We start from the raw sequence: 57,671 nt of genomic DNA on the forward strand, positions 1-57,671 counted from the left end.
ATCCTTGGGAAAAGTTCTCATCGCCACCGTTGCCGCTGGTGTGTTGAGTGCCGTGGCGTTGACGCCGCTGGCGGGACTCTCCGGCGCGGCAGTCGCCCGCGCCCATGAATCGATGGCCTCTGACATCGAGAACCTCACCGATGGCACCGCCCCTGGCGTGACCGAGATCCAAGACAGGCACGGTGCGCCCATGGCTTGGCTCTACACTCAGCGCCGCTTTGAGGTGCCCCCGGATAGGATTTCCGATGCCATGAAGCAGGCCATCGTCTCTATCGAGGATCGCCGCTTTTATGAGCACGACGGGGTGGATTGGCAAGGCGCCGGCCGCGCCATGGTGAAAAACATGCTCGCCGGCAGCGTGCTGGAGGGCGCGTCCACCTTGGATCAGCAGTACATCAAGAACTATGCGCTCTTGGTGGAAGCGGATAATGATGAGGAACAGGCCGAGGCCATCGAAACCTCCTATACCCGCAAGTTCCGAGAGATCCGCGCCGCCGCCGAGCTAGAGAAGCGGCTCAACAAGGACGAGATCTTGGGGCGCTATCTCAACCTCGTGCCTTTTGGTAATGGCGCCTACGGAGTAGAGGCCGCCGCCCGCACCTACTTCGGAGTGAGCGCCGCGGAGCTCACCGTGCCCCAGGCCGCCACTCTGGCCGGCATCGTGCAGTCCTCCTCCATGCTGGACCCCTACAACAACATTGAAGGTGTCACCTCCCGCCGAAACCTAGTGCTCAACGCCATGGCGGAGATGAACTACATCAGCCGCGAGGATGCCGATGCCTTCGCCATGGAGCCGCTAGGAGTGCTGGACGAGCCCCAAGGACTTCCCAATGGCTGCATCACCACCGGCGATCGTGGTTTCTTCTGTGATTATGTGATTCGCTATCTCGCAGATAAGGGCATCAGCGAGGAGGATCTGCGCACGAACGCCTACACCATCCGCACCTCGCTCGATCCCGAGGTGCAAACCGCCGCCAAGAATGCCGTGACCACCTACACCGACCCCCACGCCCCAGGTGTGGCCGAGGTGATGAACGTGATCAAACCGGGCAAGTACTCCCGCGAGATTCAGGCCATGGTCTCCTCGCGCACCTATGGCCTCAATGGTGAGGCCGGGGAGACGATCCTGCCGCAGGCCTCCACCATGGTGGGCAATGGCGCCGGGTCAGTATTCAAGGTGTTTACCGCCGCCGCGGCGATCGAACAGGGCATGGGTATCGACACGCAGCTGTCTGTACCGAAGCGTTACGAGGCCTATGGGCTTGGCGAGGGCGGCGCCGAAGGCTGCCCGCCTGGCGCGTATTGCGTGGAAAACGCCGGCACCTATCCGCCCAAGATGTCCTTGAAGGGCGCACTGGCGAAATCTCCGAACACTCCCTTCGTGGAGCTCATTGAGAAGGTCGGGGTGGGCTCCGTGGTGGATCTGTCGGTGAAGATGGGCCTGCGCTCCTATAGCGCCCCAGGCAGCTTCGATGGGGAAAGCTCCATCGCTGAGTACATGAAGAATTCCAACCTGGGCTCCTACACGCTCGGCCCGACGGCGGTGAATCCGCTCGAGTTATCGAATGTGGGCGCCACCATCGCCTCCGACGGCATTTGGTGCGAGCCCAATCCGGTGATGGAGATGACCGACCGCGAGGGCAAGGAGGTTGAGCTAGACCGCCCCGAATGCGAGCGGGCACTATCGAGTGGCGTGGCTCAGGCGCTCAGCGACGCCTTAAGCGATGATTTCCACACCGGCACCGCCTCCGAGTCGGCGAAGTCGATGGGCTGGAGCGGCTCGGCCGCCGGCAAGACCGGCACCACCGAATCCAACCAGTCGAGCTCCTTCCTCGGCTTCAACTCTGGTTTTGCCGCCGCCCCCTATATCTACAACGACGGCACCTCCACTTCCCCGCTGTGTACCTCCCCGGTGCGGCAGTGCGGCCGCGGTGATCTCTACGGCGGCAAGGAGCCGGCGCGCACCTGGATTTCCGCAGCCCAGCAGGTACCCGCCGCGAGCAACGGCAACCTCGAGGCCGCGGATGGCCGCTTCCGCCAAGGAACCGCCAAGGATCGAATTCCGAAGGTGGTGGGCATGCAGGAAAAGGATGCGGTGCGCACTATCGAAGAGGCCGGCTTCCGCGCCCAGGTTCAGTTCGTCACCGGCAATGGCACCCCGCGCGGGCAGGTGAAAGAGATCAAGCACGATGCGGTGGTACACGAGGGGTCCACGGTGACTCTGAATGTTTCCGATGGCTCGGCCCCGCCGCCACCTCCACCGCCGCCAGCCCCGCGTCCGCGCTCGGAGCCGCTGCCGCCGCTGCCGAACACCGACGAGATCGCCGATGCGATCAACGATATTCTGCGAAACCTCTAGCTCAGTTTGGCTTTCACTACAGCGGAGATGCGGGCACCGTCGGCTTGGCCGGCGGCCTGCGCTGTGGCGGCCTTCATTACCGCACCCATCTCGCGCATGGAGGACGCGCCGGTGTCGGCGATGCAAGAATCGACCAGTTCCTCCAGCTCGGCGTCACTGAGCTGGGCTGGCTGGTAGCTCTGTAGCACGGCGATCTCGGCTTCTTCGGTGGCGGCGAGTTCGTCTCGGCCGGCATCACGATAGGTTGTGACGGATTCACGGCGCTTCTTGATTTCGCGGGCGATGACGGTGAGGATGTCGGCGTCGACAAGCTCGGAGCCAGAAGAGGTCTTCTCGTACTGCAGCGCAGAGAGCAGCTGGCGGATGGCATTGGAGCGCTGCTTATCGCGGGCTTTCATGGACTCTTTGAGATCGGCGCGGATCTGTTGTTCTAATTCGCTCATGCCTCAACGATATCGCTAGGGTGTGAGGTGTGACTGCATTATTCCGCCGACTTGGCTCCGCGAGCGCCGCCGTCGCCGCCGTGGGAGTAGGCACCCTACTCAAGGGCATCGATAACACCAGCGACTTCCGCCTCGACACCATCGAGCTGCCGCTGCTGGAACCTGGGGTGCTGCGCGAAAAGGAGTCCTTCGACATCCTCCACATCGCGGATCTGCACATGCTGCCCTCGCAAGGAGACAAGCAGCAGTTCGTCTCCGAGTTGGCGGCATGCAGCCCCGATCTGGTGATCAACACCGGCGATAATCTCGGCGACCCCCAGGCGGTGCCCTATGTGCTGCAGGCACTGAATCCGCTGCTGGATGTGCCCGGAATGTTCGTCTTCGGTACGAATGACTACTTCGCGCCGCGCCCGGTGAACCCCTTTACTTATCTGGTGGGCAAAAAACGCACCCCCTCCCGTGTGGAGCTGCCGTGGAAGGGCATGCGGGCCGCGTTCATTGAACGAGGCTGGCACGATGCCACCCATAAGAGAGTAGAGGTCAAGGTGGGCGATGTGCGCCTGGCCGTGGCTGGGGTGGATGATCCGCACCATGATCTCGATGATTATGGTCTCATCGCCGGCGCCCCCAACCCAGATGCTGATCTGTCCATCGCGCTCACCCACTCCCCCGAGCCCCGAGTGCTGCAACGCTTCGCCGCCGACGGCTACCAGCTGAGCATCTCTGGCCACACCCACGGCGGGCAGATCTGCTTGCCCGGTGGGCGTTCCATCGTGACCAACTGCGGGATAGACCGCGAGCGCGCCCACGGGTTGCACCGCTTCGAGCAAATGCACATGTATGTTTCCCCCGGCTTGGGCACCTCCAAGTACGCACCGGTGCGGCTGAACTGCCCGCCCACCGCCACCCTGCTACGCATCACGGAACACCGCTAGCTGCTGTTTTGTAGTTTCCTCAGGCCCTGTCCTATAGTGTTTCAGGTAGCAACGGGATATGGCGCAGCTTGGTAGCGCGCTTCGTTCGGGACGAAGAGGTCGCAGGTTCAAATCCTGTTATCCCGACCATTAAGAAAAGGTCAATCACCATCTGCGGTGATTGGCCTTTTCGCCTGTCTCAACCCAGCTCGCCCGCCAGCAGCCGCCGCACCACGGCGGTGAGCACTTCCACCCCGGCGAGACAGTCGGCATCACTGGTGCACTCGGCCTCGTTGTGGGAGATCCCATCCACACTGGGTACAAAGAGCATCACGGTGGGCACGATCTCTTTAAGGTTCGTGGAATCATGCCCGGCCACGGTGTACACATCATGCGGCTGGTAGCCGCATGCGATGGCCGCAGCCCGGCCCAGCTGCACTCCCGCCTCCGGATAGGGGTTGAGCGCCCACTCATGCGTGGCCTCGAGGGTGATGGTCGTGCGAGATTCCTCCGCGGCCTCGGCGGTGATCTCGTGCAGCCGCTCGTGGGCGGCGGCGAGGATCTCGCTGTGTGGGGAGCGTAGATCCACGTTAAACACGACCTCGCGGGCGATCGTCACTGGGGAGTTGGGCTGCACGCTCAGCTGCGCCACGGAGCTATGCAGCTGTCCGGCTGGATACTCGGCGCACAACCGGCGCACCGCGGCGATCACCACGGCGGCCCCCACCAGAGCGTCGCGCCGATCCTCCATGAGCGTGGATCCGGTGTGCCCCTGCTCGCCGCGCACCACCGCGCGATACTTCCTCGCGCCCCAGGTGGCGGTGACTACCCCGATCTGGGCGCCTACCTGCTCGAGGGTCTTTCCTTGTTCCACGTGAATCTCCGCATAAGCGCAGATATCAGGTGGGGTGTGCGAGCCGGCTGGGCCGGACCAGGCTGCCCGGTCGAGCGCCTCCCGCACGCTCACCCCCTGCAGGTCGGTGGCGTTGAGAGCGTCGACAAGCGGCAGCGTCCCACAAAACACTCCGCTGCCCATCATCGATGGGGTGAAGCGGGAGCCTTCCTCATTGAACCAGTTGACCACCGCGAGATTCCGGCGCGGCGGATTCTCCTCACAGCCAGCGCGCAGGCGCTCAGCCGCGTGCGCAGCGGCAAGCACCCCGTAGGCTCCGTCGAAACGCCCCGCCCGGGGCTGGGAGTCAAGGTGCGAGCCCACCAGCACATAGGGTGCGCCGGGCTGGAATTCGAAGAGGCCGAACTGGTTGCCGATGGCATCGTAGATCACCGTCGCCCCCATGGCACCCAGCAGGTGCTCCAGCCATGCGCGAGCCTCGCAGTCCGCAGCTGATGCCGCCTGCCGCTCCACCCCGCCGGCGGGCGTGGAGCCGATGCGGGAGAGCTCGGCGAAATCCTTAAGGAAAGGGGAGTTCCTCGCCATGACTGCGCCGCCTCCTCGCTCTTAGATCTCGCCGTAGACCACGTCGCCGCCCAGGATCGTGGCCTGCACCTGCAGCTGTCCGATCTCTTCAGACGCCACCTCGAGCGGGTTTCGATCAAGCAGCACACAATCCGCCAGCTGGCCCGGCATGATCTGGCCCTTAAGCCCCGCCCAGCCGGTGGCCGCAGCCGAACCGGCGGTGTAGGCGTAGAGGGCTTGTTCCGCGCTGAGCCGCTCGTTCTCGCCATACACCTGTCCAGATTGGGTGGTGCGCAGCACGAAGGACTCGATGGCCTTCAAAGGCGCCCCCTCAGCCACTGGCCGATCCGAGCTGCCGGGCAGGATGAGCCCGGCGTCGAGAAGCCTGCGGGCGGGGTAGGAAAACGCGGCGCGCTCGGTGCCCAACACGCTCGCCATGGAATCGCCGAAGGCGTGCACGAATCGGGGCTGCGGCACAATCACAATGGGACGCCCGCCGATGGTGTCCAGTTGATCGTTACGCACCACCCCGCCGTGCTCGATGCGGTGGGGAATCTCCGGCGCGCCGAAGGTGTCGATCGCCTCGGAGAGAATGGAGATGGACAGATCCACTGCAGCGTCGCCGAGAGCGTGCAAGGCCAGCGACCAGCCCGCCGCCGCGGCCCCTAGGGCCTGGCGGCGCATGTGCTCCGGGTCGCCCTGGAAGTAGCCGTGGTGGGGGCAGCACACATAGTCTTGCGTCATCGCCGCCGTGGTGCCGAGAATGGAACCATCAGTGAACATCTTGGTGGGGCCGATCTGCAGCCACTCATCACCCAGACCAGTGCGGATGCCGCCATCCAGCCCGTAGCCGAAGCCATCCGACTCGTGGCCGCCGATCTCATGCAGTGCATCAATAGTGGGCATGATCTGCATTCGGGTATGACGCGTGGCCTGCTGATAAGCTCCGATCTCGCGCGGGCTATGCCCGATCCAGCCGCCAGCCACCCCGCAATCCGTGACCGAGGTGAGCCCCTCCTGCAGGTAGTGCGCGGTGGCCGTCTCAATTGCGGCGGCGATCTCGGCGTTGGACTCCGGCAACAGCACCTGCTGAATCAAACGCATGGCGTTCTCATCCAACAACCCCGTAGCCTGGCCGGTACTGTCGCACACCACCTCACCGCCTTCCACCTGCGGCGGATTCTGCGGATCTACTCCTGCGGCACGCAGCGCCGCGGTGTTCACCGTGTTCGCATGCCCCGAGTTGTGCTTGATCAACAATGGCCGACCACCGGCAGCTCGGTCGAGCTCAGCGATCCCCAACTCCCCGTCCTTGAGGGCGCTGGGGCGGAAACCCGAGGCAATCACCCATTCCTCAGCACCGAGGCTGGCGGCCGCCGCAGCCACCTTCTCATAAACATCGCTCGTGGTGTGTACCGCGGAGAGGTCCACCTCCGAAAGCGTCTGGCCAAACCAGACCGTGTGGGCGTGGGCGTCATTGAAACCAGGGACGATCGTTGCCCCACCGGCGTCGATACGGCGGTCGGCGGGAAGCCGCCGCGCAGCATCATCCACCGCCACGAAGCGACCCTGCATCATCGCCACCGCCGTGGCGACCGGCCGCGCCGGATCCTGAGTGAGGATCGTGGCATTCTCTACCAACACAATCGGGCTATGGCTCATAAAACTGCTGCCTCCTCGGGTAGTGCATTCGATGCAGCTAGCCTAGTGCCACAACGCCTCTGCCTACCCCAACACACCCACAACGGTGGTTTTGGCTAGCAGCAGACCAGTACAGTTGTGCATATGCACGATGAGCACTGGCACAGCCTCCTCACCCAAGCGCGAGACACAGTCACGATCATCGTGGACGAGTTCATCGCCACCTTCCACAACCAAGGCGGCTACTCCGCTCATAGTGTCAGCGAGGAGGAGCTACGCGACACCGCGGAAGACATTCTCAGCATGTTCATCGACGCCCTCCTCGGCCGCGTCGACGAGCAGCACTTCCGCTCCCACGCCGAAGCCCTCGGCCAGCGCCGCGCCAGCCAAGGCATAGCGCTCACAGCGCTTATCGACGCCATCCAACTGGACTTCGTTGTGCTATGGACCAGGCTGAGAGAACTTGCCGGCGCCGAAGCCATGCCCGCCCTCGTGGACAACGTGGAAAAACTCCACCGCCTGGTCTCCCACTACAGCTTCTGGGTGCGCGATTCCTATGTGCGCCGCACCGCCGAATCCGCCCATAACCTTCGCCTCGCCAATCTCCGCTTCGTGGACCGGCTCCTATCCGCCAGCCGTATCGGCCCGCTCGGGCTTACGGAAATCGCCGACGCCCTCGGCCTCGATGTCAACGGCCACTTCCACTGCCTGTGCGTGCACCCCAACGACGCCCACCACGCCCGCACTGTCCTAGAGCCACTCAGTTCCAAAGGCGCAACCTTCGAGCACAACTACCACGGGATGTACGTGGTGTTCTGGGCCACCCACACCAGCGTGGACACCGCCACTGTTCGCAGCGTCCCCGGGCTCATCTTCCGCGATGTCCCCGGCCTGGCCGGGGTACGCACCGCCGCCCACTCCGCGCCCAGCATTTTCAAATCCACCGGGGCACCCACCCAGCTCGCCGACGCTTCCGAGCTACGCTGGGCCGTCGCCGGCGACGCCCTCAGCAGCCTCGACAACGGAGAGATGACCACCTACACCGCCGCGCTGGCCGGGCTGCGGGACAAAAAGGACCCCAGCATCGATACGCTCTGGGCCTATCTACGCACCGGCTCCCTGAAAGAGGCCTCCGAGATTTCCTTCTGCCACCGCAATACCGTGATCAACCGGCTGAAACTGATCAAAAACCTCACCGGTCTCGACCCCACCGTTCCCGTGGACGCCACCCTGCTACTCCTCGCTCTTCAGCGCCGCAGCACCGACACACCCTAAGTGGCCTGCCGCTGTGCGATTGCATAGCTCCACACGCCGGTGGGCGCGGAAAAGGCCCAGTTTTTCCCCTGTGCTGGGGGATACATCCTGCACCGACCCCGCTGCCCTCTCTAGCCTTGTGTGCAATGCACCACATAGAGCTAGGAGGCTCGATATGAGCAGGACTGATCCCACATCCCTGAGCGGGGATCCGCAGGCGGATCCTTCCACCCCCGGCGCGACCGCCCCGGGGCAGGACCGCAACCACACCACTGTGCAGGTAGATCCCCGCGAGGTGGGTAAGATCGCCCGCGCCGCGTTCGTGGGTACCGTGCTGGAGTGGTACGACTTCTTCCTTTTCGGCACCGCCTCGGCGCTGCTCTTTCATTATCTGTTCTTCTCCGGCACAGACGACGCCACCGCCACGCTGGCGGTGTTCGCCACCTTTGGTGTGGGCTTTTTCGCCCGCCCCTTCGGCGCGGTGATCTTCGGCCGGATTGGCGACAAGCTGGGCCGACGTCCAGCCCTGATCCTGTCGATCGTGGTGATCGGCGTGGCCACGGGCCTGATCGGTCTGCTGCCCACCTATAGCTCCATCGGTATCTGGGCGCCGATCCTGCTGACTGTGATGCGGCTAGGCCAGGGTGTAGCCGTGGGTGGCGAGTGGGGCGGCGCCACCACGATGGCCATCGAGCACGCCCCGCCGGAGAAACGCGGCCGCTATGCTGCGTTGATCCAAATCGGCTCCCCGGTGGGCACGCTGCTGTCCTCGGGGGTATTCGCCCTCGTGTTGCTGCTGCCAGAGGAGACCGTGGACTCGTGGGCGTGGCGCATTCCCTTCCTCCTCGCCTTCCCCTTCCTTGGCATTGCGCTGTGGATTCGCCTGAAGGTGGAGGAGTCGCCGGTATTTCGCGCCCTCGAGGAGGAGGCCGCGAACTCTCAACAGGAGCAGGGCTCTCTCAAGGAGCTTTTCGGTTCCTACCATCGTCAGCTGCTGCTCGCGATCTCTGCGGCGTTGCTGGGCATTGGTGGTTTCTTCGTCATGACCACCTATGTGATGAACTACGCCACCGCGACCCTCGGGATGGAGCGCCAGGACGTGGTCAACGCCACTCTGCTGGCGGCGGTCTGCCAGATCTTCATCAACCTCATCTTCGGCCGCATCGGCGAACGCGTAGGCCCTGGGCGCATCATCGGCTGGGGTGGTGTGGCCACGGCGGCGCTGTCCTATCCGGTGTGGATGATGATCGACAGCGGCACCGTGGTGCTGCTGACCCTCGCGGTGTGTATCGGGTTGAGCGTAGTCACGATCACCTATTCGGTATCGGGTTTGCTGCTCTCCGAGCTGTTTCCCGCGCAGCTGCGCTACACCGGTATAGCGATCGGCTCCAATGTGGCGGGGGCAATTTCCGGCATGCTGCCCTTTGTGGCCACATGGCTTAACACCTCAGGCGATCAGCCTTCCGCCTGGCCGGGCATGCTGATTCTCGCTGTGGTTGCGCTCATCACCGCGGCGGGTGGCTTCCTCGGCGAGCGCCACCGCGTGCAGGACGATCTGGTGCTGCAGGAAGAAGATTAATGTAACCTAGGGCACACTTATTCTCGAGGAAAGGACACCCATCGTGCTCGCCCCGGGCGATAGCCATCTAAAGCACTACACGCTCGAATCGGGCCACACTGTGCCCGACATTCTGCCGGAGGCCCCCGAGTTTCAGGCCCTGCCCCCGGTGCTGACCACTGGGGCGCTGCTGGCGCTCATGGAGTGGGCGTGCATCGAGCACATCACCCCCGAGCTGGCGGACGGCCAGATCACCCTCGGGGTGGGCATGAATCTCACCCACGATGCGCCGTGCACCACCGGCGCTGAGCTCCGCATCAGCTGCGAGGTGCAAAACTCCACGGAGCGGAAACTCACCTGGCAGGTCGAGGTACGCGCGGCCGACGACACCCTCCTCGGCACCGGGGTGCACACCCGGGCAGTAGTGGCCCGCTCCTCCTTTGTTCAGGCTGTGAATAGCCAAGTGGACAGAATCGGCGGGGATACCATCAGCGGCTAGGGGTTCTCCGGCTGTTCGGGGGAGTCGTCGAGGTGGCGTCGATAAGCATGCTCCGATAGCTGGGATTTGAGGGTGGAGGTTTCCTCCCGCAGCTCCTGCACCTGCTGGTTCAGCTCCTGCACGGCGGCGAGCAGCTCGTTGTGCCGGGCAGAATCCATGTACTCCTCAGTCTCCGAGGAGGTGGTCTGCACCTGCTCCACCAGCCACGAGGACAGCATGGCGGTCACCACACCGGCGATCGCAATACCCGTGAGCATCAACACCGAGGCCACCAGCCGGCCCTGGGTGCTCACTGGGGCAATATCGCCGTATCCCACCGTGGTCACCGTCACCAGCGCCCACCACACGGCATCGCCGAAGTCAACGATCTGGCTGCCATCCTGCGGCGACTCCGCCTCGTACAGGGTGATCGCAGCGACAATGATGACCAGCACCGCGGTCACCGAGGTGTACCACGCCACATTCACCCGGGCATTCGCCGCCGAGAAGCGCTGCAAAATCACCAAGGTGGGCAAAATACGCAGAATACGCAGCGGGCGAAACATTGGCAGCACAATCAGCGCCAACTCCCATAGGTGGTGCACAAACCAGCGCCACGAGTTCTCCGCCAACACCAGTCGCACCACGTAGTCCACCAAAAAGCACAGCCACACGCCCCACATGCCCACATTGGCGATCTTCGTCAGCAGCGCATCATTCGCCCCCAGCGCCGTCCACGCGTACAACACCAAAAACAGTAGTGACGCCACCAGCATCGGCCCCTCGGAGTGGCGCTCCCACTTCTCCCGGGCGCTCACATGCTGCGGCACATGCGGCGCGAAAATTTCCCGCACCACCACCGAGGTCTTCCGCCGCAGCGGCATATTCGAAAGATCAATGGGCCCCGTATCATCATCGGCCCAGCTGTCAGGGTTTTTATCAGTCGAAGCAGCCACGGCCACTACTGTGCCACAAGCTCTGGCTCCTCGGGCTTATCGACGCCACCCTCCAGCTCATCCACCTCATCGTCTTCGCTGCGACGCACCAACCACAGCCCGCCGGCGGCAAGCAGCGCCAGCACCACAGCCGAGCCGCCCACCATCGCTGCAGGCGCGCTATTGCCCACGGCACTAACCCCGGCGGTGGCGTAGTGCAGCGGCATCAGCCCCGCACCAATCCGCGCCCCCAGCCCCACGGTGGTTGTGGTGGCCTGATCCCACACCACGCCCACCACGCCAAGCTGGACCAGGAAGAAAGCCCCCACCGCCCAGGCGGCGATGCGCTGCGGCAGTAGTAGCTGCCCCACCTGGGCGATCGCAATCCCCGCCACAGTGCTGAGCAGCAGCAACACCACCGCCCCTGCGAGGGCGGCCGCGCTGAGGCTGCCCACCACAGCCAAGGCCACAGCAGCGCAGAGGGTGATACCGGCCGCGGCCAGCAGCTGCTGGGACAGGCGCATCCTCCGCAGGCCCGCGGCGGCGCCGAGCCCCATGGCCAAGGCCGCTACGAGCAGGGCATACAGCGGGGGCAGAGCATTGCCGCGCGGCTCGGGGTTCTCCGCGGCCGGATCCGGCTGGGCGGCGCGGGCCGGCAATGCGCGCTGGATGCCGGTGATGCTGGTTTTGTTCTCCTCCGCCATCTTCTCCACGCGGGCGGAACCATCGGCCAGCGCCGCCGCGCCGTCCTTCGCTTGGGCGCTGCCCTCATCCAACTGCCCCAGCCCTTGGTGCAGATCCTTGGCGCCCTTGGTGGCCTGGAAGATACCGTCGTGGAAGGCGAACCCCGGGGTGTTGAGCTGGTTGGCCAGCTCACGCGACCCCTCCCGCATGCGGGTCAACTGTGCTTTTTGCTCCTCCGTGATGGTGAGGTTTTCCAATTGGGGCCGGTACTCCTGCAACTGCTCGCGCAGCTGCTGGGAGCGGGGATCCACCGAGCGCTCGAGTTCCTTATCGATCTGATCCACCGCGGCCAGCAGCTGGCCACGGGAGGCCTCCACCCCCACTAGGGCGCCGGTGACCTGCTCGATGCCGTCGGCAAGCTCTTGGGCGCCAGGGCCCATCTGGCCCACGCCGGCCTGGAGCTGCACCAGCCCGTCGGCGAGCTCGCCGGAGCCGGTGTGGGCCTGGGAGATGCCGTCGTGAAGCTGCGTGGTGCCCTCGGCGAGACGCCGAGATCCATCGCTTAGCTCCTTCACACCGGAGCTTAAGAAACCGGATTGGGTTCCGGCGCTACTGGCGGCCCGGCGCGCGGCGAGCAAGTCCGCATCCGAATAGCCGGCGGGGCTGGCGGCTGCGGGCGCGCCGGAGGGATCCTCCTTGGTGGACCAGGCGTCAGCGGGTTCCATCCTCAGCACAGCCGCCGCCACCGTGGCGGCGAGCACGGGCACAACGATGACGAGCACGGCCAGAAACCGAGTGAGCATGGAAGAGGTTTTCATGAGCACCAAATCTATCCCCTAGGAGCCAGAATCGGCGAGAGGCCCACCGGTTTACCCAGCTGGTAACGTAGAATGCGGCAATTTTTCCCCGGACTCCAAGTGTGGAACTTTCTATGACCCTATCGACCGTTTTGCTGTTGGTGGCAGCCACTGTGGTGCTCGCTCCACTAGCAGTTCGCTTGGGTGACCGGCGTGCAGGTTGGCCGCTCGCACTGCTGTTTCTCACAGCAGCGGGTGTGCTGGCCTCCCAGCTACCGGACATCATTGATGGCGATTCGCCCACATTCTCCATGACGTGGATCAGCGACTTCGCCGCTACAGGCGTAGATGTAAACCTGAATTTCGTCGCGGATCCTCTCAGCACCTTCTTTGCTTTGTTGGCGCTTGTGATCGGCGGAGTGGTCTTTATATATTCGGCCGCTTATCTGCACAACGATGATCGCAACCTGAGCTTCTACTGGCTCATGTCCGCGTTCACCTTCTCCATCCTGCTGCTGGTACTCACCGACGACATCGTGGTGCTGTTCATCGCCTGGGAGCTCGTGAGCATGGCCAGCTTCATGCTCATCGGCCGCGCCAAGGGATCCAGCGGCCAGATGGGCGCGATCCGCACCCTGATCCTCACCTTCACCGGCGGCCTGACACTACTGACCGCCGTGGCGATCATGGTGGGCAAGACCGGCACCACCTCCATCTCCGAGATCCTCGCCTCCGATTTCTGGTCGGCCGATCCGGGGCTCACTACTGTTTTGGCGGTATTGATCGCGGTCTCTGCCTTCACTAAATCCGCCCAGCTGCCCTTCCACTTCTGGCTGCCCGAGGCGATGGCCGCCGCCACCCCCGTCTCGGCGTTCCTGCACGCCGCCGCCGTGGTGAAAGCCGGCATCTATGTGCTCATGCGTTTCTCCGCCGTGTTCGCGGACAACCACACATGGAACGTGCTGCTGATTTCTGTGGGTATGACGACCGCAGTCATGGCCGCGTTCTTCGCCATTCAGAAGACCGACTTGAAGAAGCTCACCGCCTACTCCACCGTCTCCCACTTGGGCTGGATCGTGGCCACCATCGGCGTGGGCACCCCCTTTGCGCTCGCGGCCGCGCTGGTGCACACCTTGGCGCACGGACTATTCAAGTCCAGCCTGTTCATGCTCATCGGCGTGATCGATCACGAGGCCGGCTCCCGCGACATGCGCCGACTGGGCCCGCTGTACAAGAAGATGCCCTTCACCTTCGCCTCCGCCACCATCGGCCTGATGTCGATGGCCGCGGTGCCGCCGCTGTTCGGCTTCGTGTCCAAGGAGGGCATGCTGGAAGCCTTCACCGAGGCTCCCCTGACCTCCACCGGCGTGAGCGCACTACTGATCGCGGCAGCTGTGGGCGCATGGTTCACCTTCTCCTACTCGGCGCGCTTCTTGTTCGGGGCTTTTATCGACGGCGAGCGCTCGGTGGATGATGTCCACGAAGCACCCATCTCGCTCTGGCTTCCCGCCGCCCTGCCCGGCCTGATGTCTCTTCCGATCGTGTTTGTGCTGGGCACACTGGATAAGCCCATCGACGCCGCCGTCGGCTCGGTGGCTGCTGAGCCGCACCTGCACCTGGCGCTGTGGCACGGGGTGAACACCCCCTTCCTGATCTCCATGGGAGTGCTGGCCGCCGGCCTGCTCACCATCATCTACCGCAAGCCACTATTCAAGGCGATCGGCCAGTACACCTTCGCACCCTTCACCGGCAACGACGCCCTCGAGGTGCTCATGGCCTCGGCCGCCGGCTGGGGCAAGGCCGTGGGCCGCATGGCGGACTCCTTCTCGCCCTCTCGTCACCTAGCCCCGCCGCTGGTGGTGCTGTGCATCCTCGGCATCGTGGTGAGTGTCTTCACCGGCGGAGTCGACGGAGTAAGCATGCCGCCACGGGTGGAGGGCACCGATGCGCTGCTGGATTTGGTGCCACTACTGATCGTGGTCATGTCTGTCAGCGGCCTTATCCGGGCCAAGTCCCGCCTCCACGCAGTAGTGCTCGTGGGCACCGCCGGCGTGGGCGTGACCCTGCAGGTGCTGATCTTGGGCGCGCCCGACGTGGCGCTCACCCAGTTCACCGTGGAGATCCTCATCACCGTGATGATGATGCTCGTGGTGCGCCTGCAGCCGCGCTACTTCCACAAGACCTCCGACCGTCGACGCTACTGGGCGGCCGTGCTGGCCATTGTCACCGGCGTGGTCACCTTCCTCGGCGTGTACAACCTGCTGGCCCGCAACGGCGGCCGCTCGGAGATCGCGCAGTGGTACATCGACAACGCCCCCGATATTTCCGGCGGCACCAACATCGTCGCCGTGATCCTCGTGGAATTCCGTGCACTCGATACCCTGGGCGAGCTGTCCGTGCTCGGCATGGCGGGTGTCGTGATCTACTCGGTGGTCTACTCGGTGCCCAAGCACAGCTTCCTCCCCGGCACCAAGCCGCCGCGCTTCGGCTTCGAGGAGCTCAACGCCACCCCGCTGCGGCACGTGTTCAAGGTAGTAGTCCCCATCCTCATGGTTCTGTCCGTGCTGATCTTCCTGCGTGGACACGAGGACCCGGGCGGAGGATTCGTGGCAGCACTCGTGGCCGGCGGGGCCATCGCCCTCGGCTACCTGGCGAAGCCCGCCGACGAGCGGATCGTCAAACCCAACACCCCGTTCCTGCTCATCGGTTTCGGCATCATCCTGGCGCTCACCCCAGGCTTCTTAGGCCTGGCACAGGGCTCCTTCCTCTACGCCATCCACGGACACATCGGTGACATCCACCTGACCACCTCCCTCATCTTCGACATGGGCATCTACCTGGCGGTGCTCGGCATGATCACCATGGGCATCAACGCCCTCGGCGGCCGCCTGCGCCCCGGTGCCTACCCCGGCGATCTCGCCTTCGTCCGCGACGACGAATCGCCCCTGCCCGATGTCAGCTTCGACGAAGACCCCGAGGCGGAACTGACCGACCCGGACTTCCACCACCAGATGGACGTCGAAAAGCACGAAGGAAAGAAGGTGCACCAGCAATGATCATGGCACTGACCATCGCGGTCCTCGTGGCAGGCGGTGTGTACCTCGTGATGCAACGCGGCATGATGCGCATCGTGCTCGGCATGTCGCTCATCAGCCACGCCGCCAACATCATCATCCTGGTAGCCGGCGTACCCGCCTACCGGGGCGAAGTATTCGGCGACCGCACCGACGTCGCCGACATGGCCGACCCGCTGCCCCAAGCCTTCGTGCTCACAGCCATCGTGATCACCATGGCCACCGTCACCTTCATGCTGGCGCTCGCAGCCCTCGGCCTCGACGACGACACCCGCAACCCCACCGACCCCGAAGCGCCCGCCGCGTGGAACACCGCCGGCCGCAAAGTCCGCACCAACCAGTCACCCCGCCGCTCCGAAAAGCTCAAGCAACGCTATGAGCGGCACCTGAAGGATGCGGAGGAAAACGACTAATGGACATTGTTCTTCCGCTGTTTGTTGCGATCCCACTACTGATCGCGGGCATCGCGACACTACTGCCCAACAAAATCGCCCGCGACGCCCTGCACCTCATCGTGCCCGCGGCAACCATCGTCGCCGGGCTGTGGCTATTCAGCTACACCGCCGAACACGGCACCATCGCCCACAACGTGGGTAAATACGTGGGCGGCGTCGCCATCCCCTTCGTGGCCGACTCCTTCTCGGCGGTCATGATCGTCACTACTGCCATCGTGGCCCTGGCGGCGAACTGGTTCGCCACTACTGTTGGCGAGACCCGCGCCCGGTTCTACCCCGCGCTCACCCTGATGCTGCAAACCGGCATCAACGGCGCACTACTGACCGGCGATCTCTTCAACTTCTTCGTGTTCATGGAAGTCATGCTGCTGCCCTCCTACGGGCTGCTCGCCATGACCGGCACGTGGTCGCGCATGGCATCCGGCAGGCTATTCGTGCTGGTGAACCTAACCGCCTCGACACTACTGCTCATCGGCGTCGGCATCCTCTACGGAGTCGCCGGCTCGGTGAACATCGCCGCCCTCGCCGGGGCCGGCACAGAGCGCGGCCCCATCACCGTGGCCCTCGGCATCGTGATGATCGCGCTCGCCATCAAAGCCGGCGTGTTCCCCCTACACACCTGGCTGCCGCGCACCTACCCCGGATCCTCGGCCGCAGTGATGGCCCTGTTCTCCGGCCTGCACACCAAGGTGGCGGTGTACATGATCTTCCGTATCTACACCGTGATCTTCGACCTCGACGACCGCTGGAACACCCTCATCATCGTGGTGATGGTGGCCTCCATGCTCGTCGGCGGTTTCGCCGGCCTGGCCGAACACACCATCCGCCGCGTACTCGCCTACCAAATGGTCAACGGCATGCCCTTCATCCTGGTGATGCTCGCCTTCACCAGCCTCGACCCGCAGCGCGCCCTCGCCGCCGGCATGCTCTACGCCCTGCACCACATGATCACCATCGGGGCACTGACCCTCACCTCCGGCGCGATCGAAGAGACTTACGGCACCGGCCGACTCATCCGGCTATCTGGGCTTATGCGACGCGACCCGCTAGTCGCCGCCATCTTCGCCGCAGGCTCCTTCTCCATCGTCGGCTTCCCGCCGCTATCGGGCCTGTGGGGCAAGCTGTTCATCATGGCCGAGGTGGCGCGCCCTGCCACTACTGCCTCGTGGATCGTGATCGCCACCATCATTGTGGCTTCCATGGGTGCACTACTGAGCATGCTGCGCGTCTGGCGCAAGGTGTTCTGGGGCAAGCCCATGCAGACCTCTGAATTCCCCGCCGACTATGTGATCGCCAAACCGATCATTGCGCCGGCCGCCGCCATGATCCTGCTGTCCTTCGCCATGTTCATCTTCGCCGGCACCATGTTTGATGTGGTGCTCACCGCCAGCGAGGGGCTACTGGACGTGAGCAGCTACCAGCAGGCAGTCCTAGACAACTTCGATCAGGCCCAGGCCGTCGGCGTCGTCGCCGGGGCGGCAGGATAGGACAACAATGCACTGGATTAGCTACACCCTCTGGTTGATTGGCCAAGTGATTGCGTCGGCAAGCAAAGTCGCAATCGACACGGTCCGCATCAACAACACGCAAGACCCGATCATCGTCAACTACCCCGTGCGCGTCACCGGTGAATGGGAACGCACCTTCTTTTCCACCTCCATCACCATGACCCCCGGCACCCTCTCCGTGGGATTCAGGCCCGTCGACGCCATCGATGGCGCCGAATCCGAATCCGGCCACATCCTGCTCGTGCAGGCCGTCTACGGATCCGACCCCGCCGGCGTGATCGCTGACCTCGCACACATGGAGGAAAAACTCGCGCCCCGCGTCGCAGCACACCCCATCACCTACAGCCCCTGGATGTACGCCGGAAACGTCGGCGACGGCTACCGCAACGACATCGACTTCCCCCTCGCGGAGCTCGACGAAGACAGCGCCAAAAGCAAAGAACAACAGCGCGTCGCACGCATCAAACAAGCCCGCATCGAGGCCGCCAAACGGCAACAACAGCAGAAAGGAGACAAGAAATGAGCGTTCTTGACATCATCTGCTACCTCGGCATCGCCGCCTTCACCATCTCGCTCACCATCGCGCTATCGCTGGCCATCCGCTCCCAAGATGCCGGCACCCGCGCACTACTGGCCGACATGGTGTTCTACTGCATGCTCGGCATCTACCTCGTCTGGACCCTCACGCATCCCGTGTCCATCTCCTACGAGATAGCCATCCTGGCGTCGATCATGGGCGCACTCACTACTGTTTCTCTCGCCCGCATCCTCTCGAAAGGCAGGAGGTAGCCATGCCCATCAGCGACATCATCGTCGGAGCCCTCGTACTCCTGGCCTCGTTTCTCGCCATGGTTACCGTCCGCTCCATCTGGGAAGCCAAAGATGCGCTCACCCGCGTCAACTTGCTGAGCCCGCTCACCGGAGTAGCACTACCGTTGCTGATCATCGCCAACCTGGTGCACGACTTCTCCACCAAAGGCATTGACCCCAACAACCTGGTGCGCGCCATCATCTCGATCGCGTTCCTCCTAGCAGTAGTGAGCGTCTCCAGCTTCTACCTCGCCCGCGCCATCTACGGCGTATCCGTTGATGACCGGGTGCGCCTCGCCCACGAACGGGCGGAGCTCACAGCAGCTGAGAAGCAGGCGGCCGACACTACTGGCACGCCCGACAGCCCCGCTGCTGGGCGGCAGCCCGAGGAAACCCCGGCCCCCGAAGCCGACCCGCAGCAGGCAGCTGAACAGTAGTGCCACCCTGCCCCAACCCCCAAGGTTCCACATCCTTGGGGGTTCAGTAGTTCTACCAGCCTCTCAGCCCCTCACGGTCCTCGGCACGCACGTGTGGCCCCGCCGCGGCTGGTGCGCGGTGGGGCTGGGTGCGTGGGTGGGTTAGTCGGCGGGTGGTTCGCAGCCGGGTGGCCAGGGTTGGTTGCGTATGCGTCTGCCGGCGGCGCGGGAGGCGGCGTAGCCGTTGTTGATGGTGACGGTGGGGTTGGGGGTGCCCCGGGCGGTGCCGACGATGCCTGTGTGTGGGTCACGTCGGGCGTGGTGTTTGCGGGGGTTGCGTTGGGTGTCGTCGTTGTCGGTGTGGTGGGTGCGGCATCGGGCGGTGAGGTTGTCTATGTCGGTGGTGCCGCCGTATTCCCAGGCTGTGATGTGGTGGATGTCGCAGCGGGAGAGGGGTGTGGAGCAGCCGGGGTGGGAGCATACGCCTTCGGTGGCGAAGAGGGCGAGTCTTTGGGCGAAGGTGGCGGTGCGGGCCATGCGGCCGACGCGGAGCGCCATGCCGGTGCTGGGGTCGTGGATGACGTAGAAGCCGTATTTGTTGGCGGCGAGTTCTTCGAGTTGGTCGAGGGTGAGGTTGATGCCGGTGTTGGTGGGCAGGCTGTAGCCGGCGGCGATGAGGTCGTCGCGGTCGAAGTCTTTGGCGGAGAAGCTGAAGACCATGGCGCTGCTGCGGCTGGTGTCGCCGCGGCCCATGACGGTGCAGGCGGCGTCGGCGCTGCGTTGGTCGAAGGTGCGGGTGTCGCCGCTGGGGCGGGGCTTGCGGAGTTCGGCGTCGAGTTGGGCTTTGAAGTCTGCGATGGCGGCGGCGGGGAGTTTGGCGTTGATGGAGCAGATGCCGTCTTCGTCGGCGCGGGTGATGCGGAAGAAGCGTTTAGTGCGGCCGCGGGCGGGGTTGGCGCCGAGCCGGGCGTTGATCGTGCGGACGCGTTCGATGGCGGCGGCGCGCACGTCGGCGTGGTTGTGGCTGGCGGCGTAGGTGATGAGCTGGTTGCGGAGGGTTTCGCGGATGAGGGCGTTGTCGGTTTTGAGTTTGGCGAGTTTGGTTTCAATGAGGGTGCGGGTTTCTGCGGAGAGCAGGGATTGCCGCATGAGACGTTCGCTGGCGTGGCGCAGTTGCTGGGCTTCGCTGTTGTCGTCGTTGTCGTTGACGAGCGGGCCGTAGAGTCGGTGCGCTTGGGTGGAGACGGTGGTGGCGCGGCTGCGGGACCAGCCAAGTTCTTCTTCGAGTACCCGCACGGCTTTTGTGGTGCCGGCGACCATGCTGGAGAGGCCGTTGGCGAGCCGGTGCGCGAGTAACACGTCGATGTGCGCTTTGATGCCCATGAGGGCGTCGAGCGCGACCACCTCGTCCCACTGCGCTGCGATGTCGGCGTCGCTGGCGCTATACAGTGCCGCCTCGGCGGCCTCGAGGGCGGCGGCGAGATCGGCGCGGGCGCGCTGCAGTGTGGTGGTCATGGCTCACATCGTGGCGCACTCTGCCGGCGCTGTCATCGCCTCGCGCGCTTATCGACGCTCCCCTGTGCACAACCCTTTTTTCCATGCACAACTTCTAGCTGGCAAGTAGCACGACGCCGAGAATTGCGCTAAGCACCACGATGGGAATCGCCACGGAGACTACTGCTATGTCCTTATAGGATTGCCGGTGCGTCATCCCGCAGACGAGCAGCATGGTGAGCACCGCCCCGTTGTGTGGCAGAGAGTCGAAAGACACTGAGGCCATGGCCATGAGCCGGTGCAGTAGTTCGGGGTCGATGTGTTGCTGGGCGGCCAGGTCCGCGAGGTCGGCGCCGAAGGCTTCGAGGGTGATGGACAGCCCGCCGGAGGAAGAGCCGGTGATCCCGGAGATCACGGCCACCGAGGAGGTGCCGACCAGGATGGCGTTGTGGGCAAAGTCGAAGATGGCGTCGCGAAGCACAGCGAAGACGGCGAGCGAGGCCACCACCGCGCCGTATCCCACCTCGGAGGCGGTGGTCAGCGCCGGCAGGATCGCGTTTTTGGCGCCCTCGGAGAGGTCTGCCACCAGCTCGGAGGCTTGGCGGAAGCGCATCGCCATGATGAGCAGGATGCCGGTGGCGAGCGCGACTACGACGCTCCACACTCCGCGGACGGCGTCGACAGTAGTGGAGCCGTACTTCTCCGTCGCCAGGTAGGAGAAATCCATCGCCTCGCTGAGCACGTACACGAAGAGGAAGTTCATGATGATCACTACTGCGATGGGCAGCAGTCCCCGCAGACCGCGTAGGGCAACGTTGCCGGTGCTCGAAACAGTAGTGTCGCTCTCGTCTTCCCCACCGAAGGGTTCCCCGGCGCGGATGAGTGCCCGGGCGCGGCGGTTCAGCCACAGCATCCCGAGTGCGAACATCGCCGCGGAGCCGATGAGCCCCACCACGGGTGCGGCGTAGCCGGTGGTGCCGAAGTAGCGGGTGGGAATCACATTGTGCACTTGGGGGCTGCCGGGCAGGGCGGCGATGGCGAAGGTGATGGTGCCAAGCGCGAGTGCCGCCGGCATGAGTCTTTTGGGGATCCCGGCGTGGCGGAACAGCGGGGTGGCGATGGGCACGATGGTGAAGGCCACCACCCAGGCGCTCACTCCGCCATAGGTGAGCAGGGCGGTGGCGAGCACGGTGGACAGGATCGCGCGCCGCGCCCCGAAGAGTGCCGAGATACCGCGAGCGAGATCGGCCGCCAGCCCAGAGCTGGTCATGAGCCGGCCGAAGATGGCGCCGCTGAGGAAGAGCGGGAAGAAGCTGATGATGAATCCGCCGAGCGCCGGCATGAAGATCTGGGTGTAGGTGGCCAGTAGTGGCGCCCCGGACAGTAGTGCCGCAAGCAGCGCCGCGATGGGGGCGACGATGACCACGGAGTGCCCGCGGTAGGCGAGCACGAGAAGCACGGCTAGGGAGAGAAAAATTCCGGTGAGCCCGAGTACCATTTTCTGCCTTTCTGGGCACCGGCGCGGGCCGGTGAAATTATAATGCGGGACATGACCACTGATTCGGCGCACCCCCACCCGGATGCCCGCACCCGCATTGTGGCGGTGGCCCGGGAGATGTTTGCGGAGAGTTCCTTTGCTGCGGTGTCGTTGAAGGAGATCGCCCGGGTGGCGGAGGTGTCTCCGGCGTTGATCGTGAAGCATTTCCACACCAAGGAGAACCTGTTCGCGGCCACTCTGGATTTTTCGGAGTCGGCGCGGGCGCTGTTCGCGGGCCCGTTTGAGCGGCTGGGCGCCACGGCAATCGAGGAGACGTTGACTGCCCCGTGGGCTGCTCCTTATTCGATCGTGCGGGCTCTCACGGTGGCGGATGGTTCTCAGGCGTCGGTGCAGGCGATCGGCGAGCGCATCCAGAGCGATATTTTGCGGGTGCTCACCAGCCGGATCGCCCAGGAGGCCCCGCACCCCTATCCCGCGCCGAGGTTGCGCGCCCAGGCGGCGATGTCGCTGCTCACGGGCTTGTCGATGATGCGTCGCTGCGGGGATGTGGAGTTTAGCTCTTTCCCGCGGGAGCAGCTGGTGGCGTTTTATGCCACCGAGCTGCAGTCGCTTATCGACGGCCACCCGCAGCCGCGCTAACTACTGCGCAGCGCGCACCTGGTTGATCACTACGGAAAAGTCTCGCGCCCCCTCCCCTGCCTCCTGCAGCTGGGTGAACAGTTCTAGGGCGTGCCGGCCGAGTTGGGTGTCGGTGCCGGTGTGCGCGGCGGACTCGATCGCCAGCCCAAGGTCCTTGCAGATGAGGTTAGTGGAGAAGCCGGCGGCGAAATCCTTGTTCGAGGGGGCACTGGCCACTACACCCGGCTCGGGGCAGTTGGTGGTGAGCGCCCAGCAGCTGCCGGTGGAGTTGGACACTACCTCGAAGAAAGCTTCTGGGCTGAGGCCGAGGCGCTCTCCGAGGACCATGCCTTCGGCGATAGCGATCTGTTGAACGCCGAGGATCATGTTGTTGCACAGCTTGGCGGCCGCGCCGGCGCCGGGGCCGCCGCAGTGGGTAAGGGACTTGCCCAAGACCTCCAGCACGGGGCGGGCCTGCTCCACGGCCTGCTCTTCGCCGCCGACCATGAAGGCCAGCTGCCCAGCTTGGGCGCCGACGACTCCGCCGGAGACGGGGGCATCGATGTAGCTGTGCCCAGCCTCAGCGGCGGTGGCCGCGTTGCGGGTGGCCTCGTCCACGCCGATGGTGGAGGAATCGATGAAGAGGGCGCTGCCGGGGTGCTCGGCGATGATCTCCTGGAGGGTGGCGTCGACAAGCGCACCGTTGGGGAGCATGGTGATCACAATGCTGGCGTCGCGGGCGGCGGCAGCGGCGGAGTCACGGATATCTACTCCGGCCTCGCGGGCGGCGGCGATGGCTGGTTCCATCACGTCGAAGCCGGTGACGGTGTAGCCGGCTGCGATGAGGTTGCTGGCCATGGGCCCGCCCATGTTGCCGAGGCCGATAAAAGCGATGGTGGTCATTGCTCGGTCCTTTCTTTAGTCCACCACCGGCATCACGAAGTGGGAGCCGGAGTGGGGGGTGAGCTCGGCGTCGTCCCGCACCCAGCGGGAGGTGACGGTCTTGGTCTTGGTGTAGAAGCGGAAGGCATCGGGGCCGTGCTGGTTCAGGTCGCCGAAGCCGGACGCCTTCCAGCCGCCGAAGGTGTGGTAGGCGATCGGCACCGGAATGGGCACGTTGATACCCACCATGCCCACGTGGACGCGGTGGGCGAAGTCACGGGCAGCGCCGCCGTTGCGGGTGAAAATGGACACTCCGTTGCCATAGGCGTGCTCGGTGGGCAGGCGCAGGGCTTCGTCGATGCTGTCGGCGCGCACGATAGTGAGTACGGGCCCGAAGATCTCGTCGGTATAGATCGACATGTCTGTGGTGACGTGGTCGAAGAGGGTGGGCGCGAGATAGTAGCCGCCGCTGAGGTCCTCGCCCTTGAAGCTACTGTCGGTGGCGCCGCGCTCGCGGCCGTCCACCACCAGCTCCGCGCCGGCCTCCACGCCGGCGTCAATATAGGAGCGCACACGCTCCACGGCGGAGGCGGCGACGAGCGGGCCGTAGTCGGCTTCTGGGTCGAGGCAGTGGCCCACCTTCAGCCCATCGATGCGCTCGACGAGCTTCTCGCGCAGGGCGGTGGCTGTCTCCTCGCCCACGGGCACCGCCACGGAGATAGCCATGCAGCGTTCTCCGGCCGAGCCATAGGCGGCGCCCACCAGGGCATCGGCCACCTCGTCGAGGTTGGCGTCGGGCAGGATGAGCATGTGGTTCTTGGCGCCGCCGAAGCATTGCGCGCGCTTGCCCGTCTCGGCGCAGCGAGTGTAGATGTGCTGGGCGATCGGGGTGGAGCCGACGAAACCGATGGCTTGGATCACCTCGGAGTCCAAGAGGGCATCCACGGATTCCTTGTCGCCATGCACCACATTGAGTACCCCGTCCGGCCCACCGGCCTCGGTGAAGAGTTTCGCCAGCATCAGCGGCACGGAGGGGTCACGCTCGGAGGGTTTGAGAATGAAGGCGTTGCCGGCGGCCAAGGCCGGGCCGGCCTTCCACAGCGGGATCATGGCGGGGAAGTTGAAGGGGGTGATCCCGGCGACCACGCCGAGGGGCTGGCGCATGGAGTAGGTATCCACCCCGGTGCCGACGGAGTCGGAGAACTCGCCCTTGAGGAAGTGCGGGGCGCCGAGGGATACCTCCACTACTTCCAGGCCACGCTGCACATCGCCCTTGGCGTCTTCGAAGGTTTTGCCGTGTTCGAGCGATAGCGCTGTGGCCAACTCGTCCATGTGCTCATTGATGAGCTGAATCCACGCCATGAGCACACGCATGCGCTTTTGGGGATTAAGCTGCGCCCATTCGGGCTGGGCGGCGCGGGCGTTGTCGATGGCTTCGTGCACATCGGCGGCGCTTGCCAGCCGCACCTGCGCTTGGACGGTGCCGGTGGAGGGGTTCATCACGTCCTGGGTGGCGGTGGAGCTGCCCTCCCACTCGCGGCCTCCGACGTAGTGATTGATGGTCTTCATGGGACTCTCCTTTGCTCGAAGGTGCTCTACACCACACCCTAGTGAGTCCCTAGTCACATTCCCAGTGTTTGTGCGATAGTGAACACCATTTACCCCACGCGCAGACCAGCCGCCCCTCACGCACAGAAAAACCCGCCCCTGACGCACAGGGGCGGGTGAATCAGTCAGGTTTAGCTCTGGGTGAAGAGCTCCTTGACGCGCTGGGAGAGGTTGGGATCAACCTTGGCCCAGTAGTCGTAGACCTGCTGCTCTACTTGGGCGCTCACACCAGCCATGGCGCGGGCGATATTGCCGGCCATGCGCTCGCGGGCGGCGTCGTCCAGCACCTCGCGGTAGAGGATGCCGGGCTGGACAAAGTCATCATCCTCGGGGTGCTGCACATAGGCGCCTCGGGTGAAGTCGGTGCCGTGGGTGTCATCCCACAGTCCGAGGTCTCCAGCCACGCCCACGGTCACGCCGGAGCCGGAGGTCTCCTTATCGTCACCCTCGCCGGCACCCTTGGCGTAGGCATTCGGGGAGTAGACGGCATCCGAGGGATCGTTGAACTCATAGGCCATGGCGCCATCCTTGGCGTAGGTGTTCACCTGGTTCAGCGGCCGGTTCACGGGCAGCTGGTGGGCGTTGGCGCCTACGCGGTAGCGCACAGCGTCGGCATAGGCGAAGCTGCGGGCGATGAGCATCTTGTCCGGGCTGAAGCCAATGCCGCGCACCACGTTGCTGGGCTCGAAGGAAGCCTGCTCGATCTGGGCGAAGAAGTTCTTCGGGTTGCGGTTGAGCTCGAAGTATCCGACATCGATGAGCGGGTAGTCCTTCTGAGACCACACCTTGGTGAGGTCGAAGGGGTTCCAGCGGTAGTTCTCGGCCTCGTCCAGAGGCATGATCTGCACCTTGACGTCCCAGCGCGGGTAGTCGCCGCGCTCGATGGCCTTGAACAGATCCTCGCGGGAGGTATCGGTGTTAGCACCCACGGCAGCCTCAGCCTCGGCATCGGTCCAATAGTCCCAGCCCTGCTGGGTCTTGAAGTGGTACTTCACCCAGAAGCGCTCGCCGTCCTCGTTGACCCACTGGTACGTGTGGGAGCCGAAGCCATCCATGTGACGGAAGTTGGTGGGAATACCGCGGTCACCCATGAGATAAGCCACCTGGTGGGCGGACTCGGGCGTGCGGGTCCAGAAGTCCCACTGCATATCCGCATCGCGCAGGCCAGTGTCCGGCAGGCGCTTCTGGGAGCGGATGAAGTCGGGGAACTTCATCCCATCGCGAATGAAGAAGACCGGGGTGTTGTTGCCCACCAAGTCGTAGTTGCCCTCTTGGGTGTAGAACTTCAGGGCAAAGCCGCGCACGTCGCGCCAGCCGTCCGGGGAGCCCTGCTCGCCAGCGACAGTGGAAAAGCGCGCCAGCATCGGGGTCACACGCCCGGGCTGGAAGAGGTCGGCACAGGTGTAACGGGAGATGTCCTCGGTAATGTGCAGCTCACCGAAGGCGCCAGAGCCCTTGGCGTGCACCACACGCTCGGGCACGCGCTCGCGGTTGAAGTGGGCGAGCTTCTCAAAGAGGTGCACGTCGCGCATATCGACGCTCCCCTGACGGCCCTGGGTAACCGAGTGGTTTTCGCTGATCACATTGGCGCCGTTGAGGCGAGTGGTCTGCTCGCCGCCGGGGGTACGGGCGCCGCCGTTGACAATGGCATCAAGATCGGGATTGTGCTGTTCAGCCATGGGTCCTCCTCAAAGGATTTTTTAATAGGCATCGTCTAATTGATGCCCGCTGCCTCATAACTATACCCATTGTATCTGAAATTCCAATTAATTGTCGTCCAACCGATAGGCATTACTGAAGGCAAGCCTTAGTTCGCGGCACGCTTTGCTAGGATCATCAGGTATGAGACCACCCGCCGGCGCAGGGCAGAACGAGCGCGATGACGAGCACGTCACCGAACTCGCACTCGCCGCTGGGCGCGGCAACAAGGCCGCCCTCACCGAGTTCATCCAAGCCACCCAGGCGGATGTGTGGCGGCTACTCGCCCACCTAGCGGGGCGCGACCATGCCGATGACCTCACCCAAGAAACCTATCTGCGGGTGATGAAAGCGCTGCCTAAGTTTGCCGCCAAGTCCAGCGCCCATACCTGGCTGTTGTCGCTCGCGCGCCGCGTGTGGGTCGATAGCGTGCGCCACGATATGGCCCGCCCCCGCAAATCCATCACCGAGATCGACGATGTCCCCCGCTCCACCACCCCGGCCGCGTGGTCCGAGTGGATCGACGCCCGCATGGTCATGGACAAACTTTCCCCCGATCGCCGCGAGGCCCTCATTCTCACCCAGGTGCTGGGCTACACCTACGAGGAGGCGGCCAAGATCGCCGGCTGCCGCGTGGGCACCATCCGCTCCCGGGTGGCACGCGCCCGGCAGGACATGATCGCCGCCACCGCCACCCAGGATTTCTCCGCCCGCAGCTCCTAGCGCTTCGAGGCGTAGTAGCGCCCCATGAACTCCTCGCGGAACTCGTAGTAGTAGCCGCCGTTGAGCGCCGCCCGGATGCGGTCCACGAGCCCCACCATGAAGTACAGATTGTGCATGGTGCATAGGGTGCCGGCGAGGAATTCCTTGGCCTTGAGCAGATGGTGGATATAGGCGCGGGAGTAGTTCTCGCTCACATAGCCGCCGAGCTCCTCATCGATGCCGCTGAAGTCGCGCTTGAAGCGGGCGGCGGCAAGATTCATTCGTCCATCGAGGGTGTAGACCCCGCCGCGGCGGCCCAGGCGGGTCGGCGCCACACAGTCGAAGGTATCGGCCCCGGCCTCCACGGCGGTGAAAATATCGTCAGGCTCGGAGATTCCGAGCAGGTGGCGGGGTCGATCCTCCGGTAGCTCATCGCACACCCAGCCCACAATGGTGCCGAGGTTCTCTTTCTCCAGGGCCCCGCCGATGCCGTAGCCACCGAAGCCGCGCTGGCCGGCGGCCTCCTGCTCATCCGACAGCTGCACCAACCCTCGGGCGGCCTGGCGCCGCAGGTCCTCGTATTGGGCGCCTTGCACTACCCCCCACAGGGATTGCTCGGGCCGGTGGCTGCGCTCCTCAGATAGCCGCTCGTGTTCGAGCAGGCAGCGCTTGGCCCAGCGGTGGGTGCGTGCCACCGATTGTTCCTGGTAGTCGCGGGTATCGATGAGGGTGGTGAGCTCGTCGAAGGCGAACATGATGTCCGCGCCCAGCTGGTGCTGGATCTGCATGGACACCTCAGGGGTGAAGCGATGCTTGGAGCCGTCGATAACGGAGCGGAAATCCACGCCGTCCTCATCCACCAGCGCCATGCGATCCTTCTTGCGGGCACGGATATCCTCAGCGTTCAGCCCGGAGGTATCCATGGCCAAGACCTTCTTAAAGCCCACGCCGAGGCTCATTACCTGGAATCCGCCGGAGTCGGTGTAGGTGGGGCCGTGCCAGTTTTCGAAGGCGGCCACGCCCCCGGCCTCGTCCACGATGTCGGGCCCGGGCTGCAGATAGAGGTGGTAAGCGTTGGAGAGGATGGCCTGCGCCCCGCTGAGCCGGATCTGCTCTGGGGTCAGTGTCTTCACGGTGGCTTTGGTAGCCACGGGGATGAACGCGGGCGTGGCAATATCGCCGTGCGGGGTGTGAATCACCCCGGCGCGACCGTGCTGGCCCTCGAGGCGACTGGTGATGTCAAAGTAGTTCATGGCGGTTTCTCTTTTCATGCTTATCGACGCTCACTCGCCGCCGATTCCATCTCTTTTTCTAGGCTGGATCCTTCCACATCCAGCGAGGGCAGGATCCGATCGAGCCAGCGCGGCATCCACCAGGTGGCCCTACCCAAAAGGAACATCGTGGCGGGGACGAGGGCCATGCGGATGAGGAAGGCGTCGACAAGCACGGCGACGCCGAGGGCGAAACCGAAGATCTTCACAAAGGGCAGCGGCTGAGTGATGTTGGCGAAGAACACCGCCATCATGATCAGCGCGGCGGCGGTGACCACCCGTGAGCCCAGCAGGAAGCCCTGAACGGTGGAGGCATCCACCACGCTGAATCCGGTGGTGTTGTCCTCGGGGTGTTTACGCAGGGAGATATAGCGCTCGCGCATGCGGGTAACGAGGAAGACCTGATAGTCCATGGCCAGACCGAAGGTGACGCCGATAAGGAAGATCGGCATGAAGGAAATGATGGGACCTGGGGTGTCCACAATGCCCCACAGACCTTGCTGCCAGAACAGGATGGTGGTGCCGAAGGCGGCGCCCACGCTTAAGAGGAAGCCGAGGCCGGCCACAAGCGGCACCATGAGTGAACGGAACACCATGAGCAGCAAGATGATGGCCAGCCCCACCACCACGGATAGATAAATGGGCATGGCGTGATCCAGCTTGGTGGTCACGTCTTGCTGCACGGCGGTCAGGCCAGTGATGCCGATGTCGATGCCGAGGCTGCGGCGCAGATCCTCCGCTTGGGAGCGCAGCGCGTGCAGCAGCTCGGTGGTGAGCGGATCCGTGGGGCCTAGCCGTGGGGTCACCAAGATCTGGGCGGAGGTACCTGCCTCGTTCACCCGCACTACCTGAGCGTGGGCTACATCGGCATTGGCATTAAACTTCTCCGCCGCCATCTGATAAGTCAACGGGGCAACTTGCTCCACACTGGCATCCTCGGGCACGTGGGCGGCTGCCCGGTAGGGGCCGAGCACCGGCGCCTGGGTGTTCATGTGGCTGAGATCCATCACCACGAGGAAGGGGGCGTTTTTGCCCTCTCCGAAGCCCTCGGCCAGCAAGTCGGCGGACTTACGCTGGGTGGTGTCGCGCTCCGCCACCGAGTCCGAGGGCAGGGCCAGATCGAGATTGGTCACGGGAATGCTGAGCGCGCTCAAACCAATGGTCACCGCCGCCAGCACGAGGGCGGGATAGCGCTGCACTTTAGTGATGTAGCGATATGCCAGCCCAGAGGTGCGCTGATAGGAGGGGCCCTCGCTGCGCTTCTTCTTTCTCAGCCCAGGAAGTTTGAGCCCAAAGACCCGCCCTTTGAGCACCCCGAGCAGCGCGGGGATGAAGGTGAGGGCGATCAGCACGGCCACAAACACCGTGCCCGCAGCGGCGATACCCATCCAAGAAAGGAAAGGAATCTTCGCAATAGTCAGCGCGGCCAAGGCGATGATCACGGTCAGTCCCGCAAACACTACCGCCGATCCGGCCGTGCCGAGGGCCATACCGGCGGATTCCTCCAGCGACTGTTCCTCGCCCTTTTCCTCTAACTCGGCCCGGTAGCGGGACAGGATAAACAGGGCATAGTCGATGCCCACGGCCAAACCGAGCATGAGAGCCAGCACCGGCGTGATGTTATTCAGATCCACCACGGCGGTGCCCAGCACAATTCCTAGGGCGCCGATGCCCACCCCGATGACGGCGGTGATCAGCGGCATCCCGGCGGCCACCACGGAGCCGAAGGTAAATAGCAGCACGATTAACGCCACCCCCAGCCCGATCATCTCGGCCTTGGACTGCACCTCGATCGGCTCGGCAAAGCCTGGGCCGCCCGCCTCCACGGTGATGCCGGCCTCTCGGCCCAGTTCGATGGCTTTGTTCACCGCATCGCGCTGATCTTGGTTCACATCTCCCGGCGCGGGAGCGTCGAAGGCGAAACGGGTGGTGCCAATGGTGCCGTCATCGCTGAGCACCCGCAGGAAGTAGGCGTTGGTTTCCGCCAGCTCGCGCGGCAGACCCTTGTCCACGGACTGCTCCACCACGCCGTCAATGAGCTTGGGGTTCACATCTACCGGGTTGCCGAAGGTGCGTTCCTCGGCGGCCTCGGGAAGATCGGCGCGCAAGGAATCGATGACTTTCTGGATGGCCTCGTGATTCTTCGGATCCGCGAGTTTCTCCCCTGGTGGGGCTTGAAAAACCAGGTCCACGTCGGTGGCGAAACCGGGGGAGACGCCGCCTTCAAAGTTGTTCGCCATCATCTGCCCCGCCTCGCTGGAGGGCATATCGGGAATCGAGAAGGCATCATCGAAGCCTTGTTGGAAGCTCACCGCGCTCACGCCAACGGCCGCCAAGATACCCACCCACAGCAGAATCACGATCCACTTCAACCGAAAGCACAGTTTGCCGAGGTGATATAGGAACTTCGCCACAGTATCTTCTTTCCGCTTCGTATCCAGCGTGGGGTGGGCTCGGCCAGCGCACAACGCGGCGGCACTGTCCCATTCATGCTAGTCAACAACGTGGACACGTACGTAACCGCATGGTTTTTTCGATACGCTGAACACTACGATGACTTCCCCCTCTGGGCGGCGCCGCCGCGAACCCCCCTTGCCTGTGAAAGATGGCCTCTCCCCTTCCCGCGTCCGGCTGCCGGACACCGCGGGCGGGCCGATCAGCGCCCTGGAGTTCCTCACCGAGGTGGTACTCAGCCAGCGCCACCGCCACCCTGAGGATGATGAGGCGGCCGTGCTCGCCCGCTTTCGCCGCGGCGAAGTGGTCTCCCCTACCGGCCGCGCCTACGCCCCCGAGGACTTGGTGAGCGTGGGCGCCGATGTGTGGTTCTACCGCACCCCCGCCCCAGAGACGCCGATCCCTTTCGACTGCCGCATCCTGCACCATGACGAGAACCTGCTGGTCGTGCACAAACCGGCGTTTATGTCCACGATGCCGCGCGGACGCCACATCACCGAAACCGCCACCGTGCGGCTGCGCCGCTCCACCGGCAACATGGATCTGGTGCCGGCCCACCGCCTCGATCGCCTCACCTCCGGCATCTTGATGTTCACCACCCGACCCGAGGTGCGCGGCGCCTACCAGCGCCTTTTCGCCGAGCGGGCGGTGGACAAGCGCTATGAGGCCATCGCCCCGCTGCGCCCCGAGATCACCCCACAGACGCTGTGGCGTTCGCACATTCATAAAACCCCTGGCGAGATTCAGGCGGTTGAGCTGGCCGACGCCGCCATCAACGCCATCACTGAGGTGGCAGCCGTGACCCCGCTTCAGGCATTCGAGCAGTACCACCTCGAGCGCGATTATGGCCCCCAGCCCCCACTAGCCCGCTACACACTTCATCCTCACACCGGCCGCACCCATCAGTTGCGCCTGCACATGTGCCACGCCGGCGCGCCGATCCTCGGCGATCCTTTCTATCCGCATGTTCATCCCGACACAGCCGAGAACTACTCCACCCCTTTGCAGCTGTGTTCCACCCACCTTGGCTTCACTGATCCCTTCACTGGGCAGCGGCGTTGTTTTGATACCAATATGAAAATAGAAGCGTCGACACGCTACAATACGATCGTATGAGACTACAAGGAGATTCAATGAATACAACCCCCGCGGCCCGCGCCCTCAAGCTCTACAAATCCTATGGTGAGGGCAGCGCCCAAGTAGTCGCGCTCGACCATGTTGACGTGGAATTTGAACGGGGCCGCTTTACCGCAATCATGGGCCCCTCCGGCTCCGGCAAATCCACGCTCATGCACTGCATGGCCGGACTCGACGCCCCCACCAGCGGCGAAACCTACATCGGCGATACCGAACTCTCGCAGCTTAACGACGCCGCCATCACGAATCTCCGGCGCGACCGGCTGGGGTTTGTCTTCCAGTCCTTCAACTTGGTGCCCACGCTCTCCGCGGCGGAAAACATCACCCTGCCCGTGGGAATCGCCGGTCGCCAAGTAGATGAGGCTTGGTTCACAGAGGTCACCGAGCGCCTCGGGCTGGCCAAGCGGCTCGACCATCAACCCTCCGAACTCTCCGGCGGGCAGCAACAGCGCGTGGCGGTGGCCCGCGCCCTCGTCTCGCGCCCAGAGATCATCTTTGGCGATGAACCCACCGGAAATCTCGATTCCAACTCCTCCACTGAGGTACTCACGATCCTGCGGACTGCGGTGGATGATCTCAACCAGACGGTGGTGATCGTCACCCACGATCCAGCCGCAGCGGCCTATGCGGACCGGGTGATCTTCCTCGCCGACGGCAGCATCCGAGACGACATCACCGAACCGACACCCGAAAAGATCATGTCCATCATGGCCGGGATCGAGGGCCGATAAATGGCTACCTCCATTCCCACCCCGCCCCGGATGCGCACCATCTCCTTGCGCTCGGTGGCCGCACACAAGATACGGCTGCTCCTCACCGTTCTCGCCGTGGTGCTCGGCACCGCCTTCGTGGCCGGCTCCTCCATGTTCACCGCCACCCTCTCCTCCTCCATGAACTCGGCGCTGACCACGGCCTTTGATGATATTGACGTGGTGGCCACCGGCACCGAGCGCTCACCCCAGGGCATCCCCTTCGACGATGTCGACGCCCTACGGGCCCGTGAGGACGTGCGCGCCGTATCAATTCAGGGACGCGACTCCAGCGTGATCCTCACCGACCCCTCCGGCTCCCGCATCCAGACCGGGGCGATGCCCACCCAGGCCATCGCGCTTGTGCCGCCAGAAACCTTGCACGGCGAGGATCTGCCCAGCCAAGGTCACATCGTCGAAGGCGAGCGACCCCACTCCGACGGTCAGATCGCGATCAATCGCAACGCCGCCGAGCGCGGCGGCATCTCCATCGGCGACCATGTGACCGTGCTCGTGCCCGACACCCGCCTCGACGCCGAAGTCACCGGCATTTACGAAGCCCCCTCTGACGACGCAGGCTGGCTCTCCATCGCGATGCGGGAGCAGGACTATCGCGCCCACTTCACCGATGGCGAGCACGTGCAGCTCGCCGCCCTCACCCTCACAGACCCCAGCCGCGCGGATAGTGTCCAGGCCGAGCTTGCCGACGCCATGCCCGACTACATGGTCAACACCGGCCAACATATGGTGGATGAGGCCAATGAGCGCATCGAGTCCGCGCTCTCCTTCGTCACCTATTTCCTCTGGGCCTTCGCCGGCATCGCCCTGCTCGTGGGCACCTTCATCATCTCTAACACCTTCGCCATGCTGGTGGCTCAACGCAACCGCGAATATGCGCTGCTGCGGGCACTAGGTGCTTCACGCACTCAGATCACCCGCTCCGTCGTGGCCGAAGCTGCGGTGGTGGGCGTGGTGGGCTCGCTACTCGGCGTGCTCGCCGGCGTGGGGCTGGTGCGCGCGATCACGTGGCTGCTCAACCGCTCCGATGCGGGCCTACCCGATGCTGGGGTCTCTCTCACGCCCACGGCCGTGATTGCGCCTCTCATCGTGGGCGTGGTCGTTACCGTGCTCTCCGCCTGGGCGCCGGCCCGACGTGCTGGGGCCATCCACCCTGTGCAAGCCATGCGGCCACACACCCCCACCCGGGCCTCCCTCAAGCGGCGCACCCTTGCAGGCGCGGCCGCTCTACTGATCGGCACCTCCCTGTGCGTGCTCTCCGTGGTTATCGACGCAGACGCCATGAGAGTGCCGATGACCCTCGTGGGCACCGGCACCCTCGCTCTTGTGCTCGGACTATGGCTTGCCGGGCCGGCGCTGTCCATTCCCTTGGTCGGCGGGCTGGGCCGCATCATCGGCGCCCCTTTCCGCACCGTGGGGCGGCTGGCCGCCACCAACTCGCGCCGCAGTCCGCACCGCACCGCGGCCACCGCCTTTGCCCTGACCTTAGGGCTCATCATGGTCTCCTCTATCGGCATGCTGGCCGCCTCCATGCAACGCTCCACCGAGGACATCGTGGATGACTCCATTTCCGCTGACTTTGTGCTCACCACCGAGGGCGCAGCCGGGATGAGCATGCCGAGAGACACCGCCGAGCGGGTGCGCGCCCTGAAGGAAGTCGAGAACGTATCGGTGATCTCCGTGGGACCGTTTTTGGTCAACGAGATGCCCCTGAGCAACTCCTTCGGGCCGCCTACCTCCCCTGTGGCGGATAACTCTATGCTCGACAGCGTCCACTTCGATGTGGTCGAGGGAAAGATTGACCTCGACGCCCCAGGCGTGATCCTCGACGAAGCCACGGCAGGACTCGCGCATGTCGGGGTGGGCGACACCGCCCAGGTGCGCCTTCGCGGCCAAGACCGCTCCGTGGAGGTTGTCGTGCAGGCTCTAGTGGATTCCTCCACCCTCTACCCCGGGGTAGTCTCACGCAGCAGCGCCGAGGAGCTTATCGACGACACCGGGCTCGTCCCCGAAGGCATCTACGTCCACTCCGCACCTGGGTACAGCCCAGCCGAGGTACGCCGCGCCATCGAGCACGAAGTGGACCACGATCTCGTCACCTCGGTGAAGGATCCCGATGAGATGAAGGGACAGGCCGCCGCTGAGGTAAGCAGCATGCTCGCTGTGCTGTATGGACTGCTGGCGCTAGCGGTGATTGTGGCGATTCTCGGCATCGTGAATACCCTTGCGCTCTCGGTGATCGAACGCCGCCAAGAGATCGGTATGTTGCGCGCCGTCGGCATGCACCGTCGCCAAGTGCGCATCATGATCTATCTCGAATCGGCTGTGATCGCCCTGTACGGGGCTGTACTCGGCGCCATCGTCGGGATATCGTTGGGCTGCGCCTTCCTTGAGAACCTGAAGGACATGGGCCTGACCAGCATTGTGATCCCATGGGGCACCGTAGGCATCATGCTCGCGGGGTCGCTATTTATCGGCGTGCTCGCCGCCTTGTGGCCCGCGGCCACCGCCGCGCGGACCCGCCCACTCGAGGCGATTACCGACTAAGAAACGGCAAAGGCCCGGACACCGCTGTGGTGTTCGGGCGTTTGCTCTTGTGACTACTTAGGACACCGTGGTGGCGCCAACAGTCGGTAGCACCGTGCAGCTATCGCCACCAAAGGCAGTCTTACCGGCGATAGCAGCGATCACCGGGCCGGGCCCGGTCTCTACGAGGGCGGAAGTTTGAGCATGCACGTTCAGGCCCAAAAAGCTCTCGTCCAAGGGCGCGATACCGCCCTTAAAGGTAGCGAGGTTGAGCCAGACCACCTTCATATCTGTACCCTTCACTGAGGGCGCAAGGCGATCGTCCACACTGAAGATGTGGAAATAGGCATGCCCCTCTGGGATGTAGGGCTGCAAGAGATTACCCTTGCCAAACACCGGCCCCGCCCCGTAATTAGGACCAGGCTGGACTGTTGCGAGCGCACCGGTGACCGGCAGATCGCCCACACCGCATCCGACCACGGGTGCCGGGTAGAAGAACTTCGACTTCGTGCTCACATCTCCCCGTTGGACAGCTTTGGTTTCAGCAGCTGCAGGGGAACCGCTGCCGTTAGCAGCTGGTTCTGCCTTTTCCATCAGCTTCATCAGAGCCTGCTGGACTTCGGTTGATTGCGTGTGGGCCTGGTCGAGGAGCGTATCGACGCTCACTCCCCCAGCCTGAGCGAGATCAACAGGCGGGGTGGTTGGCGCTGCATGAGCGGGCTGGATAGAGGCAACTGCGAGGGTGGCGGCTGCGCAGAGTGCAGCAAGACGGCTAAGGCGCGAGGACATAGGCTTCCTTTAGGGTTCGGAACCATCTCTGGCGCCACACTGAAGGGGCCGGAGACGGTTATGTTTCTATACCTAAGCGCATGATACTACAGTTGCCTTCTGTAAACTAATGACGCCTTAATGACATAATAAGTTTGGAAGGCATTAAAAAAAGAGAGAAGGCGCACCGGGTGGGGTGTGCCTTCTCTCTGTGTTGTGTAGTTTTAGGTCGGCGGTGACTTACTCTCCCACACCCTCCCGGGTGCAGTACCATCAGCGCTGTCGGGCTTAGCTTCCGGGTTCGGAATGGGACCGGGCGTGTCCCCGATGCTATAACCACCGACACATCTATAGGTGTGTTTGGGTGTGTTGTTTCAGATACTGTGTAGTGGACGCGTGCGGCTTATAGCGTTTGGTTTTTTGGTTTGTGGTGTGTTTTTTGTTGGTAGGTTAGTACCAGTCACCTCGAACACATTACTGTGCGTCCAGTTCTGGCCTATCAACCCCATAGTCTGTGGGGTACCTCAAAAGAAACCTGGTCTTGAAAGGGGCTTCCCGCTTAGATGCTTTCAGCGGTTATCCTGTCCGTACGTAGCTAACCAGCCGTGCTCCTGGTGGAACAACTGGCACACTAGAGGTACGTCCGTCCCGGTCCTCTCGTACTAAGGACAGCTTTTCTCAAGTTTCAACGCGCGCGGCGGATAGAGACCGAACTGTCTCACGACGTTCTAAACCCAGCTCGCGTGCCGCTTTAATGGGCGAACAGCCCAACCCTTGGGACCTACTCCAGCCCCAGGATGCGACGAGCCGACATCGAGGTGCCAAACCATCCCGTCGATATGGACTCTTGGGGAAGATCAGCCTGTTATCCCCGGGGTACCTTTTATCCGTTGAGCGACACCCAATCCACGATGAGGTGCCGGATCACTAGTCCCTACTTTCGTATCTGATCGACATGTCTGTCTCACAGTTAAGCTCCCTTGTGCACTTACACTCAACACCTGATTGCCAACCAGGCTGAGGGAACCTTTGGGCGCCTCCGTTACTTTTTGGGAGGCAACCGCCCCAGTTAAACTACCCACCAGGCACTGTCCCTAACCCAGATCATGGGCCAAGGTTGAGATATCCGAATCGGTCAGAGTGGTATTTCACCGTGCGACTCCACACCAACTAGCGTTAATGCTTCCACGTCTCCCACCTATGCTACACAAACCGACCCGAACACCAATACCAAGTTGTAGTGAAGGTCCCGGGGTCTTTTCGTCCTGCCGCGCGTAACGAGCATCTTTACTCGTAATGCAATTTCACCGGGCCTGTAGTTGAGACAGCAGGGAAGTCGTTACGCCATTCGTGCAGGTCGGAACTTACCCGACAAGGAATTTCGCTACCTTAGGATGGTTATAGTTACCACCGCCGTTTACTGGGGCTTAAATTCTCCGCTTCGACCCCGTAAGGGTCTAACAGGTCCTCTTAACCTTCCAGCACCGGGCAGGCGTCAGTCCGTATACATCAACTTCCACGTTTTCGCACAGACCTATGTTTTTAGTAAACAGTCGCTTCCCTCTAGACTCTGCGACCACCACCCCGCCACACAGTGACAGGGTAGGGTCCCCCTTCTCCCGAAGTTACGGGGGTATTTTGCCGAGTTCCTTAACTACAGTTCACCCGCTCGCCTTAGTATTCTCTACTCGATCACCTGTGTCGGTTTGGGGTACGGGCCGGTTATATACATCGCTAGAAGCTTTTCTCGACAGCGCAGGATCACCACCATCCCCACCAAGTGGGTACGTATCACGCCTCACCCTTAAAAGCGGCCCGGATTTACCTAGGCCACGGGCTGCGCGTTTACACCAACACAACCAACGGTTGGCGTGGCTACCACTCTGTGTCACTCCATCACTTGACTACGACAGATCAGGCCCCACGCATCCTCACACACCACACACCACAAGGCATGTGACATATGATTCAGGGTGGTTAGTATCACTGCATCATCATTGGTCGCATACAACCGGGTACGGGAATATCAACCCGTTTGCCATCGACTACGCCTGTCGGCCTCGCCTTAGGACCCGACTCACCCTGGGAAGACGAGCTTGACCCAGGAACCCTTGATCATCCGGCGGCAAGGATTCTCACCTTGCATTCGCTACTCATGCCTGCATTCTCACTCGCACACACTCCACCACTGCTTCCGCTATGGCTTCACCGTCGTGCACGACGCTCCCCTACCCAACAACACACACGGTGTTGCTGTCGTGGTTTCGGCGGTGTACTTCAGCCCCACTACATTGTCGGCGCAGAACCACTCGACCAGTGAGCTATTACGCACTCTTTCAAGGATGGCTGCTTCTAAGCCAACCTCCTGGCTGTCTTCGCGATCCCACATCCTTTTCCACTTAGTACACTCTTAGGGGCCTTAACCGACGATCTGGGCTGTTTCCCTCTCGACTACGAAGCTTATCCCCCGCAGTCTCACTGCCACGCTATAACATTCACGGTATTCGGAGTTTGGCTGATGTTGCTAAGATGATAGTCCCGCTCAACCAACCAGTAGCTCTACCCCCGCAAAGAAACACGCAACGCTGCACCTAAATGCATTTCGGGGAGAACCAGCTATCACGGAGTTTGATTAGCCTTTCACCCCTACCCACAACTCATCCCCTCAGTTTTCAACCTAAGTGGGTTCGCGCCTCCACAACCTCTTACAGCTGCTTCACACTGGCCATGGGTAGATCACTCCGCTTCGGGTCCAGGACACGCCACTAAACACACTAGTTAGTATTCGCTTTCGCTACGACTACCCCACAACACGGGTTAACCTCGCGACATGCCGCTGACTCGCAGGCTCATTCTTCAAAAGGCACGCCATCACACCACCACGGGTGCTCTGACGGATTGTAGACACACGGTTTCAGGTACTATTTCACTCCCCTCCCGGGGTACTTTTCACCATTCCCTCACGGTACTAAATACACTATCGGTCACGCCAAGTATTCAGGCTTACCGGGTGGTCCCGGCAGATTCACAGCAGATTCCACGAGCCCGCTGCTACTCGGGAACACGCACACAACCATCAGCACATGCGTTCGGCTACCGGACTCTCACCGTCTACGGTAGGTGATCCCACACCACTTCGCCTCACACACACCAACAATCGAGATGACACGGCAGTATCACCAACACACATGCCCCACAACCAGCCACACGCAACCCCTGCCGAGTATCACACGCATGACTTTTAGCCATCATCCGCTTTCGTTCGCCACTACTCACAGAATCACTCTTGTTTTCTTCTCCTACGGGTACTGAGATGTTTCACTTCCCCGCGTACACCCCCTATGCGGCTATACATTCACCACAAGGAAACACACACCACCACAGCAGCATGCGCTAGGTTTCCCCATTCGGACACCCTCGGATCAACGCTCGATTGACAACTCCCCGAGGACTATCGCGGCCTTCCACGTCCTTCATCGGCTTGACGATGCCCAGGCATCCACCGTGCGCCCTAAATAAAAAACAGACACACAAACAATCAAAAAACACTAAGAACAAACACAATAAAATTGCTCGCGTCCACTATACAGTTCTCAAACAACACACACACCACCAACCCCACCACCACAAAGCAGCAGAAGTCAGCCAGTGTGCCCAAACAAACAAGACAACCATGTTGCCTCAGACACCCAACAATGCACCAGCTTCACAAACGTTTCATCAACATGCTCGTCAACCACACATCCACGCAGCACACGCGCCATAAACAATCATGCGTGTTCCATACAGGAAATTTTTTTAAAAAAATACAAGCCGTGTCACAACAACCATGACACTTAAATAAGCTCCTTAGAAAGGAGGTGATCCAGCCGCACCTTCCGGTACGGCTACCTTGTTACGACTTCGTCCCAATCGCCAATCCCACCTTCGACCACTCCCCACCACAAAGGGCTTGGGCCATGGGCTTCGGGTGTTATCAACTTTCATGACGTGACGGGCGGTGTGTACAAGGCCCGGGAACGTATTCACCGCAGCATTGCTGATCTGCGATTACTAGCGACTCCGACTTCATGGGGTCGAGTTGCAGACCCCAATCCGAACTAAGACTGACTTTCAAGCGATCCGCTCACCCTCACAGGCTCGCATCGCGTTGTATCAACCATTGTAGCATGTGTGAAGCCCTGGACATAAGGGGCATGATGATTTGACGTCATCCCCACCTTCCTCCGAGTTAACCCCGGCAGTCTCTCATGAGTCCCCACCATCACGTGCTGGCAACATAAGACAAGGGTTGCGCTCGTTGCGGGACTTAACCCAACATCTCACGACACGAGCTGACGACAACCATGCACCACCTGTGAACAAGCCAAAAAGGAAAACACATCTCTGCGCCGATCCTGTCCATGTCAAGCCCAGGTAAGGTTCTTCGCGTTGCATCGAATTAATCCACATGCTCCGCCGCTTGTGCGGGCCCCCGTCAATTCCTTTGAGTTTTAGCCTTGCGGCCGTACTCCCCAGGCGGGGCGCTTAATGCGTTAGCTACGGCACAGAAACCATGAAAAGTCCCCACACCTAGCGCCCACCGTTTACAGCATGGACTACCAGGGTATCTAATCCTGTTCGCTACCCATGCTTTCGCTCCTCAGCGTCAGTAACTGCCCAGTAACCTGCCTTCGCCATCGGTGTTCCTCCTGATATCTGCGCATTTCACCGCTACACCAGGAATTCCAGTTACCCCTACAGCACTCAAGTAATGCCCGTATCGCCTGCACGCCCGAAGTTAAGCCCCGGGATTTCACAGACGACGCGACAAACCACCTACGAGCTCTTTACGCCCAGTAATTCCGGACAACGCTCGCACCCTACGTATTACCGCGGCTGCTGGCACGTAGTTAGCCGGTGCTTCTTCTATACCTACCGTCACCAAAAGGCTTCGTCGGTACCGAAAGGAGTTTACAACCCGAAGGCCTTCATCCCCCACGCGGCGTCGCTGCATCAGGCTTGCGCCCATTGTGCAATATTCCCCACTGCTGCCTCCCGTAGGAGTCTGGGCCGTGTCTCAGTCCCAATGTGGCCGATCACCCTCTCAGGCCGGCTACCCGTCGACGCCTTGGTAGGCCATTACCCCACCAACAAGCTGATAGGCCGCGAGCTCATCTTGAACCAAAAAAATCTTTCCACCACCGACACTAAACGATGGTCCTATCCGGTATTAGACCCAGTTTCCCAAGCTTATCCCAGAGTCCAAGGCAGATCACCCACGTGTTACTCACCCGTTCGCCACTCGAGTACCCCAGCAAGCTGGGGCCTTTCCGTTCGACTTGCATGTGTTAAGCACGCCGCCAGCGTTCGTCCTGAGCCAGGATCAAACTCTCCACAAAAAACCAAAAACAACCACCACAAAAACGCGGCAGCCGAATCAGTAAAAAGCATATAAGCTTACATGAAAAGCCCAATACACTAGCAAAAAAACAAAAAACAAAAAAGGGGCAGAATCCGACGAGGAAAACCCACCCCCAAAAAAATCATCAACACACACTGCACAAAAAATACAGCACACGCATCAAATCACATGCGACCAAACAAACCCCAATCACAAGGGCACCTGACCCACACACAACCAACACGCACACCACACAAACATGCAGCACACATCAACAAAACAAAGCTGGCACACTATCGAGTTCTCAAACAACACTCACTGCGTCTCGGCTTCAAGCTTTTTGCTTGTCCGTGCCGCAGCGACTCGATAAACACTACACAGCATCCATAATCTACACAACCCTGCAGGTCACCGTATGTTTTTCTGCCGTTTATTGAGCGGTTAGATATCGCTTGTACTTCCGCCGTGAGGCCGCGGCACGTGGCGTAGTGCCCACCCCTCGGCCCCGGACTGCCTCTCACCCTCGGCGCGCAGTCACGTGGCCGCGCCCTCGAGGTACACAACAGGGGAGAGGCTGTGCCGCTTCCTAGCCGCAGCCCTTCCCTCAGTCCTTCACAAAGGTGGTTGAGGGCTCACTACTTCATCGCAATCATCATTTCTTCACGCCGACTCGGATGTCCGTCCGCACAGCACGGCCTTTCACGTTCCACACGAGTACGAGGGTGGCCGCCATGATGAGCACGAGGTTGAACACAGTGGGGTAGCCGTAGTGGTTCAGAATTGGCCAGGTCGAGTTGTATGCGGTGATGGCGAATGGGATTCCACAGGCCATGACGTAGGGGTTGTTGAAAGTGCTCAGCATCATGAGGAGCACGGATAAGGCAGCTATTGCTAGTACGAAGCCCGGAAAGCTCATTGCGGATGAGTCGAAGCCGAGCAGGGCGGAGGACAACGTGGCGCATGCTGCAGCTGCCACGCTGTAGACCGCAATGGCCGCAAAGCAGCTCTTCAACCACTGAGTTCGCGAAAGGCCGAAGGCTAACCAGGTACCAAGCGAGGCGGGTTCTTGAGTGATGAATACGCCTCCCATACTTGCGATAACACTGATAAGCACCACGGCGAATTCAGGGTCGGACCAGTCAATAAGCTGCAGGAGCACGATCAGCACTTGGGCCACGAGGAAGAGCACGATGAGCGTGGGCATAGTGAGCTGGACCCGTAATGGGAAACGACGCAAGGCGCGCACAAGGACGGTGGTGGGACGCACGAACCACGTGGACTGTTCCCCCGCGTGTTCCAAATGCGGCCTATCTTGGGCACGTCGGCTGAGCAATGCCTCCAGTATGTAGACGCCGAGGATAAGGGCAGCGAGCCCGGCGTAGCTGTTCCACCACAGCTGATTGTTATGCACACGGAGCAGTCCGGCCAAGATAATGCAGGCGGGCAGCTGTGATGCCGCCGCGATGAGCATGGGGCCGCGATAAAGTTGAAGCCTGCCGGCGCTGTTGACTCCGAGGGCCCACGCTCCTCGTCGCACCTTGTTCCGCAGAGTGGCGTAGACGACACTTCCGAACCCGAGAATCATCACCCCCTGCGCGGGCGCGTCCATCATTGCGCTGAGAAGCGCAACAAAAGCGAGGCCTATGACCCCGATGATGTCGCTCGGCGTGGAGTTCATCCGCATGCTCGAGCGCAGCGGTCGGCTAAATCCAGTGGCTGTCATATCTGCCTCCTTATGGGTCAGTGACTGTTGTGGACGAGTTAGGCTGCAGGCGCAGCGGCGCCGTGGGATTCAGTGAGTGCCTCAAACACGGCAGCCAACTGAGGCGTGTCGATGCGCGCGCGGCGCTGGTCTATCTCGGCCGACTCAAGCGCTGCGACACTGACCAACAGGCGGCTGTGGGTACGCCCATCGCGCCGGCTCAGAACTCCAGGGCCTAGAGATTGGAGGAAAGACTCAACCTCCGCACGGGGCACAGTGAGCTGTCGGTATGCGTCATCGAGCTCATCGATGGGCAGCTGGCCCACGAACTGGCCAGTGGGGGCGAGCACCAAGGCTTCATCGATGACTAGGGAGAGCTCCTCGAGCTGATGAGTGGCCATCACGAGAGTGCGCGGAAACAGCCGCTGTTCTTCTTGTAAAAGGGCGTAGAAAAGCTCCCTGTTCTGCACGTCGAGGCCGAGGTAGGGCTCGTCCAGTAGCGTCAACTCTGCCCGGGCACACAGTCCAACGATCAGACCCACCATGGAGCGCTGGCCACGGGACAGGTCCGCGTATTTTTTGAATTCTGAGAGCCCGAACAAGCCGGCCATCTCCTTGGCGCGGGCGATATCGAAGCGAGGGTAGCGTCGAGAAGCCAAATCAACGATGGTGCCAACGCTCCAGGGGTTTGGGTAGGGATTATCGATGCCCGCATACACGCATCGATCCATCACTGCGGAATTGTCGAAGGGTGAGCTGCCGAAGACACTCAGCTCGCCACCCGTGGCTTTATTTTGGCCAGCGAGGATCGTTAGCAGCGTGGACTTGCCGGTGCCGTTGCGCCCGAGCAGACCGTAGAGGTGACCCGGCTGGAGGTTCAGGTTCACCCCCTTCAGCACGGTGGCGGATCCATACGCCTTGGATAGGTTCTTCGTTACGACGGTGCTCATTGGTAGAGGCCTCTGCTTTCTGCCACTCGGTCAATCAGGGTGTGCAATTCGGTGCGGGCGATGCCCAGTTTCACGGCTTCGTCGATAAGCGGTGCGAGGTACCCGGCGGCAAACTCTTCCCTTCGCCGAGCGAGAATCAGATCACGGGCATCGTCGGTAACGAACATGCCGATGCCGCGACGTTTCTCCAGCACCCGAATATCGGCAAGTAACGCAAGCCCCTTTCGGGCAGTAGCTGGGTTGATGGAGTGAAACTCCGCCAACTCGTTGGTAGAGGGGGCGCGTTCCCCTGGATTCAGGACACCCTCCACGATGGAGTCCTCTACCAAGCTGGCAATCTGCCGGAAGAGGGGAGCGGTAGCTTCATCCATAGCCAGCCCCTTCCTATGCAGTGAACCTGGCGAGACTGCGGCTTATCGACGCCACCTCGCCGGCTCGTTAGTTGGTTGGTTACTTGTGTAACTAACCGTAGAACTAGAGGCGTGGATGCGCAACCCCTGTAACGACACCCGCAGACGGGCACAGCCAAGCACCCCCGGTACCGCCGCTTCGTGAAGCGCTGCCCAAAGCGCTGGTCACGGAAAGATTGGGGGGTGTAGGCGCTGTGCCTTTTCGACGCGAGGGGTACAAATAGGGCACACTATAAGGCACACGGAGGGTGCTTCTTTACCCCCGTTTTAGACAGATGATTATTAATGAGAAACGGATGACGACCATTAGCTATGTTGCCTCGTACACAGGTATTTGTAGATACGTCCTACCTTCTAGCCAGCTTTTACAACTCATGGGAGACGGGGGCCCGCGCCCAGTTAGAGATTGATCTGCCCGAGGTGGTGGCGGTACTGGGCCAGATGATTCAAGATCAGCTGGGCCAGCCGATTCACCGCCAGCTCTGGTATGACGGCCTGCCTGACTCTGGGCCGCACCGCTATCAGCGCGCGCTGCGCACCTGCGATGGAGTGCTGTTGCGGGCCGGCCAACTCATCGAGTGGGGCGAGCGCCGCACCCAGAAGGCAGTAGACACCCGCCTCGTGGCGGACATGGTACTCGCCGGCGTGCGCGGCACCTGCACAGATATGGTGCTGGTGTCTGGTGATGCCGACATGATTCCGGGCGTGCAGGAAGCCTCCATGGCTGGGGTGCGCGTGCATCTCTACGGCTTCGGCTGGGACTCTATGTCCTCCGCACTACGCCATGCCTGCGACACCACCACCATCTTGGATCCGCGCGAGGACTTCGCAGAATGCATGCAGCTGCAAGTCCTTGAAGGGCCCCTGCCGCCCCAGGTTCGACCCAAGCCAATTGGCGATGCCGAGCCTTTGGACGATACCTCACCCTGCCCGGTGCCAGAGCCCACTCTCACCCCAGGTAATCGTGCGCAAACGCGCTCCACCAACCCCTGCGGCACCACCGGCTCGAGCGAGAGCGCCGAAAGCGCCGAAAGTGCCGAGAACAGCGAGCGCTCCGAGGCCTCCTGTGACAGCGGCTCTGCGGACCAGCCCCGCAATCGCAGCGACGAGCCGGTACTGACCCGCCCAGGCGAACCGGCCGAAACCGCCGATGATCGCCCCTATTCCGGCACTACCGCCGCCGAATCGGAGAAGGCAGAGAAAGCCGAGAAGGCGTCCGAAAGCAGCACCTCCACCCCCGAGCCCTGCGCAGACGCCCCAGCAACGCTGTCCACACCGAGTGCGGCCGCGGAGCTAACCCCAGCGCATCTGTCCGGCGACACCCCTGAGCCCGAGCCGCAGCCCACCCCAGCGGACATGGCCCAGCCGCCGCAGCCGGACAGCAGCGGGGCCGTCCCACCCGCGCGCGCCACCGCCAACGGGCCGCAGGGGCTCGATGAACCGGCAGGTCACAGCCCTGCTGCGGGGGATAAGGGCGCGGAGGCGGCGTCGACAAGCGCCTCGGCACCCACGCCCACTCCGAAGCCAGCGCCGAAGCCCTCCATGATGGCTCGCCGACGCAAGCTGCGCTCACGCTATGTGCCGCTGCCCAATGAGGTGTGGGCCTCGGCCGGATTCCAGACGCCCTTTGATGTGGGCCAGCAATACGCCTCGTGGTGGTTCGATAATGCTGCCTCCTCGGAACAGCGCGACCAAGCGCATATGCTCTCCGGCGGCGGCCTGCCCCCAGAGATCGACCGGCCGCTGCTGCAATTCGCCTGCGAGACCTTGCACGAGTACACGCTCACGGAATCGCAGCGCGTCAGCCTGCGCGATGGCTTCCACTCCGGCATTCGGGGTGTATTGATCAATCTCAGCGGGCGCGATATGTAGTGTCCGCGGGCCGGGCGTGAGAGTCACCGGCCACGCACAGCAGAGCCGCCACCGGATCCATTGAAGGGATCATCGGTGGCGGCTCGCGTGATTACGAGGCAGCTGCCAGATCAGCTAGCTAGGAGCGCGGGGACTCCTCGTCCTCCACGATCTCGGCGGGCTCAGCTTTCTCGGAAGCATCGGCCGTGTCGCCATCGGTGAGCGCAGCAGGGGAACCCTCGGCACCGGAGGAGAGCTCGCCGCTCATCTCGGCACGGATCTTGTCCAGACGAGACTGGGCGGCCATATCGCGCCCAGCGGCCTGGATCTCTTGCATCTGGCTGTTGACGGTATTGACCGTGAGCTCTTGGGCACCGAGCGCGGTGGCATAGCGGCTCTCGATCTTCTCGCGCACGCTATCCAAGGTGGGCACAGAATCATCCTGGGAGAACTGCCCCATGGTGTCCATGGCCTTGGCGTTGCTCTCCTGCATCTCCACATGCTCGGCCTGGGAGCGCAGCGCGTTCAGCTCGTTGAGCTGCTCCTTAAGCCGCACCTCGGACTGCTGGGCTGTGGCTTTTGCTTGGTCGGCGGCCTGCACAGCCTGCTCGTACTGGGTGCGCACATCCTCGATCTGGTTTTCCACTGCCACCAGCTGGCTCACGATCACCTCGGCGGTGGCGTCGTATTCAGCACCGGCACGCTCATCGCCTTTGGCGCGGGCATCATCGGCCGCCCGCACGGCGGTACGGGACTGCTCGTCGAGCTTCTTCTGATCCTCTACGAGGCGGTTGAGCTTCATCTCCAGCTGGCGCTGCTGGCCGATGATCGAGGCCGCATGATCGGCGATCTCGCGGTGCTGCTTCTTTGCAGCCTCCTCGGCCTGGTTGATCTGTACCTGCGGGTCGGCGTTTTCATCGATTGCGTTATCGAACGAGGCCATGAGGTACTTCCAGCCCTTGCTCAGTGGATTAGCCATCTAGATCAGTGTCCTTACATTGTGTCTTCGCGGACGGTCACTCGACACGGCGACGCAGCAGGATGCCTGCGCAACCGCAGTTGTAGCTTCAGTGTAGAGAAAATCCCCACGATCCGAGCGCTCGCGGCGCAATCCGAAAACGTGGGGATGGGGTTCACAGCATCCCGGCGCGCCTATACGCCCCGGCCGCGGTGGAAGATCAGCCAAGCCCTACTGCTCGTTCTAGCCCTGTTCACTCTGGGCCTGCTCGACCTGCTTGCGCACCTCATCCATGTCCAGCGCCTTCACCTGGGTGATGAGATCCTCAAGGGCGGCAGGGGGCAGGGCACCGGCCTCGCGGTAGACGAGGATGCCATCGCGGAAGATCATGAGGGTAGGGATGGACTGAATCTCTAGCGCGGCGGCAAGGCCCTGGTTGTTCTCGGTGTCCAGGGTGCCGAAGGTGGCGTCGGTGTGTTGCTCGGAGGCCTTCTCAAAGGTGGGTTTGAAGGCACGGCAGGGGCCGCACCATGCCGCCCAGCAGTCGACGAGCACAATGCCCTCGGCGGTAACGGTGTCCTGGAAGTTGTTCTCGTTCAGTTCGATGGTGGCCATGCGTAATCAATCTCCTTCAAGATATGTGTTGTATGTAGACCGTGGTTTCAAGGCTACATGTGCGTACAACATAGTCGCGGCGCGGTTCATTCCGCCGCTCGTTCGGCAGGGCGTGCCGGCTCGCACTCCTACGCCCCCTGGGGTGGTTCCGCAGCGCGGGATAGGGGAGGGTTAGTATCGGTGTGTGCGCGGCGCGATCCATCCCCCGCGGAATGCGGCGTTCAGAGAGCGCGGCGTGCACCTGTATCCGACTATCACCATCTGTGGCGCCGGCGCGCGTCGCTTGCTGATTTTTCAAGGAATTGAGTGTTGACATGGGCATGAAGAACTACAACGTTAAGGGCATGACCTGCGATCACTGCGCTAAGGCAGTGGAGCAGGAGCTGGAGTTTGTGGCTGGCACCCAGGGTGTGGACGTTGATGTCGAGCGGGGCATTGTCCGCGTTACCGGCCAGGGCTTCACCGATGACGCCGTGACTGCCGCCATCGAAGAAGCCGGCTACGAGGTTGTAGAGGATTAGCCCAGACACCACTCATCTCATGGAGGTGAGTGGTCTTTTTCGCCACCCTCGATACCCCCTAGGGGTATAGGTGTACGATGGGGCAGCGTGAGAGTAACGAAGGAGGACACCATGCCAGACAGCAGCATAAAAGAGCAGGTCGAGCTAGGAGTTACGGGCATGACCTGCACCTCGTGCTCCTCGCGGGTAGAGCGCAAGCTGAACAAGCTCGAGGGAGCAGAAGCGACGGTGAATTTCGCCACTGAGACCGCGCGTATCACTTTCGACCCCGCCCTGCGCTCCACCTCCGACTTTCTCGATGTAGTGCGCACCACCGGCTATGACGCGTTCATTATGAGCGACGCCTCCGCTGCGCGTGACGACGCCACCTCGCCGGCCCCTTCCACCACCTCCTCGGCTCCAGACCAATCCGAGGAGCACCGCGCCCAACACGAGGCGGAGCTGAAGCAGCGAGTTATCATCTCCGCAGCGTTGGCCGTACCAGTGATGCTGCTGTCCATGGTGCCCACCCTGCAGTTTCAGAACTGGCAGTGGGCCGCGCTCACCTTGGCCGCACCGGTATATGTGTGGGGTGGCTGGCCCTTCCACCGCGCCTGCGTGCGCAACGCCCGCCACGGTGCATTCACCATGGACACGCTCATCTCGATGGGAACCACAGCGGCCTTCCTGTGGTCGCTGGTGTCCCTGTTTGCCGGCTCCGCAGGCGAGCCGGGAATGCATATGCACATGAGCCTGTCTGCACATGCCACCGCGGGCACAGACCAGATCTATTTGGAAACAGCCTCCATGGTCATCGTGTTCTTACTGCTCGGCCGATGGTGTGAGGAGCGGGCTAAGGGACGCAGTTCCCAAGCCCTCACCGAGCTGCTACATCTGGGTGCAAAGCAGGCGGCCGTGCTACGCGAGGGACGGGAGGTGCTGATCCCCAGCTCACAGGTGGCAGTCGGCGATCACTGCGTGGTCCGGCCAGGGGAGAAGATTCCCACTGACGGGCGAGTAATAGATGGTCATTCAGCAGTGGATGAATCGATGCTGACCGGCGAGTCCATGCCCATCGAGGTCGATCCCGGCTCGACCGTCACCGGCGCCACCGTTAACACCACCGGCCGCCTCATTGTGGAGGCCACACGCGTGGGCGCGGATACCACCTTGGCGCAGATTGGTCGCCTGGTTACCGACGCCCAGGCCCGCAAAGCCCCCGTGCAGCGCATCGTGGACCGCATCTCCCAGGTATTTGTGCCCGTGGTGATCGGCATCGCGCTGCTCACACTCACGGCTCATCTGGTGGCGACCGATGGTTCTGTTGCCGATGCCTTCGCTGCAGCCGTGGCGGTGCTCATTATTGCCTGCCCCTGCGCCCTCGGCCTGGCCACTCCTACCGCCCTGCTGGTGGGAACGGGCCGCGGCGCCCAGCTCGGCATCTTGATTAAGGGGCCCGAGGTGCTGGAATCCAGCCGCCATGCCGACACCATTGTCTTCGACAAGACGGGCACGATCACCACCGGCGAGATGTCCGTGAGCGCCGTGCATGCGCCCGCTCGCAGCGAGGAGGAGGTGCTCGGCCTCGCCGCGGCCGTCGAGTCCGGCAGCGAGCACCCAGTGGGTCGGGCCATTCGCGCCGCCGCAGCCGAGCGTTCAATCACGGTGCCGGCCGCTAGCGATTTTCAGTCCACCCCGGGGCAGGGCGTGAGCGCCGAGGTGCAGGGGCAGCTGGTGAGTGTGGCTAAGCCTGGGCAGCAGGATCCTACCGAGGTGGTTGAGAATCTGCGCAAGACCGGAGCCACCGTGGTGGTGGTGCGTGTAGATAACGCCCCAGTGGGCGTCATTGCCGTGGCCGATGAGCCGCGGCCAGAGGCTGCCGCCGCGCTGGCCACTCTGGCAGAGATGGGGCTTAAGCCGTGGATGCTCAGTGGAGATAATGAGAAGGCCGCGCGTCACGTGGCACGCCAGGTGGGCATCGCGGAGGAAAACGTGATCGCCGAGGTTCTGCCAGAGGATAAGGTGCAGCAGATCGCTGCGCTGGCTCAGCAGGGCCGGACCGTGGCGATGGTGGGCGATGGTATCAATGACGCCGCCGCGCTAACCGAGGCGGAGCTCGGCATTGCCATGGGCGGCGGCACAGACGTGGCAATCGAGGCCGCGGATATTACGTTGATGCATGCTGATCTCCGCGCCACCGCCGATGCTTTGCGGCTATCGCGGGCCACGCTGCGGACAATCCATGGCAACCTGTTTTGGGCGTTCATCTATAACGTGGTGCTGATTCCTGTGGCCGCGCTTGGTCTGCTCAATCCGATGTTGGCGGGCCTAGCGATGAGCCTGTCGAGCGTGTTTGTGGTGACAAACTCCCTGCGCTTGCGTCGTTTCCGCTCGGGTTTCCTGAACCGCAAGGCTGCGGGATCCACCTCGGAAGGATAGGTCATCCTACCCCCACGGTTCCCCCTGTGGACATATCACTAACTCTGGGCGGCCAACACTTTGTACACTGTTCGACAACCAAGAAACTGCACCGGAGTTCCTCATCAACCATGTCACCGGCGTTTTATGTGGTCGGGTGTCACATCACCCGACCGCCGAGACAGTGTGCTGTAGTGAGACTTCCGCGACGAGAATGAGGATCCACAGTGACTACTGAGAACGCCTACACCGGCCGCATGGGCCACCAGCCGCATACCCGTTCTGGGCAGCTCGTTCAGGAGATCGCCCACTATATTCTCAGCTCGGGGCTGGTCAATGGCGATCCCATCCCACCGGAGCCGGAGCTTCAGCGCATCCTCGGCTGCTCCCGTAACTCCATCCGTGAAGCCATCAAGGTGATGGAAGCCGTCGGAATGGTGGAAGTACGTCGCGGCACGGGCACCTTCGTGGCGGGCAACCCGCTCGCCCCGCTCACCCCGGCCTTGATGTTCCAGGGCATGCTGTCGCTCAACTCGGGCGGCACCGAGGCCAAGGACATCATCACTCTGCGCCGCGGCCTCGAGGTGGCGTTTCTGCCCATCGTGATGAAGGAACTCTCCGAGGATGCAGAGACCAAGCAGGCGCTCATCGCGCAGCTGCAGGAGACCGTAGATCATATGGCTGAGGCTGAGCGCGCCGGCGCCTCTACCGTGGATCTGGATTATCGCTTCCACAATCAGCTCTTCGCTCCGCTGCGTTCGTGCACGCTGAAGCAGCTTAACGACGCCATCTTGAACGTCTACTTCTCCCTGTTGGAGGCGGTAGCCGAACGCTTCGGCGAGCACCCCGTCTTCGAACCCGATCCCTCAAGCCAGCCGCTGGCCACCGCCCACCAAGGCATCGTGGACGCTATCGCCGAGGGTAATGGCGACGAGGCCGTGGAGCGGCTGGTGAATCACTATCAGCCGCTCTCCGAGGCCATCGATAGCGTGATCGCCGCCCGCGAGGAAAGCTAAACCCGCAGCGCGGTACCCGCCGCACTCTAGGCGCGCGCCAGGTCCTTGAAGCGCGAGTAGTGCAGCTGGTGGGCCACTTCCACGGTGCCGATCGGGCCGCCGCGATGCTTGGCCAAAATGATGTCAGCCTCGCCAGCGCGGACATCCTCTAGGTCCTGGGAGTCCGGACGGTACAGCAGCATCACCATGTCTGCATCTTGCTCCAGCGAGCCGGACTCACGCAGATCCGCAAGCTGGGGGCGCTTGTCTGTGCGCGACTCGGGGCCACGGTTGAGCTGTGCCACCGCCACCAAAGGAACTTCGAGTTCCTTGGCGAGCAGCTTGAGCTGACGGGAGAACTCGGAAACCTCCTGCTGGCGGGACTCCACTTTCTTGCCCGAGCTCATGAGCTGCAAATAGTCCACCACGATCAACTGCAGATCGTGCTTGTCTTTAAGCTGCCGGGCCTTGGAGCGGATCTCCATCATTGTCAGGTTTGGGGAGTCGTCAATAAACAGCGGCGCCTCGCTCAACTCCCCAGCACGCTGCGCGATACGTGCCCAGTCATCATCCGACATGGTGCCGGAGCGCATATCGGACAGCTTCACCTCTGCCTCCGCAGAGAGCAGACGCATGACGATCTCCGATTTAGACATCTCGAGTGAGAACAACACAGAGGCCATGTTGTGCTTGATCGAGCAGGAGCGCATGAAGTCGAGCGCAATGGTGGACTTACCCACACCGGGGCGGGCCGCCACGATGATCATCTGTCCGCCGTGCAGGCCGTTGGTGATGCGGTCGAGATCAATAAACCCAGTGGGCACACCAGTAGACAGGCCGCCATTTTGCGCGATCTCATCCAGCTCGTCCATCACCGGCTGCAGCAGATCATCCAGCACCGCGTAGTCCGTCACGGTCTTTTTCTGGGCAATCTGGAAGACCTCTTGCTGGGCGAGGTCGATCATCACCTCGATCTCGGTGTCCCCGGCCGCCTCATAGCCCAGCTGCACGATGCGCGTGCCTGCGGAGACCAGCCGGCGCAGCACTGCCTTCTCAGAGACGATCTCAGCGTAGTAGGGCGCATTGGCAGGGGTGGGAACAACCTCTGCGAGGGTGACGAGATAGGAAGGCCCTCCGGCCCGTTCTAGATCACCATGACGCTGCAGGCGATCGCGGACAATGAAGGTGTCAATCTGTTTATTGTCCGCGTAGAGATCCAGAATGGCACGGTAGATCAGCTGGTGCTGCGGTGCGTAGAAGTCCTCAGGATTGAGTTCCTCGACAATGTCTGTAACCACCGTGGGGGCAATGAGCATCGCCCCCAGCACGCCCTGCTCGGCCTCACGATCGTGGGGCAGCTGACGGGCGTAATCCCGCGGTGTGGAGTCATCGCCGCGGCCGCGGCCGCCGCTGCGCTGAGGAGCAAAACGCCCATGGTTCGGACCGGCGTGATTGTAGCTTGGGGCGCCATCATCGAAGCTGCTGGGAGCGAACTCGGGGGCTGGGGGGAAATCATCGATCGGCTCGGAGGGAAATCCCTCCGGAAGATCGGTGCTGGGGGAGTAGCCCGTGTCGTGTGCCGCGCCGCCGTCCTCGGGATCGGGCGGGAAGGCGTTTTCGTCAAAGTTCGCGGTACCTGCCACGTCGTTCAGCTCCTTTACGTTTCGCTGATCGTCCAGCCATGCCTCAGGCCTCGAGAAGGCCATACGAGGCTTCGATTCTATCCGCCACCCTTCCGCGGGCGGCTGATGAGCCGCTCATAACCACCTAGTGGGGGTAGGCCGCGCCATTACATTCCCGCACGCCACGGCCGTGCTAGCCCGGCCCACCAGCGGCTGTGGATAACTCACCTTGCCAGCCCCTTGGGGGAGACATTGTTCACAGCTCAGCGAAGAGTTATGCACAGGCAACTGTGTATAACTCTGTGTACGGGAGGTGGATAGAGCATAAAACTCCTGCTCATCTCTTGCTCAGCCGCCGTTTACCTGCGGTTTTATTAAATATTTGCAGTTCAGGGCGGGTTTTTAGCCCACCACAGCCCGAAAAGTAGCCATCATGGACATCATCAACCCCACTCAGCACCCCCGCCTCAGCGGGCCACACGGCGTCGGATAGCAGCGGTTATACACCGAATCTGGTCCACTTATGCACAGCATCCCCCAGCTTGTACACAGCCCCGGCTGGGGATTGTGCATAACCTGTGCGAGGCAATCCACATCAGGACTCGTGCTACGCCAGCGTGCGGTGCTACTGGGCTGCACTCGCGCGGCTGGAGATACACCACGGGCCCCTGGCGGGGAACTCGTCCCCACCAGAGGCCCTGGTGCGCTGTTGTCGTTGGGGTCGGGATACGGCGTTGATGCCGCTCGACCCGCCGTCTAGTTCGCGTAGATTACGCGGCGACGACCTTGAAGTTCACCTTTGCACTGATGTCATCGTGCAGCTGAGCAATCACCTGGTAGCCGCCGGTGCTCTTGACGAGACCCTTCGGCACGCTGATGGTCTGCTTTTCGATCTTGGGGCCGCCTGCGGCCTCGATCGCCTTGACGATGTCGCCAGCCTGGACAGAGCCGAAAAGCTTGCCCTTGCTGGAGGTACGCATGGTCACAGTGATGTTGTCAAGAGCCTCGATCTGCTCCTTGACCTCGCGTGCGTGATCCAGGCTCTGGATCTGGCGCTGGGCGCGCACACGCTTGATGTCTTCGATCTGCTTCTCTGCACCGCGGGTTGCCACAATGGCCATACCGCGGGGAAGCAGGTAGTTACGTCCGTAGCCGTCCTTCACCTCGACGATGTCACCGGGGACACCGAGGTTCTCTACGGCAGCCGTAAGGATCAGCTTCATGATCCCTGCCTTTCGCTTATGAAAAGAATGAAAAGTGGTTGAGTATTCGCGCTACGTCCCTCCGCCCCGTTAGGAATGTAAGGGACTGGCCGATCAGAACGGCGGGTCGTCATCATCACCCTGGAATCCGCCCGCTGGGGGTGCGGAATTCCACGGGTCATCATTGCGGACGTCGTTCTGCGGCTGTTGCTGGTAGCCACCGAAACCACCCTGGCTTTGGCCGCGGTTTCCACCGCCTTGTCCGCCACCGAATCCGCCCTGGCCTCCGCCAGAGTTACCGGATCCGAAACCGCCACCTTGGCCACCTTGACCGCCCTGGCCGCGCTGCACGCGGTTGACGGACGCCGTGGCGTACTTGAGCGAGGGGCCCACCTCATCGACTTCAACCTCGAAGACGGTGCGGCGCTCACCCTCGCGGGTGTCGTAGCTGCGCTGACGGAGCCGACCATTGACGATCACACGCATACCTTTGCTCAGCGACTCAGCGACGTTTTCCGCCGCCTGGCGCCACACGTTGCACTGCAGGAACAGTGCCTCGCCGTCCTCCCACTGCCCGGTTTGCGAGTTATAGCGTCGCGGGGTGGAGGCCACTCGGAAGTTAGCCACTGCGGCACCCGAGGGGGTGAAGCGCAGTTCAGGATCGGCAACGAGGTTGCCAACAATCGTGATAGGGGTATCGCCTTGTGCCATGGTCTCAGGACTCCTTAGGAGCTCGTTGGTTGGTGTTACTACCAGTGTTCCTGATTAGCGATCGGTGCGCAGCACCTTGGTGCGCAGAACGGTGTCGCTGAGGTTCAGCTTGCGGTCGAGCTCGACGACAGTCTCCGACTCACAGGTGAGGTTAAGGACCACGTAGATGCCCTCTTCCTTCTTGTTGATCGGATAAGCCAGACGACGCTTCGGGCGAATGTCCACCTTGTCAACGGTGCCGTTTTCCTTGCGAACGATGTCAAGGAACTTATCTAGGGACGGGGCTACGGTGCGTTCATCCTGCGAAGGATCGAGAATGATCATGAGTTCGTATTGACGCACGGACCTCATCACCTCCTATGGTCTAGTAATTGTGGTTCGGCCGCGCCCATCGTGGACGTGGCAGGAGGGTCGTTGCGTCAAGCAACCTTTTCAAGGTACACCATCTACCTGCTCTCTTTCAATCGGGCTGCCCTCCGCGCCGATAGCTTATCGACGCCCACCCGCTGCCCACTTACCCCTTCCGCGCAGCGCTCAGCCGTGGGAAACTTTAACGATGACAGGTCTCCCTCTTCTTCTCATCGGTGTGGCAGGCGTGATCCTGCTGCTGCTTTTGGTCATATACGCCCGCATGCCCGCCTTCATCGCTTTGTTGGTGGTATCGGTGGTCACTGGACTTGGCGCCGGAATTCCCCTCAGTGATCTCATGGAGGTCATCACCACTGGGGTAGGCAACACACTGTCCTCGGTGTTGTTGGTAGTGGGGCTCGGCGCAGTGCTGGGGCGCATCATTGAGCTCTCCGGCGGTGCGGACGCACTCGCTTCCTATTTCACCCGCCTGCTCGGGCCCACTCGAGTGGTGGCGGCCGTGTGCGCTGCCGGATTCATCCTGGGGATCCCTGTGTTCTTTGATGTCGGCTACATCATTCTGGCCCCCATCATTTTCGGATTCGCCCGCACCAGCAAGCTCACCCCCGTCACCCTCGGCATCCCGCTGGCGGGAGTGCTGATGGTGGTGCATGTCATCATGCCACCCCATCCAGGCCCCGTGGCGGTGGCTGGGATTCTCGAGGTGGATGCCGGCGTGCTCAGCTCTTTCGGGTTGCTCATCAGTATCGTGGCGGCCCTTGTAGGTTTTGTCATCACCCGCCGGCTCCCCTTAGACCGAGTGCGCACTACCGCCACCGGTCTTGCCGGCGATCACGCCGATACGCTAGCCCAGCGCGAGGAGCAACAGCCCGCTATCTCTCCATGGTTGGTGATTCTGCTGATTGTGCTGCCGCTGGTGCAGATCATGGTGGGCACCACGGGCGCGATGTTGGCTGCGGAGGATTCCACCCTGCACGCGGTGGTGGGCTTCGTGGGTAACCCTGCGATCGCTTTGCTGGTGGCTGTACTCTTGGCGGCCTTTCTTGTCGGCCGCTCTCAAGGATGGTCCTGGGAGAAGCGAGCCGCGATCATGGATGGCGCCCTACCTCTCGTGGCAGTGATCATTTTTGTCACCGGCGCTGGCGGGGCATTCGCCCGCGTGTTGGTGGAGTCGGGAATCGGCCAAGTGCTTTCTGATCAGCTGGTGGCGTGGCATCTGCCGCTGCTGATGACCGCCTATCTGGTAGCGCTGGCGATCCGCGTCTCCCAAGGCTCGGCCACGGTGGCGATGCTCACCACCGCTGGCATTATCGCCGATCCGGTGGCGGCCGCGGGGCTCGACCCGCTGGCGGCCACCGTGGTGGTGTGCGCGATCGGTTGTGGCGCTCTCGCCGCCTCCCATATCAATGACTCTGCTTTTTGGATCGTCACCCGCTACCTCGGGCTCGAGGTGAAGGAGGGGCTCGCCACGTGGACCGTGGTATCCACGCTGTTCTCCTTGGCTGGCTTCGCGGTGTGCGCCGCCCTCTGGCCACTAGTGGGCTAGGGCGGCGGGGCCGTCTTAGTTCAGTGCGGCATCGCCGGCGAAGCCAGTGGCCATGAACACCGCAAAGATAAGCGGAATGAGCAGAACGAAGAAGAAGGCGGCGACGATCCAGGAGATCACCGCCTTGGTGCTCTTGCCATAGGACTTGGCCGCGTAGCCGCCGCCAAAGCAGCAAGCGCCAATGAACACGCTCGCCATCGTGAGGATCATGATGGTGGTGGAACTCATGGCTCTCAGCTTAGCCGCCAGACGCAGCAATCCCCGCTCCCAGGT

44 protein-coding genes, 1 tRNA gene and 3 rRNA genes (1 of these 48 only partly in view) are annotated in these 57,671 nt (G+C 62.5%); 22 read left to right on the forward strand and 26 right to left on the reverse strand.

What is annotated here, in order from left to right; genetic code table 11:
- Positions 1 to 2,359: the 3' portion of a transglycosylase domain-containing protein gene (locus CCICO_RS10885; RefSeq protein WP_018019597.1), read on the forward strand. 14 nt of this gene lie to the left of the window's left edge; 2,359 of the gene's 2,373 nt are visible here — the last part of the coding sequence; the start codon falls outside the window, past its left edge; its stop codon occupies positions 2,357 to 2,359.
- Here CCICO_RS10885 and CCICO_RS10890 read toward each other — a convergent pair.
- A complete protein-coding gene (locus tag CCICO_RS10890; protein ID WP_018019598.1) occupies positions 2,356 to 2,802 on the reverse strand; it encodes a GatB/YqeY domain-containing protein in 447 nt (148 codons plus the stop codon). The two genes, CCICO_RS10885 and CCICO_RS10890, sit on opposite strands and share 4 nt — an antisense overlap.
- A gap of 29 nt (positions 2,803 to 2,831) precedes the next feature.
- Here CCICO_RS10890 and CCICO_RS10895 point away from each other — a divergent pair, with 29 nt between their 5' ends.
- Both CCICO_RS10895 and CCICO_RS10900 read left to right on the forward strand, forming a co-directional pair.
- Complete coding sequence (locus CCICO_RS10895; RefSeq protein ID WP_018019599.1) at positions 2,832 to 3,737, forward strand: metallophosphoesterase; 906 nt, start codon at positions 2,832 to 2,834, stop codon at positions 3,735 to 3,737.
- Positions 3,738 to 3,789: 52 nt separating this feature from the next.
- Positions 3,790 to 3,866: transfer RNA gene (locus CCICO_RS10900), tRNA-Pro, on the forward strand.
- A 49-nt stretch (positions 3,867 to 3,915) separates the two neighbouring features.
- Here CCICO_RS10900 and CCICO_RS10905 read toward each other — a convergent pair.
- Together CCICO_RS10905 and CCICO_RS10910 are read right to left on the reverse strand one after the other, a co-directional pair.
- Positions 3,916 to 5,154, reverse strand: coding sequence for a M20 family metallo-hydrolase (locus tag CCICO_RS10905; protein ID WP_018019600.1), 1,239 nt, complete (start codon positions 5,152 to 5,154; stop codon positions 3,916 to 3,918).
- Positions 5,155 to 5,175: 21 nt separating this feature from the next.
- Positions 5,176 to 6,795, reverse strand: coding sequence for an amidohydrolase (locus CCICO_RS10910; RefSeq protein ID WP_018019601.1), 1,620 nt, complete (start codon positions 6,793 to 6,795; stop codon positions 5,176 to 5,178).
- 123 nt (positions 6,796 to 6,918) lie between these two features.
- Here CCICO_RS10910 and CCICO_RS10915 point away from each other — a divergent pair, with 123 nt between their 5' ends.
- The 3 genes from CCICO_RS10915 (at position 6,919) to CCICO_RS10925 (ending at position 10,085) form a co-directional block, all read left to right on the forward strand.
- Positions 6,919 to 8,049 carry a PucR family transcriptional regulator gene (locus tag CCICO_RS10915; protein ID WP_018019602.1) on the forward strand — a complete coding sequence of 377 codons (1,131 nt, stop codon included), beginning with the start codon at positions 6,919 to 6,921 and terminating at the stop codon, positions 8,047 to 8,049.
- 154 nt (positions 8,050 to 8,203) lie between these two features.
- Positions 8,204 to 9,607, forward strand: a complete 1,404-nt coding sequence (locus CCICO_RS10920) for an MFS transporter (RefSeq protein WP_018019603.1) — start codon at positions 8,204 to 8,206, stop codon at positions 9,605 to 9,607.
- 43 nt (positions 9,608 to 9,650) lie between these two features.
- Positions 9,651 to 10,085: a thioesterase family protein gene (locus CCICO_RS10925; protein ID WP_018019604.1), complete on the forward strand. Its 435-nt coding sequence runs from the start codon at positions 9,651 to 9,653 to the stop codon at positions 10,083 to 10,085.
- On the opposite strand, the gene CCICO_RS10930 is transcribed toward CCICO_RS10925, so the two are convergent.
- Positions 10,082 to 11,020 carry a potassium channel family protein gene (locus CCICO_RS10930; RefSeq protein WP_244263988.1) on the reverse strand — a complete coding sequence of 313 codons (939 nt, stop codon included), beginning with the start codon at positions 11,018 to 11,020 and terminating at the stop codon, positions 10,082 to 10,084. The two genes, CCICO_RS10925 and CCICO_RS10930, sit on opposite strands and share 4 nt — an antisense overlap.
- Before the next feature lie 5 nt (positions 11,021 to 11,025).
- Positions 11,026 to 12,501: a hypothetical protein gene (locus CCICO_RS10935; protein ID WP_051067246.1), complete on the reverse strand. Its 1,476-nt coding sequence runs from the start codon at positions 12,499 to 12,501 to the stop codon at positions 11,026 to 11,028.
- Between the two features lie 113 nt (positions 12,502 to 12,614).
- On the opposite strand from CCICO_RS10935, the gene CCICO_RS10940 reads away from it, so the two are divergent.
- From CCICO_RS10940 to CCICO_RS10965, 6 genes are read left to right on the forward strand one after another with little or no spacing between them, the layout of a single operon-like run.
- A complete protein-coding gene (locus CCICO_RS10940) occupies positions 12,615 to 15,536 on the forward strand; it encodes a DUF4040 family protein (protein WP_018019607.1) in 2,922 nt (973 codons plus the stop codon).
- Complete coding sequence (locus tag CCICO_RS10945) at positions 15,533 to 15,967, forward strand: sodium:proton antiporter (protein ID WP_018019608.1); 435 nt, start codon at positions 15,533 to 15,535, stop codon at positions 15,965 to 15,967. The genes CCICO_RS10940 and CCICO_RS10945 overlap by 4 nt, the downstream gene beginning before the upstream one ends.
- Positions 15,967 to 17,496: a monovalent cation/H+ antiporter subunit D family protein gene (locus CCICO_RS10950; protein WP_018019609.1), complete on the forward strand. Its 1,530-nt coding sequence runs from the start codon at positions 15,967 to 15,969 to the stop codon at positions 17,494 to 17,496. Before CCICO_RS10945 ends, CCICO_RS10950 begins: the two co-directional genes overlap by 1 nt.
- A 7-nt stretch (positions 17,497 to 17,503) precedes the next feature.
- The gene (locus tag CCICO_RS10955) at positions 17,504 to 18,040 is read left to right on the forward strand and encodes a monovalent cation/H+ antiporter subunit E (protein ID WP_018019610.1); all 537 of its coding nucleotides are present in this window, start codon (positions 17,504 to 17,506) and stop codon (positions 18,038 to 18,040) included.
- Complete coding sequence (locus tag CCICO_RS10960) at positions 18,037 to 18,306, forward strand: hypothetical protein (RefSeq protein ID WP_018019611.1); 270 nt, start codon at positions 18,037 to 18,039, stop codon at positions 18,304 to 18,306. The genes CCICO_RS10955 and CCICO_RS10960 overlap by 4 nt, the downstream gene beginning before the upstream one ends.
- 2 nt (positions 18,307 to 18,308) lie before the next feature.
- Positions 18,309 to 18,764: a Na+/H+ antiporter subunit G gene (locus tag CCICO_RS10965; RefSeq protein WP_018019612.1), complete on the forward strand. Its 456-nt coding sequence runs from the start codon at positions 18,309 to 18,311 to the stop codon at positions 18,762 to 18,764.
- Positions 18,765 to 18,905: 141 nt separating this feature from the next.
- On the opposite strand, the gene CCICO_RS10970 is transcribed toward CCICO_RS10965, so the two are convergent.
- Positions 18,906 to 20,258, reverse strand: coding sequence for an HNH endonuclease signature motif containing protein (locus tag CCICO_RS10970; protein WP_018019613.1), 1,353 nt, complete (start codon positions 20,256 to 20,258; stop codon positions 18,906 to 18,908).
- Positions 20,259 to 20,352: 94 nt separating this feature from the next.
- Positions 20,353 to 21,735, reverse strand: a complete 1,383-nt coding sequence (locus CCICO_RS10975) for a GntP family permease (protein ID WP_018019614.1) — start codon at positions 21,733 to 21,735, stop codon at positions 20,353 to 20,355.
- A gap of 51 nt (positions 21,736 to 21,786) precedes the next feature.
- Between CCICO_RS10975 and CCICO_RS10980 the strand changes: the two genes are divergently transcribed.
- A complete protein-coding gene (locus tag CCICO_RS10980) occupies positions 21,787 to 22,374 on the forward strand; it encodes a TetR/AcrR family transcriptional regulator (protein ID WP_018019615.1) in 588 nt (195 codons plus the stop codon).
- On the opposite strand, the gene mmsB is transcribed toward CCICO_RS10980, so the two are convergent.
- The 3 genes from mmsB to CCICO_RS10995 all read right to left on the reverse strand — a co-directional run bounded on the left by mmsB (position 22,375) and on the right by CCICO_RS10995 (position 26,522).
- Positions 22,375 to 23,256 (reverse strand): 3-hydroxyisobutyrate dehydrogenase, encoded by an 882-nt coding sequence (mmsB, locus tag CCICO_RS10985; RefSeq protein WP_018019616.1) that lies wholly within the window; start codon positions 23,254 to 23,256, stop codon positions 22,375 to 22,377.
- Between the two features lie 15 nt (positions 23,257 to 23,271).
- Positions 23,272 to 24,804 carry a CoA-acylating methylmalonate-semialdehyde dehydrogenase gene (locus CCICO_RS10990; RefSeq protein WP_018019617.1) on the reverse strand — a complete coding sequence of 511 codons (1,533 nt, stop codon included), beginning with the start codon at positions 24,802 to 24,804 and terminating at the stop codon, positions 23,272 to 23,274.
- A gap of 170 nt (positions 24,805 to 24,974) precedes the next feature.
- Positions 24,975 to 26,522, reverse strand: a complete 1,548-nt coding sequence (locus tag CCICO_RS10995) for a catalase (RefSeq protein WP_018019618.1) — start codon at positions 26,520 to 26,522, stop codon at positions 24,975 to 24,977.
- A 163-nt stretch (positions 26,523 to 26,685) separates the two neighbouring features.
- On the opposite strand from CCICO_RS10995, the gene CCICO_RS11000 reads away from it, so the two are divergent.
- The gene (locus CCICO_RS11000) at positions 26,686 to 27,264 is read left to right on the forward strand and encodes an RNA polymerase sigma factor (RefSeq protein WP_018019619.1); all 579 of its coding nucleotides are present in this window, start codon (positions 26,686 to 26,688) and stop codon (positions 27,262 to 27,264) included.
- Here the strand turns inward: CCICO_RS11000 and tgt are convergent.
- Both tgt and CCICO_RS11010 read right to left on the reverse strand, forming a co-directional pair.
- Positions 27,261 to 28,496, reverse strand: a complete 1,236-nt coding sequence (gene tgt / locus CCICO_RS11005) for a tRNA guanosine(34) transglycosylase Tgt (protein ID WP_018019620.1) — start codon at positions 28,494 to 28,496, stop codon at positions 27,261 to 27,263. The genes CCICO_RS11000 and tgt overlap by 4 nt on opposite strands.
- Before the next feature lie 20 nt (positions 28,497 to 28,516).
- Positions 28,517 to 30,928 (reverse strand): MMPL family transporter, encoded by a 2,412-nt coding sequence (locus CCICO_RS11010; protein WP_018019621.1) that lies wholly within the window; start codon positions 30,926 to 30,928, stop codon positions 28,517 to 28,519.
- Between the two features lie 139 nt (positions 30,929 to 31,067).
- Here CCICO_RS11010 and CCICO_RS11015 point away from each other — a divergent pair, with 139 nt between their 5' ends.
- From CCICO_RS11015 to CCICO_RS11025, 3 genes are read left to right on the forward strand one after another with little or no spacing between them, the layout of a single operon-like run.
- On the forward strand, positions 31,068 to 32,084 hold the full coding sequence (locus CCICO_RS11015) for a pseudouridine synthase (protein WP_018019622.1): 1,017 nt from the start codon (positions 31,068 to 31,070) through the stop codon (positions 32,082 to 32,084).
- A gap of 17 nt (positions 32,085 to 32,101) precedes the next feature.
- Positions 32,102 to 32,836: an ABC transporter ATP-binding protein gene (locus tag CCICO_RS11020; protein WP_018019623.1), complete on the forward strand. Its 735-nt coding sequence runs from the start codon at positions 32,102 to 32,104 to the stop codon at positions 32,834 to 32,836.
- Positions 32,837 to 35,419, forward strand: coding sequence for an ABC transporter permease (locus CCICO_RS11025; RefSeq protein WP_018019624.1), 2,583 nt, complete (start codon positions 32,837 to 32,839; stop codon positions 35,417 to 35,419).
- A 57-nt stretch (positions 35,420 to 35,476) separates the two neighbouring features.
- On the opposite strand, the gene CCICO_RS11030 is transcribed toward CCICO_RS11025, so the two are convergent.
- From CCICO_RS11030 to CCICO_RS11060, 7 genes are all read right to left on the reverse strand, one after another.
- Entirely contained in the window at positions 35,477 to 36,187 is a 711-nt protein-coding gene (locus CCICO_RS11030; RefSeq protein WP_018019625.1) for a hypothetical protein, read from the reverse strand.
- Between the two features lie 206 nt (positions 36,188 to 36,393).
- Positions 36,394 to 36,510, reverse strand: a 5S ribosomal RNA gene (gene rrf / locus CCICO_RS11035).
- A gap of 86 nt (positions 36,511 to 36,596) precedes the next feature.
- A 23S ribosomal RNA gene (locus CCICO_RS11040) occupies positions 36,597 to 39,692 on the reverse strand.
- 327 nt (positions 39,693 to 40,019) lie between these two features.
- Positions 40,020 to 41,547, reverse strand: a 16S ribosomal RNA gene (locus tag CCICO_RS11045).
- Together the 16S, 23S and 5S rRNA genes form the textbook arrangement of a ribosomal RNA operon.
- A gap of 654 nt (positions 41,548 to 42,201) precedes the next feature.
- Positions 42,202 to 43,272, reverse strand: a complete 1,071-nt coding sequence (locus CCICO_RS11050) for a hypothetical protein (RefSeq protein WP_018018330.1) — start codon at positions 43,270 to 43,272, stop codon at positions 42,202 to 42,204.
- Positions 43,273 to 43,310: 38 nt separating this feature from the next.
- Entirely contained in the window at positions 43,311 to 44,201 is an 891-nt protein-coding gene (locus CCICO_RS11055) for an ATP-binding cassette domain-containing protein (RefSeq protein ID WP_018018331.1), read from the reverse strand.
- Complete coding sequence (locus CCICO_RS11060; RefSeq protein WP_018018332.1) at positions 44,198 to 44,572, reverse strand: GntR family transcriptional regulator; 375 nt, start codon at positions 44,570 to 44,572, stop codon at positions 44,198 to 44,200. Before CCICO_RS11060 ends, CCICO_RS11055 begins: the two co-directional genes overlap by 4 nt.
- 351 nt (positions 44,573 to 44,923) lie before the next feature.
- Between CCICO_RS11060 and CCICO_RS11065 the strand changes: the two genes are divergently transcribed.
- Positions 44,924 to 46,483 (forward strand): NYN domain-containing protein, encoded by a 1,560-nt coding sequence (locus CCICO_RS11065; protein WP_018018333.1) that lies wholly within the window; start codon positions 44,924 to 44,926, stop codon positions 46,481 to 46,483.
- Positions 46,484 to 46,601: 118 nt separating this feature from the next.
- Here the strand turns inward: CCICO_RS11065 and CCICO_RS11070 are convergent, their stop codons facing one another.
- Both CCICO_RS11070 and CCICO_RS11075 read right to left on the reverse strand, forming a co-directional pair.
- On the reverse strand, positions 46,602 to 47,441 hold the full coding sequence (locus CCICO_RS11070; protein WP_018018334.1) for a PspA/IM30 family protein: 840 nt from the start codon (positions 47,439 to 47,441) through the stop codon (positions 46,602 to 46,604).
- A 222-nt stretch (positions 47,442 to 47,663) separates the two neighbouring features.
- Positions 47,664 to 48,035 (reverse strand): thioredoxin family protein, encoded by a 372-nt coding sequence (locus tag CCICO_RS11075; RefSeq protein ID WP_018018335.1) that lies wholly within the window; start codon positions 48,033 to 48,035, stop codon positions 47,664 to 47,666.
- A gap of 314 nt (positions 48,036 to 48,349) precedes the next feature.
- Between CCICO_RS11075 and CCICO_RS11080 the strand changes: the two genes are divergently transcribed.
- From CCICO_RS11080 to CCICO_RS11090, 3 genes are all read left to right on the forward strand, one after another.
- The gene (locus CCICO_RS11080; RefSeq protein ID WP_018018336.1) at positions 48,350 to 48,556 is read left to right on the forward strand and encodes a heavy-metal-associated domain-containing protein; all 207 of its coding nucleotides are present in this window, start codon (positions 48,350 to 48,352) and stop codon (positions 48,554 to 48,556) included.
- Positions 48,557 to 48,667: 111 nt separating this feature from the next.
- Positions 48,668 to 50,974 carry a heavy metal translocating P-type ATPase gene (locus CCICO_RS11085; protein ID WP_051067206.1) on the forward strand — a complete coding sequence of 769 codons (2,307 nt, stop codon included), beginning with the start codon at positions 48,668 to 48,670 and terminating at the stop codon, positions 50,972 to 50,974.
- A gap of 206 nt (positions 50,975 to 51,180) precedes the next feature.
- The gene (locus CCICO_RS11090; RefSeq protein WP_018018338.1) at positions 51,181 to 51,969 is read left to right on the forward strand and encodes a FadR/GntR family transcriptional regulator; all 789 of its coding nucleotides are present in this window, start codon (positions 51,181 to 51,183) and stop codon (positions 51,967 to 51,969) included.
- Positions 51,970 to 51,995: 26 nt separating this feature from the next.
- On the opposite strand, the gene dnaB is transcribed toward CCICO_RS11090, so the two are convergent.
- The 4 genes from dnaB to rpsF all read right to left on the reverse strand — a co-directional run bounded on the left by dnaB (position 51,996) and on the right by rpsF (position 55,825).
- The gene (gene dnaB, locus CCICO_RS11095) at positions 51,996 to 53,654 is read right to left on the reverse strand and encodes a replicative DNA helicase (protein WP_018018339.1); all 1,659 of its coding nucleotides are present in this window, start codon (positions 53,652 to 53,654) and stop codon (positions 51,996 to 51,998) included.
- A gap of 686 nt (positions 53,655 to 54,340) precedes the next feature.
- Complete coding sequence (rplI, locus tag CCICO_RS11100) at positions 54,341 to 54,793, reverse strand: 50S ribosomal protein L9 (RefSeq protein ID WP_018018340.1); 453 nt, start codon at positions 54,791 to 54,793, stop codon at positions 54,341 to 54,343.
- A gap of 93 nt (positions 54,794 to 54,886) precedes the next feature.
- Positions 54,887 to 55,483, reverse strand: coding sequence for a single-stranded DNA-binding protein (locus CCICO_RS11105; protein ID WP_018018341.1), 597 nt, complete (start codon positions 55,481 to 55,483; stop codon positions 54,887 to 54,889).
- Between the two features lie 54 nt (positions 55,484 to 55,537).
- Positions 55,538 to 55,825, reverse strand: a complete 288-nt coding sequence (gene rpsF / locus CCICO_RS11110) for a 30S ribosomal protein S6 (RefSeq protein WP_026161212.1) — start codon at positions 55,823 to 55,825, stop codon at positions 55,538 to 55,540.
- 214 nt (positions 55,826 to 56,039) lie between these two features.
- Here rpsF and CCICO_RS11115 point away from each other — a divergent pair, with 214 nt between their 5' ends.
- Positions 56,040 to 57,398: a GntP family transporter gene (locus tag CCICO_RS11115; protein ID WP_018018343.1), complete on the forward strand. Its 1,359-nt coding sequence runs from the start codon at positions 56,040 to 56,042 to the stop codon at positions 57,396 to 57,398.
- Between the two features lie 15 nt (positions 57,399 to 57,413).
- Here CCICO_RS11115 and CCICO_RS11120 read toward each other — a convergent pair whose 3' ends face one another.
- Positions 57,414 to 57,626, reverse strand: a complete 213-nt coding sequence (locus CCICO_RS11120) for a hypothetical protein (RefSeq protein ID WP_018018344.1) — start codon at positions 57,624 to 57,626, stop codon at positions 57,414 to 57,416.
- Positions 57,627 to 57,671 lie beyond the last annotated feature (45 nt).

It is taken from the genome of Corynebacterium ciconiae DSM 44920 (assembly GCF_030440575.1).
In the GTDB taxonomy this organism is placed as follows: Bacteria; Actinomycetota; Actinomycetes; order Mycobacteriales; family Mycobacteriaceae; genus Corynebacterium; species Corynebacterium ciconiae.

Bases quoted from the DNA above. Each gene is read 5' to 3' on its own strand.
- CCICO_RS10965 (WP_018019612.1), top strand. From the start codon at position 18,309: ATGCCCATCAGCGACATCATCGTCGGAGCCCTCGTACTCCTGGCCTCG.
- CCICO_RS10975 (WP_018019614.1), bottom strand. From the start codon at position 21,735: ATGGTACTCGGGCTCACCGGAATTTTTCTCTCCCTAGCCGTGCTTCTC.
- CCICO_RS11080 (WP_018018336.1), top strand. From the start codon at position 48,350: ATGGGCATGAAGAACTACAACGTTAAGGGCATGACCTGCGATCACTGC.
- CCICO_RS10890 (WP_018019598.1), bottom strand. From the start codon at position 2,802: ATGAGCGAATTAGAACAACAGATCCGCGCCGATCTCAAAGAGTCCATG.
- CCICO_RS11065 (WP_018018333.1), top strand. From the start codon at position 44,924: ATGTTGCCTCGTACACAGGTATTTGTAGATACGTCCTACCTTCTAGCC.
- CCICO_RS10910 (WP_018019601.1), bottom strand. From the start codon at position 6,795: ATGAGCCATAGCCCGATTGTGTTGGTAGAGAATGCCACGATCCTCACT.
- CCICO_RS11015 (WP_018019622.1), top strand. From the start codon at position 31,068: ATGACTTCCCCCTCTGGGCGGCGCCGCCGCGAACCCCCCTTGCCTGTG.
- rplI (WP_018018340.1), bottom strand. From the start codon at position 54,793: ATGAAGCTGATCCTTACGGCTGCCGTAGAGAACCTCGGTGTCCCCGGT.
- CCICO_RS10960 (WP_018019611.1), top strand. From the start codon at position 18,037: ATGAGCGTTCTTGACATCATCTGCTACCTCGGCATCGCCGCCTTCACC.
- CCICO_RS10995 (WP_018019618.1), bottom strand. From the start codon at position 26,522: ATGGCTGAACAGCACAATCCCGATCTTGATGCCATTGTCAACGGCGGC.
- CCICO_RS11000 (WP_018019619.1), top strand. From the start codon at position 26,686: ATGAGACCACCCGCCGGCGCAGGGCAGAACGAGCGCGATGACGAGCAC.
- CCICO_RS11020 (WP_018019623.1), top strand. From the start codon at position 32,102: ATGAATACAACCCCCGCGGCCCGCGCCCTCAAGCTCTACAAATCCTAT.
- CCICO_RS10950 (WP_018019609.1), top strand. From the start codon at position 15,967: ATGGACATTGTTCTTCCGCTGTTTGTTGCGATCCCACTACTGATCGCG.
- CCICO_RS11115 (WP_018018343.1), top strand. From the start codon at position 56,040: ATGACAGGTCTCCCTCTTCTTCTCATCGGTGTGGCAGGCGTGATCCTG.
- CCICO_RS11050 (WP_018018330.1), bottom strand. From the start codon at position 43,272: ATGACAGCCACTGGATTTAGCCGACCGCTGCGCTCGAGCATGCGGATG.
- CCICO_RS11055 (WP_018018331.1), bottom strand. From the start codon at position 44,201: ATGAGCACCGTCGTAACGAAGAACCTATCCAAGGCGTATGGATCCGCC.
- CCICO_RS10920 (WP_018019603.1), top strand. From the start codon at position 8,204: ATGAGCAGGACTGATCCCACATCCCTGAGCGGGGATCCGCAGGCGGAT.
- CCICO_RS10905 (WP_018019600.1), bottom strand. From the start codon at position 5,154: ATGGCGAGGAACTCCCCTTTCCTTAAGGATTTCGCCGAGCTCTCCCGC.
- CCICO_RS11120 (WP_018018344.1), bottom strand. From the start codon at position 57,626: ATGAGTTCCACCACCATCATGATCCTCACGATGGCGAGCGTGTTCATT.
- CCICO_RS10990 (WP_018019617.1), bottom strand. From the start codon at position 24,804: ATGAAGACCATCAATCACTACGTCGGAGGCCGCGAGTGGGAGGGCAGC.
- CCICO_RS11075 (WP_018018335.1), bottom strand. From the start codon at position 48,035: ATGGCCACCATCGAACTGAACGAGAACAACTTCCAGGACACCGTTACC.
- CCICO_RS10970 (WP_018019613.1), bottom strand. From the start codon at position 20,258: ATGACCACCACACTGCAGCGCGCCCGCGCCGATCTCGCCGCCGCCCTC.
- CCICO_RS10935 (WP_051067246.1), bottom strand. From the start codon at position 12,501: ATGAAAACCTCTTCCATGCTCACTCGGTTTCTGGCCGTGCTCGTCATC.
- CCICO_RS10955 (WP_018019610.1), top strand. From the start codon at position 17,504: ATGCACTGGATTAGCTACACCCTCTGGTTGATTGGCCAAGTGATTGCG.
- CCICO_RS10980 (WP_018019615.1), top strand. From the start codon at position 21,787: ATGACCACTGATTCGGCGCACCCCCACCCGGATGCCCGCACCCGCATT.
- CCICO_RS10915 (WP_018019602.1), top strand. From the start codon at position 6,919: ATGCACGATGAGCACTGGCACAGCCTCCTCACCCAAGCGCGAGACACA.
- dnaB (WP_018018339.1), bottom strand. From the start codon at position 53,654: ATGGCCTTCTCGAGGCCTGAGGCATGGCTGGACGATCAGCGAAACGTA.
- CCICO_RS11070 (WP_018018334.1), bottom strand. From the start codon at position 47,441: ATGGCTAATCCACTGAGCAAGGGCTGGAAGTACCTCATGGCCTCGTTC.
- mmsB (WP_018019616.1), bottom strand. From the start codon at position 23,256: ATGACCACCATCGCTTTTATCGGCCTCGGCAACATGGGCGGGCCCATG.
- CCICO_RS11025 (WP_018019624.1), top strand. From the start codon at position 32,837: ATGGCTACCTCCATTCCCACCCCGCCCCGGATGCGCACCATCTCCTTG.
- CCICO_RS11060 (WP_018018332.1), bottom strand. From the start codon at position 44,572: ATGGATGAAGCTACCGCTCCCCTCTTCCGGCAGATTGCCAGCTTGGTA.
- CCICO_RS10940 (WP_018019607.1), top strand. From the start codon at position 12,615: ATGACCCTATCGACCGTTTTGCTGTTGGTGGCAGCCACTGTGGTGCTC.
- CCICO_RS11085 (WP_051067206.1), top strand. From the start codon at position 48,668: ATGCCAGACAGCAGCATAAAAGAGCAGGTCGAGCTAGGAGTTACGGGC.
- CCICO_RS11105 (WP_018018341.1), bottom strand. From the start codon at position 55,483: ATGGCACAAGGCGATACCCCTATCACGATTGTTGGCAACCTCGTTGCC.
- CCICO_RS10945 (WP_018019608.1), top strand. From the start codon at position 15,533: ATGATCATGGCACTGACCATCGCGGTCCTCGTGGCAGGCGGTGTGTAC.
- tgt (WP_018019620.1), bottom strand. From the start codon at position 28,496: ATGAACTACTTTGACATCACCAGTCGCCTCGAGGGCCAGCACGGTCGC.
- CCICO_RS11030 (WP_018019625.1), bottom strand. From the start codon at position 36,187: ATGTCCTCGCGCCTTAGCCGTCTTGCTGCACTCTGCGCAGCCGCCACC.